General features: G+C 72.2%; 57 protein-coding genes (1 of these 57 running past the window's edge). 24 read left to right on the top strand and 33 right to left on the bottom strand.

Annotation, left to right across the window (positions count from 1 at the left end):
• Together ACFYM6_RS07830 and ACFYM6_RS07825 are read right to left on the bottom strand one after the other, a co-directional pair.
• Positions 1–296, bottom strand: partial view of a hypothetical protein gene (locus tag ACFYM6_RS07830; RefSeq protein WP_387273302.1) — the 5' portion only. It extends 100 nt beyond the left edge of the window; the window shows 296 of its 396 coding nt (coding positions 1–296); the start codon lies at positions 294–296; its stop codon lies beyond the left edge, outside the window.
• Positions 297–337: 41 nt separating this feature from the next.
• Entirely contained in the window at positions 338–1,327 is a 990-nt protein-coding gene (locus ACFYM6_RS07825; RefSeq protein ID WP_387273300.1) for a 4-hydroxy-3-methylbut-2-enyl diphosphate reductase, read from the bottom strand.
• A 200-nt stretch (positions 1,328–1,527) separates the two neighbouring features.
• Here ACFYM6_RS07825 and xseA point away from each other — a divergent pair, with 200 nt between their 5' ends.
• Positions 1,528–2,781: an exodeoxyribonuclease VII large subunit gene (xseA, locus tag ACFYM6_RS07820; protein ID WP_387273299.1), complete on the top strand. Its 1,254-nt coding sequence runs from the start codon at positions 1,528–1,530 to the stop codon at positions 2,779–2,781.
• Between the two features lie 23 nt (positions 2,782–2,804).
• A complete protein-coding gene (locus tag ACFYM6_RS07815; protein ID WP_357437775.1) occupies positions 2,805–3,017 on the top strand; it encodes an exodeoxyribonuclease VII small subunit in 213 nt (70 codons plus the stop codon).
• A 55-nt stretch (positions 3,018–3,072) separates the two neighbouring features.
• On the opposite strand, the gene ACFYM6_RS07810 is transcribed toward ACFYM6_RS07815, so the two are convergent.
• The 3 genes from ACFYM6_RS07810 to ACFYM6_RS07800 form a co-directional block, all read right to left on the bottom strand.
• On the bottom strand, positions 3,073–3,909 hold the full coding sequence (locus tag ACFYM6_RS07810; RefSeq protein ID WP_387273297.1) for a hypothetical protein: 837 nt from the start codon (positions 3,907–3,909) through the stop codon (positions 3,073–3,075).
• Positions 3,910–4,135: 226 nt separating this feature from the next.
• Positions 4,136–4,957: a hypothetical protein gene (locus ACFYM6_RS07805; protein ID WP_387273295.1), complete on the bottom strand. Its 822-nt coding sequence runs from the start codon at positions 4,955–4,957 to the stop codon at positions 4,136–4,138.
• Positions 4,958–5,068: 111 nt separating this feature from the next.
• Positions 5,069–5,767 carry a DUF4245 domain-containing protein gene (locus ACFYM6_RS07800; protein WP_387273293.1) on the bottom strand — a complete coding sequence of 233 codons (699 nt, stop codon included), beginning with the start codon at positions 5,765–5,767 and terminating at the stop codon, positions 5,069–5,071.
• A gap of 159 nt (positions 5,768–5,926) precedes the next feature.
• Between ACFYM6_RS07800 and glpX the strand changes: the two genes are divergently transcribed.
• Together glpX and ACFYM6_RS07790 are read left to right on the top strand one after the other, a co-directional pair.
• Positions 5,927–6,958 (top strand): class II fructose-bisphosphatase, encoded by a 1,032-nt coding sequence (glpX, locus tag ACFYM6_RS07795; RefSeq protein ID WP_387273291.1) that lies wholly within the window; start codon positions 5,927–5,929, stop codon positions 6,956–6,958.
• Entirely contained in the window at positions 6,955–7,959 is a 1,005-nt protein-coding gene (locus ACFYM6_RS07790; protein WP_387273289.1) for a DMT family transporter, read from the top strand. Before glpX ends, ACFYM6_RS07790 begins: the two co-directional genes overlap by 4 nt.
• On the opposite strand, the gene ACFYM6_RS07785 is transcribed toward ACFYM6_RS07790, so the two are convergent.
• Complete coding sequence (locus tag ACFYM6_RS07785) at positions 7,928–8,845, bottom strand: NAD-dependent epimerase/dehydratase family protein (protein ID WP_387273749.1); 918 nt, start codon at positions 8,843–8,845, stop codon at positions 7,928–7,930. The genes ACFYM6_RS07790 and ACFYM6_RS07785 overlap by 32 nt on opposite strands.
• Before the next feature lie 140 nt (positions 8,846–8,985).
• On the opposite strand from ACFYM6_RS07785, the gene ACFYM6_RS07780 reads away from it, so the two are divergent.
• On the top strand, positions 8,986–9,678 hold the full coding sequence (locus tag ACFYM6_RS07780) for a TetR/AcrR family transcriptional regulator (RefSeq protein ID WP_387273287.1): 693 nt from the start codon (positions 8,986–8,988) through the stop codon (positions 9,676–9,678).
• Positions 9,679–9,716: 38 nt separating this feature from the next.
• On the opposite strand, the gene ACFYM6_RS07775 is transcribed toward ACFYM6_RS07780, so the two are convergent.
• The 6 genes from ACFYM6_RS07775 to ACFYM6_RS07750 form a co-directional block, all read right to left on the bottom strand.
• Positions 9,717–10,685 carry an NAD(P)/FAD-dependent oxidoreductase gene (locus ACFYM6_RS07775; RefSeq protein WP_387273286.1) on the bottom strand — a complete coding sequence of 323 codons (969 nt, stop codon included), beginning with the start codon at positions 10,683–10,685 and terminating at the stop codon, positions 9,717–9,719.
• Between the two features lie 104 nt (positions 10,686–10,789).
• Complete coding sequence (locus tag ACFYM6_RS07770) at positions 10,790–11,452, bottom strand: rhomboid family intramembrane serine protease (protein WP_387273284.1); 663 nt, start codon at positions 11,450–11,452, stop codon at positions 10,790–10,792.
• A gap of 114 nt (positions 11,453–11,566) precedes the next feature.
• Positions 11,567–12,241, bottom strand: a complete 675-nt coding sequence (locus ACFYM6_RS07765; protein ID WP_387273282.1) for a lytic transglycosylase domain-containing protein — start codon at positions 12,239–12,241, stop codon at positions 11,567–11,569.
• Between the two features lie 339 nt (positions 12,242–12,580).
• Positions 12,581–13,996: a PhoH family protein gene (locus tag ACFYM6_RS07760; RefSeq protein ID WP_387273280.1), complete on the bottom strand. Its 1,416-nt coding sequence runs from the start codon at positions 13,994–13,996 to the stop codon at positions 12,581–12,583.
• A gap of 345 nt (positions 13,997–14,341) precedes the next feature.
• The gene (locus ACFYM6_RS07755; protein WP_387273278.1) at positions 14,342–14,776 is read right to left on the bottom strand and encodes a hypothetical protein; all 435 of its coding nucleotides are present in this window, start codon (positions 14,774–14,776) and stop codon (positions 14,342–14,344) included.
• A 91-nt stretch (positions 14,777–14,867) separates the two neighbouring features.
• Positions 14,868–15,209 (bottom strand): hypothetical protein, encoded by a 342-nt coding sequence (locus ACFYM6_RS07750; RefSeq protein ID WP_073836822.1) that lies wholly within the window; start codon positions 15,207–15,209, stop codon positions 14,868–14,870.
• A 264-nt stretch (positions 15,210–15,473) separates the two neighbouring features.
• Here ACFYM6_RS07750 and ACFYM6_RS07745 point away from each other — a divergent pair, with 264 nt between their 5' ends.
• From ACFYM6_RS07745 to otsB, 3 genes are all read left to right on the top strand, one after another.
• A complete protein-coding gene (locus tag ACFYM6_RS07745; RefSeq protein WP_387273276.1) occupies positions 15,474–15,914 on the top strand; it encodes an XRE family transcriptional regulator in 441 nt (146 codons plus the stop codon).
• Positions 15,915–16,076: 162 nt separating this feature from the next.
• Positions 16,077–16,430: a hypothetical protein gene (locus ACFYM6_RS07740; RefSeq protein ID WP_357437736.1), complete on the top strand. Its 354-nt coding sequence runs from the start codon at positions 16,077–16,079 to the stop codon at positions 16,428–16,430.
• 67 nt (positions 16,431–16,497) lie between these two features.
• On the top strand, positions 16,498–17,322 hold the full coding sequence (otsB, locus tag ACFYM6_RS07735) for a trehalose-phosphatase (protein ID WP_387273274.1): 825 nt from the start codon (positions 16,498–16,500) through the stop codon (positions 17,320–17,322).
• Between the two features lie 38 nt (positions 17,323–17,360).
• On the opposite strand, the gene ACFYM6_RS07730 is transcribed toward otsB, so the two are convergent.
• From ACFYM6_RS07730 to ACFYM6_RS07715, 4 genes are all read right to left on the bottom strand, one after another.
• A complete protein-coding gene (locus ACFYM6_RS07730; protein ID WP_387273272.1) occupies positions 17,361–18,131 on the bottom strand; it encodes an isoprenyl transferase in 771 nt (256 codons plus the stop codon).
• A 31-nt stretch (positions 18,132–18,162) separates the two neighbouring features.
• Positions 18,163–19,308 (bottom strand): geranylgeranyl reductase family protein, encoded by a 1,146-nt coding sequence (locus ACFYM6_RS07725; RefSeq protein ID WP_387273270.1) that lies wholly within the window; start codon positions 19,306–19,308, stop codon positions 18,163–18,165.
• Positions 19,309–19,407: 99 nt separating this feature from the next.
• A complete protein-coding gene (locus ACFYM6_RS07720; protein ID WP_387273268.1) occupies positions 19,408–20,265 on the bottom strand; it encodes a hypothetical protein in 858 nt (285 codons plus the stop codon).
• A 37-nt stretch (positions 20,266–20,302) separates the two neighbouring features.
• Positions 20,303–22,147, bottom strand: coding sequence for a phosphoenolpyruvate carboxykinase (GTP) (locus ACFYM6_RS07715; RefSeq protein WP_387273266.1), 1,845 nt, complete (start codon positions 22,145–22,147; stop codon positions 20,303–20,305).
• Positions 22,148–22,639: 492 nt separating this feature from the next.
• Between ACFYM6_RS07715 and ACFYM6_RS07710 the strand changes: the two genes are divergently transcribed.
• Complete coding sequence (locus tag ACFYM6_RS07710; RefSeq protein WP_073836814.1) at positions 22,640–23,176, top strand: GtrA family protein; 537 nt, start codon at positions 22,640–22,642, stop codon at positions 23,174–23,176.
• 63 nt (positions 23,177–23,239) lie between these two features.
• Complete coding sequence (locus tag ACFYM6_RS07705; RefSeq protein WP_387273264.1) at positions 23,240–23,959, top strand: GtrA family protein; 720 nt, start codon at positions 23,240–23,242, stop codon at positions 23,957–23,959.
• 90 nt (positions 23,960–24,049) lie between these two features.
• Here ACFYM6_RS07705 and ACFYM6_RS07700 read toward each other — a convergent pair whose 3' ends face one another.
• A complete protein-coding gene (locus ACFYM6_RS07700; RefSeq protein WP_357437712.1) occupies positions 24,050–24,622 on the bottom strand; it encodes a PH domain-containing protein in 573 nt (190 codons plus the stop codon).
• A gap of 128 nt (positions 24,623–24,750) precedes the next feature.
• Positions 24,751–25,626 carry a biotin--[acetyl-CoA-carboxylase] ligase gene (locus ACFYM6_RS07695; RefSeq protein ID WP_387273262.1) on the bottom strand — a complete coding sequence of 292 codons (876 nt, stop codon included), beginning with the start codon at positions 25,624–25,626 and terminating at the stop codon, positions 24,751–24,753.
• A 97-nt stretch (positions 25,627–25,723) separates the two neighbouring features.
• On the opposite strand from ACFYM6_RS07695, the gene ACFYM6_RS07690 reads away from it, so the two are divergent.
• On the top strand, positions 25,724–27,307 hold the full coding sequence (locus ACFYM6_RS07690) for an acyl-CoA carboxylase subunit beta (protein WP_387273260.1): 1,584 nt from the start codon (positions 25,724–25,726) through the stop codon (positions 27,305–27,307).
• Positions 27,308–27,397: 90 nt separating this feature from the next.
• Here the strand turns inward: ACFYM6_RS07690 and ACFYM6_RS07685 are convergent, their stop codons facing one another.
• The 5 genes from ACFYM6_RS07685 to ACFYM6_RS07665 form a co-directional block, all read right to left on the bottom strand.
• On the bottom strand, positions 27,398–28,336 hold the full coding sequence (locus ACFYM6_RS07685) for a hypothetical protein (RefSeq protein ID WP_387273258.1): 939 nt from the start codon (positions 28,334–28,336) through the stop codon (positions 27,398–27,400).
• Positions 28,329–28,829: a SigE family RNA polymerase sigma factor gene (locus ACFYM6_RS07680; RefSeq protein WP_357437699.1), complete on the bottom strand. Its 501-nt coding sequence runs from the start codon at positions 28,827–28,829 to the stop codon at positions 28,329–28,331. The genes ACFYM6_RS07685 and ACFYM6_RS07680 overlap by 8 nt, the downstream gene beginning before the upstream one ends.
• 63 nt (positions 28,830–28,892) lie before the next feature.
• On the bottom strand, positions 28,893–29,876 hold the full coding sequence (locus tag ACFYM6_RS07675) for a ketopantoate reductase family protein (RefSeq protein WP_387273256.1): 984 nt from the start codon (positions 29,874–29,876) through the stop codon (positions 28,893–28,895).
• A 21-nt stretch (positions 29,877–29,897) separates the two neighbouring features.
• Positions 29,898–30,242, bottom strand: coding sequence for a class I SAM-dependent methyltransferase (locus tag ACFYM6_RS07670; protein ID WP_387273254.1), 345 nt, complete (start codon positions 30,240–30,242; stop codon positions 29,898–29,900).
• A 54-nt stretch (positions 30,243–30,296) separates the two neighbouring features.
• Positions 30,297–31,040 (bottom strand): M50 family metallopeptidase, encoded by a 744-nt coding sequence (locus ACFYM6_RS07665; RefSeq protein ID WP_387273252.1) that lies wholly within the window; start codon positions 31,038–31,040, stop codon positions 30,297–30,299.
• A gap of 168 nt (positions 31,041–31,208) precedes the next feature.
• Between ACFYM6_RS07665 and ACFYM6_RS07660 the strand changes: the two genes are divergently transcribed.
• A complete protein-coding gene (locus tag ACFYM6_RS07660) occupies positions 31,209–31,700 on the top strand; it encodes a Uma2 family endonuclease (RefSeq protein WP_387273747.1) in 492 nt (163 codons plus the stop codon).
• A gap of 124 nt (positions 31,701–31,824) precedes the next feature.
• Positions 31,825–32,577: a GH25 family lysozyme gene (locus ACFYM6_RS07655; protein ID WP_357437692.1), complete on the top strand. Its 753-nt coding sequence runs from the start codon at positions 31,825–31,827 to the stop codon at positions 32,575–32,577.
• Positions 32,578–32,665: 88 nt separating this feature from the next.
• On the opposite strand, the gene ACFYM6_RS07650 is transcribed toward ACFYM6_RS07655, so the two are convergent.
• The gene (locus ACFYM6_RS07650) at positions 32,666–32,896 is read right to left on the bottom strand and encodes a hypothetical protein (RefSeq protein ID WP_387273251.1); all 231 of its coding nucleotides are present in this window, start codon (positions 32,894–32,896) and stop codon (positions 32,666–32,668) included.
• 89 nt (positions 32,897–32,985) lie between these two features.
• A complete protein-coding gene (locus ACFYM6_RS07645) occupies positions 32,986–34,989 on the bottom strand; it encodes a protein kinase (protein ID WP_387273249.1) in 2,004 nt (667 codons plus the stop codon).
• A gap of 91 nt (positions 34,990–35,080) precedes the next feature.
• On the opposite strand from ACFYM6_RS07645, the gene ACFYM6_RS07640 reads away from it, so the two are divergent.
• On the top strand, positions 35,081–35,293 hold the full coding sequence (locus ACFYM6_RS07640) for an acyl-CoA carboxylase subunit epsilon (protein WP_387273247.1): 213 nt from the start codon (positions 35,081–35,083) through the stop codon (positions 35,291–35,293).
• Between the two features lie 101 nt (positions 35,294–35,394).
• Entirely contained in the window at positions 35,395–35,847 is a 453-nt protein-coding gene (locus ACFYM6_RS07635) for a hypothetical protein (protein WP_387273245.1), read from the top strand.
• A 74-nt stretch (positions 35,848–35,921) separates the two neighbouring features.
• Here the strand turns inward: ACFYM6_RS07635 and ACFYM6_RS07630 are convergent, their stop codons facing one another.
• On the bottom strand, positions 35,922–36,383 hold the full coding sequence (locus ACFYM6_RS07630; RefSeq protein WP_387273243.1) for a hypothetical protein: 462 nt from the start codon (positions 36,381–36,383) through the stop codon (positions 35,922–35,924).
• 938 nt (positions 36,384–37,321) lie between these two features.
• Between ACFYM6_RS07630 and mycP the strand changes: the two genes are divergently transcribed.
• The 3 genes from mycP to ACFYM6_RS07615 are packed head-to-tail and all read left to right on the top strand — an operon-like array spanning position 37,322 to position 39,716.
• On the top strand, positions 37,322–38,386 hold the full coding sequence (gene mycP / locus ACFYM6_RS07625; RefSeq protein WP_387273241.1) for a type VII secretion-associated serine protease mycosin: 1,065 nt from the start codon (positions 37,322–37,324) through the stop codon (positions 38,384–38,386).
• A 10-nt stretch (positions 38,387–38,396) separates the two neighbouring features.
• Positions 38,397–39,053 carry a Maf family protein gene (locus tag ACFYM6_RS07620; protein ID WP_387273240.1) on the top strand — a complete coding sequence of 219 codons (657 nt, stop codon included), beginning with the start codon at positions 38,397–38,399 and terminating at the stop codon, positions 39,051–39,053.
• Positions 39,054–39,062: 9 nt separating this feature from the next.
• Positions 39,063–39,716 (top strand): O-methyltransferase, encoded by a 654-nt coding sequence (locus tag ACFYM6_RS07615; protein ID WP_387273238.1) that lies wholly within the window; start codon positions 39,063–39,065, stop codon positions 39,714–39,716.
• A gap of 255 nt (positions 39,717–39,971) precedes the next feature.
• Here the strand turns inward: ACFYM6_RS07615 and ACFYM6_RS07610 are convergent, their stop codons facing one another.
• The 4 genes from ACFYM6_RS07610 to ACFYM6_RS07595 all read right to left on the bottom strand — a co-directional run bounded on the left by ACFYM6_RS07610 (position 39,972) and on the right by ACFYM6_RS07595 (position 43,802).
• On the bottom strand, positions 39,972–41,273 hold the full coding sequence (locus tag ACFYM6_RS07610) for an MFS transporter (protein ID WP_387273236.1): 1,302 nt from the start codon (positions 41,271–41,273) through the stop codon (positions 39,972–39,974).
• 63 nt (positions 41,274–41,336) lie between these two features.
• The gene (locus tag ACFYM6_RS07605; protein ID WP_073839888.1) at positions 41,337–42,092 is read right to left on the bottom strand and encodes an ABC transporter permease; all 756 of its coding nucleotides are present in this window, start codon (positions 42,090–42,092) and stop codon (positions 41,337–41,339) included.
• Between the two features lie 18 nt (positions 42,093–42,110).
• Positions 42,111–43,070 (bottom strand): ATP-binding cassette domain-containing protein, encoded by a 960-nt coding sequence (locus tag ACFYM6_RS07600; protein WP_387273234.1) that lies wholly within the window; start codon positions 43,068–43,070, stop codon positions 42,111–42,113.
• Positions 43,071–43,190: 120 nt separating this feature from the next.
• A complete protein-coding gene (locus ACFYM6_RS07595) occupies positions 43,191–43,802 on the bottom strand; it encodes a PadR family transcriptional regulator (protein WP_387273745.1) in 612 nt (203 codons plus the stop codon).
• A gap of 146 nt (positions 43,803–43,948) precedes the next feature.
• On the opposite strand from ACFYM6_RS07595, the gene ACFYM6_RS07590 reads away from it, so the two are divergent.
• The gene (locus ACFYM6_RS07590; RefSeq protein ID WP_387273232.1) at positions 43,949–45,700 is read left to right on the top strand and encodes an acetyl/propionyl/methylcrotonyl-CoA carboxylase subunit alpha; all 1,752 of its coding nucleotides are present in this window, start codon (positions 43,949–43,951) and stop codon (positions 45,698–45,700) included.
• A 59-nt stretch (positions 45,701–45,759) separates the two neighbouring features.
• Here the strand turns inward: ACFYM6_RS07590 and ACFYM6_RS07585 are convergent, their stop codons facing one another.
• Positions 45,760–46,656 (bottom strand): LysR family transcriptional regulator ArgP, encoded by an 897-nt coding sequence (locus ACFYM6_RS07585; RefSeq protein ID WP_387273230.1) that lies wholly within the window; start codon positions 46,654–46,656, stop codon positions 45,760–45,762.
• A 78-nt stretch (positions 46,657–46,734) separates the two neighbouring features.
• On the opposite strand from ACFYM6_RS07585, the gene ACFYM6_RS07580 reads away from it, so the two are divergent.
• A complete protein-coding gene (locus tag ACFYM6_RS07580) occupies positions 46,735–47,331 on the top strand; it encodes a LysE/ArgO family amino acid transporter (RefSeq protein WP_387273743.1) in 597 nt (198 codons plus the stop codon).
• 76 nt (positions 47,332–47,407) lie between these two features.
• The gene (locus ACFYM6_RS07575; RefSeq protein WP_387273228.1) at positions 47,408–48,847 is read left to right on the top strand and encodes a GuaB1 family IMP dehydrogenase-related protein; all 1,440 of its coding nucleotides are present in this window, start codon (positions 47,408–47,410) and stop codon (positions 48,845–48,847) included.
• 103 nt (positions 48,848–48,950) lie between these two features.
• Here ACFYM6_RS07575 and ACFYM6_RS07570 read toward each other — a convergent pair whose 3' ends face one another.
• Positions 48,951–49,505 (bottom strand): TetR/AcrR family transcriptional regulator, encoded by a 555-nt coding sequence (locus ACFYM6_RS07570; RefSeq protein WP_387273226.1) that lies wholly within the window; start codon positions 49,503–49,505, stop codon positions 48,951–48,953.
• Between the two features lie 85 nt (positions 49,506–49,590).
• Between ACFYM6_RS07570 and ACFYM6_RS07565 the strand changes: the two genes are divergently transcribed.
• The 3 genes from ACFYM6_RS07565 (at position 49,591) to ACFYM6_RS07555 (ending at position 54,015) form a co-directional block, all read left to right on the top strand.
• Positions 49,591–50,118, top strand: coding sequence for a MarR family transcriptional regulator (locus tag ACFYM6_RS07565; protein WP_357437657.1), 528 nt, complete (start codon positions 49,591–49,593; stop codon positions 50,116–50,118).
• The gene (locus ACFYM6_RS07560; RefSeq protein ID WP_387273224.1) at positions 50,112–51,845 is read left to right on the top strand and encodes an ABC transporter ATP-binding protein; all 1,734 of its coding nucleotides are present in this window, start codon (positions 50,112–50,114) and stop codon (positions 51,843–51,845) included. Before ACFYM6_RS07565 ends, ACFYM6_RS07560 begins: the two co-directional genes overlap by 7 nt.
• Positions 51,846–51,990: 145 nt before the next feature.
• Complete coding sequence (locus ACFYM6_RS07555) at positions 51,991–54,015, top strand: ABC transporter ATP-binding protein (protein ID WP_387273741.1); 2,025 nt, start codon at positions 51,991–51,993, stop codon at positions 54,013–54,015.
• Positions 54,016–54,080: 65 nt separating this feature from the next.
• Here ACFYM6_RS07555 and thrS read toward each other — a convergent pair whose 3' ends face one another.
• Positions 54,081–55,313: a threonine--tRNA ligase gene (gene thrS / locus ACFYM6_RS07550; protein ID WP_387273739.1), complete on the bottom strand. Its 1,233-nt coding sequence runs from the start codon at positions 55,311–55,313 to the stop codon at positions 54,081–54,083.
• Positions 55,314–55,673: the final 360 nt, after the last annotated feature.

Genomic DNA, 55,673 nt, shown 5'->3' with positions numbered 1-55,673 from the left:
GCCTTCAGCACGTCGCGCGGGCCGCCGACCAGCAGGTTGCCGTCGAGCAGCAGGCAGCCCGGCTCCACCCCGGCCTGCAGGGTGCCGGTGAGCGTGGTGGTGGCGCCGCTCGACGGCCCACCCGTCGTGGGAGCTGTCGGGTCGGTCGGGCTGACGCTGGGGTCGGGGCTGGGCGTGCTGGTCACCGGGGCGGCTCCCGTCGGGCCGGGGCTGGCGGGGTCGGCGCCCGGGCTGGCGCATGCGCCCAGGGCGACGCAGGCGAGCAGGGCGACGATCGCCGTCCGAGGAGTGTTCATGAGCGGTTGGACGTACCGGGCCGCCGATCCGTTCCGGCGGGTCAGCCGCGGGCGGCCGCGGCGGCCTTCAGGTCCCGCTTGAGCTCCTGCGGCAGCGAGAAGGTCAGCCGCTCGTTGGCGGTGGTGACCTCCTCGACGTCGGTGAAGCCCCGCTCGGCCAGGTGCGCGAGCACCTGCTGGACCAGCTCGTCCGGCACGCTGGCGCCGGAGGTGACGCCGACCGTACGGGCGCCGGCGAGCCAGGCGTCGTCGATCTCGTGGGCGAAGTCGACCAGGTGCCCGGCCCGGGCGCCGGCGTCCAGGGCCACCTCGACCAGGCGGACCGAGTTGGAGGAGTTGCGCGAGCCCACCACGATCACCACGTCGCAGTCGGGGGCGATCTCCTTCACCACGTGCTGTCGGTTGGAGGTGGCGTAGCAGATGTCGTCGCTGGGCGGCGACTGGAGCAGCGGCAGCTTCTGCTTGAGCCGGGCGACGGTCTCCAGCGTCTCGTCCACCGAGAGGGTGGTCTGGGAGAGCCAGACGACCTTGCTGGGGTCGCGCACGGTGACCTTGTCGACGCCGTCCGGCCCGTCCACCAGCTGGATGTGCGCGGGAGCCTCACCGGCGGTGCCGACGACCTCCTCGTGCCCCTCGTGGCCGATCAGCAGGATGTCGTAGTCCTCGGCCGCGAACCGCCGGGCCTCCTGGTGCACCTTGGTGACCAGCGGGCAGGTCGCGTCGATCGCCTTGAGCGAGCGCGCCTTCGCCTGCTCGTACACCTCGGGGGCCACGCCGTGCGCGGAGAAGATGACGGTGGCGCCCTCCGGCACCTCCTCGTTCTCCTCCACGAAGATCGCCCCCTGGGCCTCCAGGGTCTGCACGACGTGCTTGTTGTGCACGATCTGCTTGCGGACGTAGATCGGGGCGCCGTAGAGCCGCAGCGCCTCCTCGACGGTCTGCACCGCCCGATCCACGCCCGCGCAGTAGCCGCGGGGCTTGGCCAGGAGCACGCGCTTGCCGGTCCGGGGAGTCGCCTCAGCCTCAGTCACCTGACCATCGTACGTGCCCGATTTTTCCCCGGCAGCGGCCGCGACTCTGCGACAACTCCAGCAGGGCCGGTCTGACGCCGCGCTGGCCGCCCTCGCCTGAACCGTCGATCATGAGGTTGGCGGCGGCAGCGGAGATCGACATCGCCGCCAACCTCATGATCGACGCGGGTGGTGTCGGCCCCGGGCCGTAGGGTGGGCGGGTGAGCGAGGTGGGGCGGGTGAGCGAGGTGGGGCGGGGCGGCGCGGAGGCGGGGCGGAGCACGTCCGAGGAGCCGTGGCCGGTCCGGGTGGTCAGCCAGAAGATCGGCGCCTGGATCGCCCGGCTGGGCTGGGTCTGGGTGGACGGGCAGGTCGCGCAGATCAGCCGCCGGCCCGGCGCGACCACCGTCTTCCTCACCCTGCGTGATCCCTCGGCCGACCTCAGCCTGACCGTGACCACCAACCGGGACGTGCTCGACGCGGGCGCGCCGGAGTTGCGCGAGGGCGCCCGGGTGGTGCTGCACGCCAAGCCCGAGTTCTATGCCGCCCGGGGCACGCTCAGCCTGCGCGCCGACGAGATCCGCCAGGTCGGGCTCGGCGAGCTGCTGGCGCGGCTGGAGAAGCTCAAGAAACTGCTGGCCGCGGAGGGGCTCTTCGACCGGGCCCGCAAGCGCCGGCCGCCGTTCCTGCCCGGCCGGATCGGCCTGATCACCGGCCGCGCCTCGGCCGCCGAGCGGGACGTGCTGACCAACGCCCGGCGGCGCTGGCCGGCGGTGGAGTTCCGCACGGTCAACGTCGCCGTGCAGGGGCCGAGCGCGGTGCCGCAGATCGTCGACGCGCTCAAGGCGCTCGACACGGACCCGAGCATCGACGTGATCATCATCGCCCGGGGCGGCGGCAGCATCGAGGACCTGCTGCCCTTCTCCGACGAGGCGCTCTGCCGGGCGGTCTTCGCCTGCCGCACCCCGGTGGTCAGCGCGATCGGCCACGAGACGGACGCGCCGCTGCTGGACTACGTCGCCGACGTCCGCGCCTCGACTCCGACGGACGCGGCGAAGCGGATCGTCCCCGACCTCACCGAGGAGGTACGCCTCATCGGCCAGGCCCGGTCCCGGCTGGAACGGGCGGTCCGCAACCTGGTCGACCGGGAGCAGCACCGCCTCGACCTGCTGCGCTCCCGCCCGGTGCTGGCCCGCCCGCAGGTGATGGTCGACCAGCGGGGCGCCGACGTCGCCGCGCTGCGCGACCGGGCCGGGCGCTGCCTGGAGCACCGGCTCGGCGGTGCCGCCGACGACCTGCGCCACACCCTGGCCCGGCTGCGCGCGCTCTCTCCCGCAGCGACCCTCGACCGGGGGTACGCGATCGTCCAGCGCCCCGACGGCCACGTGCTGCGCGCCGCGTCCGAGGTGGCCAAGGGCGACCCACTGCGGGTCCGCCTCGCCGAGGGTGAGCTCACCGCGACCGTGGCCGGCTGAGCGATGTGTTGGGATGGGAGCCGATGACTGACGCGAAGAAGGACGAGCGGCTCAGCTACGAGCAGGCCCGTGCCGAACTGGCCGGCGTGGTGGAGCGGCTGGAGGCCGGCGGCACCTCGCTGGAGGAGTCGCTGGCGCTCTGGGAGCGCGGCGAGCAGCTCGCCGAGACCTGCCAGCGCTGGCTGGACGGGGCGCGGGCCCGCATCGACGCCGCCCGGCAGCGCGCCGAGGAGTGACCTGGGGTGGACGGCCGACGGGGCGGCCGGGGCCGCCCCGTCGACGTCGTCGTGCTCAATTGAACAGGTTGTAGAACTCCGGCGGCGCCTCGACGACCTGGTCGGCCGGGGGCTTCTGCGCCGCGCTGGCGTTGCCGTAGTCGGTGTAGGCGATCTTGATGTCCTGCGCGGCGCTCTGGCCGGCGGCGGGGATCTGCATGACCAGTTCGCTGAGCCGCCCCTGCGGGTCGACCTTGGCGGTGAACGGCACCGACTGTGCCTGCGCCCCGAGCGCGGTGATCACCGCCGGGTCGAGCGAGCCCGCCTCGGCCGCCTTGGACACGTCGACGGTGCCCGCGTACGTGCCCTCGCCGGTCTGACGGACCTCGGTGATGCCCTGGGTCAGCACGGCGCTGCCGGCCGGGTCGAGCTTGTCGAAGTCGAACCCCAGGGCCCGATTGCCCTTGATCCGGGTCTGGTCGAGGTGCTGGTACTTGCCGAGGTTGAGCTTCTGCACGCCGGGCACGCTGCTCGCGGCCTTGCCGCCCAGCTCCAGCTTCACCCAGCTGTCCGGCTTGTAGTGGATCAGGTCCAGCTTCATCATCAGATCGGACGTCGGGTCACCGATCGTCATCCGCATCTCCGCGCTCTGGCTCGGCTCGTGCACCTGCCCCTCGGCGGTGGAGCCGGCGCCGGACATGCTGAACCGGAAGTTGCCGTCGCGGATCGCGTTCGTGGAGTTGAGCAGGGCCTGCTTGGCGTCGCCCGACGTAGCGCTCGGCGCGACGCTGCCGGAGACGCTCGGGGAGGCGGTGGTCCCCGCGGTGCCGGTCCCGTTGTCGTTGCAGGCGGCCAGGGCGGGGCTGAGCAGTGCCGCGGCGAAGGCCGCCGCGCTGAAGCGTCGAATCTTCACGTGAACTCTCCAGGTGGGTCGTCCGGCCCACGGAGGTGCCGGAGGCGGGGCGCCGCTGCCCTGACGCCGGCTGCGGCGCACGAGCCCCGTCCGGCCGGCGTCGCGCCCCGGCGGGCTCGTGCCCTCATCTGTTCCCGGAAGCGGCCTTCGGCAATCCATGTCCATTCCGGGCGGACGACCCCGCGTCGGGTGGGGCCGGCCGACGCCGCCCCCACCCGCACCCGGATCAGCTCTGGAACATCTGGTACAGCTGGTCGGACGCCTCGACGACCTGGCCGGCCGGGGGCGCCTGGACGGCGGCGGCGCTGCCGTAGTCGGCGTACGTGACGGTCACGGCCTGCGCCTCGGCGCCGCCGGCGGCGGGCACCTGGACGGCGAACTCGGTCAGCCGGCCCTGCGCGTCGAGCTTCGCGGTGAACGGCACGGCGCTGGCCTGGGCGCCGAGCGCCTTGACGGTCTCGGCGTCGAGCAGGTCGGAGTCGCTCGCCTTGGTGGCGTCGATCGTGCCCGCGTACGTGCCCTCGCCGGTCTGCTTGACGTCGGTGATCGCCTTGATCATCTTGTCGGCGCCCGCCGGGTCGACGTCGGTGAAGTCGAAGTTCAGCTCCTTGGCGTTCTTGATCTTGCTGCGGTCCAGGTGCTGGTACTTGCCCTTCATCGCCTTGAAACCGGGGACGGCGTCCGCCATCGCCCCGGCGAGCTCGAGCTTGACCCAGCTGTCGGCGTCGATGAACACGAGGTGCATCGACATGGCGAGGTCGTCGTTGGCCGTCTGCCCGCTCTCCAGCTTCATCTCGGCGCTCTTGGACGGCATGTGTACGGTCCCGCTGCCGTTGAACTCACCACCCTTGATGCCGAAGGTGAAGTTGCCCTTCTGGATCTCCTTGGTGGCGGCGGCGAGCGCCTCCTTCGGGTCCGCCGGAATCCCCGAGGCGGCGGCGGACTTGCTGTCGGCGGTCGGCGAGCCGGCCTCGGACTTGCAGGCGGCCAGACCAGGGACGAACAGGGCGGCGGCGAGGACGCCGACGCTCCACCGTCGAATGTTCACGTGGTTCTCTTTCTGGTATTTGGTGCGGACGCGCGATGCGTGCCAGTTTGTCCGGCCCGGGCAGCCTAGCGGACCGGCCCCGGCCCTTGGGGGGCACCGGAAACGGACGGATCAGCGCACGGCGGTGGCGAGCTGGCGTAGCTCGTTGTCCCGGGCATCGCCCACGACGATCACCGTCCGGTTCGGTTCCAGCAGGACGAGGGCCTGCTCGTTGCCCCGAGCGGTGTACCGCTGCCAGCTACCGTCGGCCAGGTCGGCCGGTCCCTGCGGCTGGCCACCTTTCAGCTCGGCGGGGAGCAGCTTGTCGGCGGCCACGTTGCTCTCCACGAGTTGCGCGCCGCGCCCCTCCGGGGTCAGGTAGCCGATCCGCAGCGTCCCGCCGCCCGCCTCGGCCTGGTAGCGCGCGCTGACCGTACGCCAGCCGGAGCTCAGCCCCTCCGGCGGGCTGACCGGGAAGGCGCCCGCCGACCGGGCCTGCTCGATGGCGGGTGCCGGATCGACCGTGGCCGGCTCGTCCCCACCCAGGACGCCTCGGTAGAAGGCGAGCAGCAGCGCGATCGGGACCAGGAGCACCAGCAGCGAGAGCGCCATGTCCCGCGGCGACCGCTCGGAGCGCGCCCGGTCCTTCCGCGCGGGCGGCGCGGCGTGGTCGCCCGCGCCGGCCAGCGGCGCGACCCCGCCCGGCGACTCCACGAGGGCGGGCTCGCCGGCCGTCGGAGGGGTCGCCCCGGCGGTCGACCGGACGGGTGGCTGGCCGTCCGGCGGGGTGGCGTCGGTCGGTACGCGATCGGCAGGGTGTGCGGCTTCCACCCGCCCATTCTCGCAGCCGTCCGGGTGACGTGATCCTGGCCTCCTCCGCCCCGACCCGGCGCGCGAGCTGTCATCGTGTGAGGATCAGCGACAAAGCCGGCGGCGGCGACGGCCGCAGCGTGCCGGTCCACCCCGCAACGTCGCGAGGAGGAAGCCGTGATGACAACCACCAGGACGCGGACCCCGCAGAACCTCGACCGCAATCTCGCCCTCGACCTGGTCCGGGTCACCGAGGCCGCGGCGATGGCGGCCGGCCGCTGGGTCGGCCGGGGCGACAAGGAGGGCGGCGACGGGGCAGCCGTCGACGCCATGCGCAAGCTGATCAACTCGATCCCGATGCGCGGGGTCGTGGTGATCGGCGAGGGCGAGAAGGACAACGCCCCGATGCTCTTCAACGGCGAGGAGGTCGGTGACGGGACCGGTCCCGAGGTCGACGTGGCGGTCGATCCGATCGACGGCACCACCCTGATGAGCAAGGGCATGCCGAACGCGCTCGCGGTGCTCGCGGTCGCCGAGCGTGGCGCGATGTTCGACCCGAGCGCCGTCTTCTACATGGAGAAGCTCGCCGTCGGCCCGATGTACGCCGACGTGGTCGACATCAACGCCGGGGTGGCCGAGAACATCCGCCGGATCGCCAAGGTCAAGGGCACCGACGTCGCCGAGGTGACGGTCTGCGTGCTGGACCGGTCCCGCCACGACGACCTGGTGAAGCAGATCCGGCGTACCGGGGCGGGCATCCGGTTCATCTCCGACGGCGACATCGCGGGTGCCATCGCCGCCGCCCGTGGCGAGTCGGACGTCGACGTGCTGATGGGCGTCGGCGGCACCCCGGAGGGCATCACCGCGGCCTGCGCGCTCAAGTGCATGGGCGGCATGATGCAGGCCAAGCTCTGGCCGAAGGACGCCGAGGAGCGGGAGAAGGCGCTCGCCGCCGGGCACGACCTGGACCGGGTGCTGTTCACCGACGACCTGGTCACCGGGGACAACTGCTTCTTCGTGGCCACCGGTGTGACCTCCGGCGACCTGCTGCGTGGCGTGCGCTACCGGGCCGGCGGGGCGTACACGCAGTCGATCGTGATGCGCTCCAAGAGCGGCACGATCCGGGTGATCGACTCGTACCACCGGCTGGAGAAGCTTGCCCTCTACTCGGCGGTCGACTTCGACGGACGACCCTTGGCCGAGCAGGAGTGACCGCGACCGGGACGGCGGCGCCCCCCACGCTGTCGGCCGCGCGGCGGATCGCCGGCGTCGGGCTGGCCACCGCCTCGGGGGTCGCGGTGGCCGTCCAGTCCCGGATCAACGGCGAGTTGGGCGTACGCCTGGCCGACGGGATCGCCGCCGCGGTGGTCTCGTTCGGCCTCGGCCTGCTCGTGCTGCTGGTGCTGGTCCCCGGCACCCCGGGCGGCCGGCGGGGACTGGCCGCCCTCCGGGCGGCACTGCGCGAGGGCTCCCTGCGGCCGTGGCAGTGCCTCGGCGGGGTGTGCGGTGCGTTTCTGGTGGCCACCCAGGGGCTGACCATCGGCACCCTCGGGGTGGCCGTGTTCACCGTCGCCGTGGTGGCCGGGCAGTCCGGCAGCAGCCTGCTGGTGGACCGGGCCGGCATCGGCCCGACCGGCCGCCAGCCGGTCACCCCGAACCGGCTGGTCGGCGCGGTGCTCACCGTGCTGGCCGTGCTGCTGGCGGTGAGCGACCGGCTCGGCGACCCGCGCGCCCTGGCGCTGGCCCTGCTGCCGCTGGCGGCCGGGGTGGGCATCGCCTGGCAGCAGGCGGTGAACGGCCGGGTCCGGGGAGCCTCCGGCAGTGCCCTGGCCGCCACCCTGGTCAACTTCGCCGTCGGCACCGTCGCGCTGCTCGCCACCTTCGCCGTGGAGGTGGCGGTCCGGGGCCGCCCGGGCGGCGTCCTGCCCAGCGAGCCCTGGCTCTATCTGGGTGGCCCGATCGGCATCGTGTTCATCGCGCTGGCCGCCGCCATCGTCCGTTTCACCGGGGTGCTGCTGCTCGGCCTGGCCACCATCGCCGGGCAGATCGTCGGCGCGGTCCTGCTGGACGTGGCGCTGCCGACGGCGGCCTCGCACCCCGGGCCGGCCACCCTGCTCGGCGCGGTGCTGACCCTGGTCGCGGTCCTCGTCGCCGCGCTCGGACCGCCGCTGAAGCTGACGGTCAGCCGCGCAGCCCCGCCACCGTCTCCTTGATCGCCTGGTCCAGCGGGGTCGGCTCGATACCCAGGGTGGCGGTGGCGGCTGACGAGTCCATCAGGTACGGCCGGTCGAACTGGTAGGCGGTCTCCCGCAGCTCACGGGCCATCGGGTTGGCGAGGCCGCCGAGCCAGAGCACCGGGTAGGGCATCCGGGTCAGCTTCGGCGCCGGCGCGCCGGTCAGGGCCGCCGCGCGGACGGCCAGGTCCCGCATCGGTACGGCCGGCCCGCTGGGCACGTGCCAGGCCCGCCCCCAGGCCCGCTCGTCGGTCGCGGCGGCGACCAGGGTACGGGCGACGTCCGGGATGTACGTCCAGGTGTGCGGGGCGTCCCAGTCCACCGGCAGGAAGACCCGCCGGCCGGCGAGCACCCGGGGCAGCACCATCATCGCCAGCGAGGTGCCGCCGACGCCGACGTAGTCGGAGCCGCGTACCTCGGTGACCCGGGCCCGGCCGGCCCGGTGTGCGGCGAGCGCGTCGGCCCACATCCGGTTTCGCACCCGCCCCTTGGTGCCGGTCGCGGCCAGCGGGGTCGCCTCGGTCATCGGGCCGTCGACCGGGCCGTACCCGTAGAGGTTGCCGACGGTGGCGAGCACCGCGCCGGTCCGCTCGGCGGCGGTGAGCAGCGCGGCGGCCAGCGGCGGCCAGTCCACCGGCCACCGGTGGTACGCCGGGTTGGCGCAGTTGTGCACCGCGACCGCGCCCTCGGTCAGCGCGGTCAGCCGGGCGGGGTCGGCGGCGTCGGCGGCGACCCGCTCGACCGCCGGGTGCTCGGGTCCGGTGCCGCGGCGGGTCACCACCCGCACCCGGTCGCCCCGCTCGGCGAGGAGGCGGGCGGTGGCGGTGCCGACGGGTCCGGCGCCGACGATCACGTGCAGGGCCATGGTGGCCACCCTTCGAAGCATGGATCCAATCCGAGAGCGGTGCTCTCTACGACCTCCCCAGCATGAACCGCACGCCGCTCACTGTCAAGAGCGCTGCTCTTGGTTTTGATTAGCGCTCTCGGTCGTGGCAGAGTGGGGGCATGGTGGCTCACACGCTCCGCGCCCGGGTCCGTGCCGGCATGATCGACGAGATCAAGGCGGTGGCCCGCCGCCATCTCGCCACCGACGGCGCGAACCTCTCCCTGCGCGCGGTCGCCCGCGACATGGGCATGGTCTCCTCGGCGATCTACCGCTACTTCCCCAGCCGGGACGACCTGCTCACCGCGCTGATCCTCGAGGCGTACGACGCCCTCGGCGAGGCGGTGGAGGCGGCCGACGCCGCCGTCGACCGGGCCGACCTGCGCGGACGCTGGCACGCCGCGTGCGAAGCCGCCCGGGCCTGGGCGCTGACCCACCCCGCCGAATACGCGCTGCTCTACGGCAGCCCGGTCCCCGGGTACGCGGCCCCGGAGGACACCGTCGCACCGGCGGCGCGGCCCCCGCTGACCCTGGTCGGCATCCTCCGCGACGGCCTGGCCGCCGGCCGGCTCAGCCCGCCCGACGAGGAGCTGCCCGAGCCGGTCCGCGCCGACCTCGCCGAACTGGCCGCCGGCTTCTCCCCCGGCCTGCCGGAGGCGCTGCTGGCCCGCGGCCTGGCCGGCTGGACCCAGCTCTTCGGGCTGATCAGCTTCGAGCTGTTCGGGCGGCTGAACGGGGTCATCCCGCACCGCGACGAGTACTTCGACCACCAGATCGCCCTGGTGGCCGACCTCATCGGCCTGCCCGCTGCGTGACCCGCCCCCGCCTCGGCAACGGGGCGGAACGCCGGCGGTCAGGTGCCGTCGGAGGAGTGCCCGGGAAACAGGTGGGCCGTCGGGTCGATGACCACCGCGGCGTTGTTCACCGCCGTGGCCGCCTCGCCGAAGCCGGTGGCGATCAGCCGGACCTTGCCCGGGTACTCGGTGATGTCCCCGGCCGCGAAGACCCGGGGCAGGTTGGTGGCCATCGCGCTGTCCACCAGGATGTGCCGCCGGTCCAGCCGCAGCCCCCACTCGGCGAGCGGGCCCAGGTCGGCGGTGAAGCCGAGGGCGGCGACCAGGGTGTCCACCGGCAGGGTCTCCACCCCGCCGCCACGTACGGTGATTTCCACGCCGCTGACCTGATCCTCGCCGTGCAACCGGGTCACCTCGGCGTTGACCACCAGCCGGACGGGCAGCGACCGCACCCGGGCGACGGTCGACGCGTGGGCGCGGAACTTCTCCCGCCGGTGCACCAGCGTCACCGAGCGGGCGATCGGCTCAAGCGTCACCGCCCAGTCGAAGGCCGAGTCGCCGCCGCCCACGATGACCACGTCCCGGCCGGCCAGCTCGGCCGGCTGCGGTACGAAGTAGACGATCCCGCCGCCCACGAAGCTGTCGGCCACCGGCAGCGGCCGGGGCGTGAAACTGCCCAGACCGCCGGTCACCAGCACCGCGCCGCAGCGCAGCTGCTCGCCGCCGGCCAGGCCGAGCACCGGCCGCCCGTCGAGGTAAGACAGCTTCTCCGCCCGCGCGCCGAGCAGGTATTCGGGATGGAACGGCGCGGCCTGGGCGACCAGGTTCGCCACCAGCTCCCGCCCTTTGATGGCGGGGAACCCGGCGACGTCGAGGATGAGCTTCTCCGGGTACATGGCGGTCACCTGCCCACCCGGCTCGGTCAGCGCGTCGATCACCGCCACGGAGAGCCCGCGGAACCCGGCGTAGTAGGCGGCGAAGAGCCCGGCCGGACCGGCGCCGATCACGGCGACATCGACCTCGCGCATGGCGCACCGTCACTTCCCGCTCACGGATCAACGCGTGCTGGTCCCGACGGTAGGCGGGCCGGTGCCTCCGGGCAAGCACCCGACGCCGACGGCTCGAGGCCCGGTCAGGGCAGGGTCACCGTGGGCGACTCACTGCGTGCCCCCGCCGGTCCATCCGCTCGACGGCGGCGGAACAGGATCGCCGCCGCGACCCCGCCGAGCAGCCCGAACAGGTGCCCCTGCCAGGAGATGAGCTCGTCGGTGGGGAGGATGCCGAGCAACTGCCAGCCGTAGAGCAGGCCGACCAGCAGCACCACCGCGAGGTTCCACCAGCTCCGCTCGACGACGCCGCGGGTCAGCAGGATGCCGAGATAGCCGAAGATCACCCCGCTCGCGCCGACCACCACCGAGTTCGGGGAGCCGGTGAACCACACGCCCAGGCCGCTGACCAGGATGATCACCAGCGTGGACCAGAGGAACCGGCGGGTGCCGGCGGCCAGCACGAAGGTGCCGAGCAGGATCAGCGGGATGCTGTTGCTGTACAGGTGGTTGAAGTCGGCGTGCAGGAACGGCGAGAAGAACACCCCGTCGAGCCCCTGGATCCGGTGCGGGATGATCCCGGCGGTGACGTCGAGGTTGACGTGCAGGCCGACGTCGAGCGCCTCGATGAGGAACAGCACCGGCACGACCGCGCACATGGCGACGAAGGCCCGGCCCAGGGCGGCGTAGAACGCCTCGGTGCCGAACCGTTGGGGATCGTCGCTCGTCGAGCCATCGCGCCAGGTCACGTACCAACAGCTATCAGCAATCCCGGCCGGCCGCCACCCGGGCGCCCCGGCACGCCCCGACATGACGACGGCGGGGTGCGGATCCCCGCCCACCCCGCCGTCGTCACCGTCCGATCAGTACCAGCCCTTGCTCTGCGAGTGCTGCCAGGCACCGCACGGGTTGTTGTACCGGCCCTCGATGTAGCCGAGGCCCCACTTGATCTGGGTGGCCGGGTTGGTCTTCCAGTCGGCCGCGACCGAGCCCATCTTGCTGCCGGGCAGGGCCTGCGGGATCCCGTACGCGCCGGACGCCTCGTTGTAGGCCTTGTGGTTCCAGCCGCTCTCCTTCTCCCAGAGCTTCTCCAGGCACGGGAACTGGTCGATGGCGAAGCCCTCCTGCAGCATGAGCGCGCAGCCGATGGCCCGGTTGCCGCTGTACTCCTCGCAGGAGGCCGGGATCGGCCCGTCGTACGGCTTGGTCGCGGCCGCCGCCTCGCGTGCCTTCTTCCGGGATGCGGCGGCCGCCTCGGCCTCCCGGGCCCGCTGGGCGGCCTCCTTGGCGGCCGCCGCCGCTCGCAGCTTCGCCTGGTACTCGGCGGCCCGCTGCCGGGCCGACTCCAGGCGGTGGTCCGCCTGCCGCTCGCGCTGGTACGCGTACTCCGCCTGGTCGACCTCCAGGCCGGCCTGCGCAGTCAGGCCCTCTTGCTGGACCTGTCGGTCTTCGCCCAGGTAGAAGCCGCCGGCAACGCCCACGGAGAGCAGCGCGACAGCGGCCGTACGGGCACCGAACCGGCTCCACAGCCGACTCACGAAGTGTCCCTTCGTCGGGGGCAAGGACGCGACGCGACGCGTGGCCGTCGGTGGGCCGCGCCGGCGTCGCGAGCGCCCCGACCCCACCGTCGCAGCCGACGCACCGGCGTTCGTGGCTCTCCGCCGTCCGTGGCGAACGATGCTCGACGATCTTCCCGGTGTGTGCGACGGGCTCCAGGTCGCTGCGCGGCGTCAGCCGCGCCGAACTGGAGTTGTCGGAAGCGCTCGTTGGACACCATTGCGCACGGTGAGGCTGATGGGAAACGAAGACGGCCAATTGTGATCTGCACCACATCTTGAAGGCCGTCAAACAGGGACAAAAATGCCGGCTGATTGGCCTCAGAGGGGGATGTCCTCCAACAGATCCGTGACCATCGCGGCGATCGGAGAACGCTCCGAACGGCTGAGGGTGACGTGCGCGAAGAGGGGATGACCCTTCAACGCCTCGATCACCGCGGTCACCCCGTCATGCCGCCCCACTCGGAGGTTGTCCCGCTGGGCCACGTCGTGGGTGAGCACCACCCGGGACCCCTGACCGATCCGGGACAGCACGGTGAGCAGCACGCCCCGCTCCAGCGACTGCGCCTCGTCCACGATGACGAAGGCGTCGTGCAGGCTGCGACCGCGGATGTGGGTCAGCGGCAGCACCTCCAGCAGACCCCGCGAGGTGACCTCCTCGAGCACGTTCTCGTGCACCACCGCGCCGAGCGTGTCGAAGACCGCCTGCGCCCAGGGCGACATCTTCTCCGCCTCCGAGCCGGGCAGATATCCGAGTTCCTGGCCGCCGACCGCGTAGAGCGGGCGGAAGACGATCACCTTCTTGTGCCGGCGGCGCTCCATCACCGCCTCCAGGCCAGCGCAGAGCGCCAGCGCGGACTTGCCGGTGCCGGCCCGGCCACCCAGCGAGACGATGCCGATCGACTCGTCCAGCAGCAGGTCGAGCGCGATCCGCTGCTCCGCCGAGCGGCCGTGCACGCCGAACGCCTCCCGGTCGCCACGGACCAGCCGGACGGTCTTGTCGGGCAGCACCCGGCCGAGCGCCGAGCCGCGCGTCGAGTGCAGCACCAGCCCGGTGTGGCAGGGCAGATCGCCGGCCGCGTCGACATCCAGCGTCTCCCCCGCGTACAGCCGGGCGATCTCCTCCTCGGCCAGGTCCAGCTCGGCCATCCCGGTCCAGGTCGGGTCGCTGGCCTGGCCGTGCCGGTACTCGTCGGCCCGCAGCCCGACCGAGGCCGCCTTCACCCGCAGTGGCATGTCCTTGCTGACCAGGGTGACCTCCCGCCCCTCGGCGGCGAGGTTGAGCGCCACGGAGAGGATCCGGGCATCGTTCGACTCGTTCCGGAAGCCGGGCGGCAGCACCCCGTCGTCGGTGTGGTTCAGCTCCACCCGGAGGGTGCCGCCCTGGTCGTTGGCGGGCACCGGCCGGTCCAGCCGGCCGTGCTTCACCCGCAGCTCGTCCAGCATGCGCAGCGACCGGCGGGCGAACCAGCCCAGCTCGGGGTGGTGCCGCTTGCCCTCCAACTCGGAGATGACCACCAGCGGCAGCACCACCTCGTGCTCGGCGAAGCGGTGGAACGCCGCGGGATCGGAGAGGAGGACCGAGGTGTCCAGGACGAAGGCCGGACCGGCTGGTCGGGGCTCCTCGGTGCCGGCCGGCGCGGCTGCGGCCGCACGGCGGCTGCGGGTGGTCCGGCGGGTGGTGGCAGTCGCGGCCGGGGTCTGGTCGGCACCAGCGGGGGTACGGCGAGTCGTCACAGGCCTGCTCCGCGGATGGGCACCCGGCCACCCGTGTTCCGCCTCGTCCGGTGCCCGGTGGACACGGGGTCGGATGCGGGCCCCGTGCGCGAGGTCGCAGGTCCGGGCTCTCCGGCTGGCCCGGGAAAACCCCGCGCCATGCTTAGACGCTAATCGCACCTGGGCCCGTCGGCTAGTGGTGCGGATGGATCTCACCTGACCGGGAGATGAACGGCGCACGGCGGAACCGGCCGGGATGCATGCCCCCTGCGCGCATCCCGGCCGGCGGAGCCACCGTCACCGGTCTGACGTGGCCCCGACGGTGCGCGTCCGCCGCGGACGACACACCGTGCTCTGGGGCGGGCCTCAGCCCTGCCGGCGGACGAGGGTCCCGGTCGGCCGCCCGCCGGCGACGGAGGCGCTGAACGAGGACCCGGTGTACGTGGTGCCCTGCCGGGTGGCGAGCCCGCCGAGCTGGGCGGTCGCGGTGGCCCGCAGGGCCGGGCTGGAGGTTGCCCGCGCGGCGACCGCGGCAGGAGCGACGGTGCCGGCGAACGGGGCCGCGGCGCGGGCGGCCGGGGTGGTCACCGACGCCGGCGCCGGACCGGCCAGTGCCGGGGCGATCGCGGCCTGCGCGTCGCGGCGCCGCCGGTGCCAGGCGCCCCGGTCGCCGTCGAAGTATCCCTGCCGGTAGCCGAACCGGTAGCCGATCCGGTAGCTGAGCTGGCCGTGCAGCCGACCCGCCGCGTAGCAGGTCGACCCGAGCACGAGTACGAGCACGACGGCGAGGAACGGGCTCATCCGGTCACTCCCGAAGAGGTCGAGTCGACAACTCGTGGCGCGGCGCCAGACGCGTCGAGCGGGAGTTGCCGCTCCGTGCCGGCCCGCCGGGTCATCGCTCCTCCGGCTCGACCTCGGGGTCGACGACCAGCAGCCGCTCCAGGTCGGCGGTGCTGACCTCCTCGACCAGCTCGACGCTGATCCGGCAGCCGTCCAGGATCACCTCGGCCACCGAGGAGCGCCGGATCTCCCCGCCGGCGTCGTAGACCCGGACGCTCAACTCCGGACAGCCGAGGTGGGTCCGCCAGGCGTTCCACTCGTCCCGGTCACCGACACTGAGCGAGAGGTACCGGCAGCCCCGGGCGAGGTAGAGGCGCCACGGCGCGCTCAGCCCGGCGGCCACGCCGTCCGCGATCAGGCCGAAGGCCTGGGCACGGGTCGCGAGCTCGGTCACGAGACCCCCTCGTCACCCGCGGAGTGACGCATGTGAGCACTAATCGTCTCATGCACGTGACACACCGTAAGTTGTCTCATGAGCGTGACAGTATCAGCTTTTCGTCTGTTTACCGCCGTCCTGGGGTCCTTCTATTCTGCCCGGGTGACACCCCTCAGGAGCAGCACTGGATCGTTTACCGGAAATCCGAGAACCTCGTCACGTCAGCGTGACAGCAGCGTGCCGGGATGCGCCCGCGAGGCCGACGGGTCGTACCGTCACGGAGTGACCGAGACCGCCAACGCCCGGAAGATCGCCTTCGCCACCTTCGTCCGCCGCGCGCTGGACGACGCGCGGGCCATGCGGGCCTGGAGCGGCACCGAGGTCTCCCGGCGCACCGGGGTCTCCCGGCAGACCATCAACCGTTGGGTACGCGGGGACTGGGCCAGCGACCCCGAGGCGGAACGGGTGGTCGCCTTCTGCGAGGGCCTGGGCCTCAACCCGGCCGCCGCCTTCACCGCCCTGGGCTGGGACCGCGCCACCACCCCGCGCGTCGCCGCCACCCCGCCGCCGATGGACCCCGACGTCGAGGCACTGCTCCGCCGATTGGTCGACCCGAACGTGTCGGACGCGGAGAAATTCCATATTCGAGAAACGATTCGCTACCTCGCTTATCGGCCAACTCTCCCGGTCAATCTCCGAAATAGCGGTAAACAGGCCGGGTAGTTCCTCAGATGGCGAAAGAACCGAAGGTCAGACCCGTTCGTTTCGCTCCGGGGACGGAACGGGCACGCTAGCGTCCCTATTCGTACTGCTGGGGCTCGTCGTCGGCGGGGGGACGGGACAAGGCCGAACCCAGCCCTGCGGGACAGAAGGAGGGGTCTGTCCATGACCCTGAAATGGTTGGCAGTCGTGGTCGCGGTGGTGTCGGTGACATCGTGCGTGACCGGCAACGTGGTGGTGGGCGTACTGAACGGCGGGGAGCTTCCCCTGATCGTCAACCTCTTCGCGCTCACCACGGCCGGCACCGCGGTGGTCCTCGCCGTCCTCGCCGAGCTGCACGACCGGCTCAACGACCGGGTCAGCGCGCTGACCGAGTTCCTGGTGGCGCGGCTCAACGAGATCGAGGCGCACACCGGCGACCGGAACACCGGCTTCGTGGAGGGCTACCTGCTGAGCCACGGCCCGGAGGCGGCCGTGGTGCCGTTCGGGCGCCGGGGACGGGGAGCCGCCGAACGCTGATCCATGTCGCCCGAACGTCACATCTCGGCCACGAATATGCCGCCGTGACCGGGGTACGCTGTCGCGCGTGCCGCCGTTGAACCTGGGCAACCAGCAGCCGAAGACCCCGTTGGACGTGGAGCACGCCTGGCGGGCCACCGCCACCCGTGCCGGCGACGTGGTTTTCTTCTTCGACTTCGACGGCACCCTGGCGCCGGTCGACGACGACCCCACCGCGGTACGGCCCGCGCCGAAGGTGCTCGCCGCCCTGGAGGCGCTCGCCCCGCACGTACGCCGGATCGCCATCGTCTCCGCGCGCCCGGTGGAGTTCCTCCGCGACCAGCTCGGCGGCCTCGACGGCATCGACCTCTACGGGCTCTACGGGCTGGAGCACAGCCACTCCGGCGGGGAGACCGTGACCGAGCCCGCCGCCCTGCCCTGGGTGCCGACCATGGCGGAACTGGCCGAGCAGGCGCGCGCGGAACTGCCGCCCGGCGCCCTCGTGGAGTTCAAGCGGCTCTCGGTCGCCCTGCACTGGCGCACCGCCCCGCAGCTCGGCGACCTGGTCCAGGAATGGGGCCGGGCCCGGGCCGAGCGACTGGGCCTGCGCTGCCAGGCCGGACGCATGGTGCTGGAACTGAAGCCCCCGGTCGACCGGGACAAGGGCATGGTCATCGGTGAGGTGGTCCGGAACACCGCCGGCGCCTGGTACTTCGGTGACGACGTCTCCGACCTCAAGGCGTTCGCCGCGCTACGCGCCCGCGCCGCCGCCGACCCGGACTTCATCGGCGTCTGCGTGGCGGTCGCCAACCCGGAGACCGGGCACGAGGTCGCCGACGCCGCCGACCTCACCCTGGAGTCACCCGCCGTCCTCGCCGACTTCCTCAGCACGGCCCTGTCCCGGCTGCGCTGACCGCTCCACGGGCCGCTGGCCGGGCGGTCGAGCCGCGGTCAGACGCCGAAGCGGCGCTGGCGGGTGGCGTACGAGCGCAGGGCCCGGAGGAAGTCGACCCGACGGAAGTCGGGCCAGTTGAGCTCACAGAAGTAGAACTCCGAGTGGGCCGACTGCCAGAGCATGAAGCCGGACAGGCGCTGCTCACCGCTGGTCCGGATGATCAGATCCGGGTCCGGCAGGCCCTTGGTGTAGAGGTGCTCGGAGATCAGGTCGACGTCGATCGCGCCGGCCAGCTCCTCGATGGTCCCGCCGTTGGCCGCGTGCTCCAGCAGCAGCGAGCGGACCGCATCCGCGATCTCGCGCCGCCCGCCGTACCCGACGGCGATGTTGACCTGCGCCCCGCCGCTGCGGTCCCGGGTGCGCTCCGCGGCGGCCTTGAGCGCGGCGGCGTGGTGCGCGGGCAGCACGTCGAGGGCGCCCACCATGCGCAGCCGCCAGGGGTTGCCCTCCTCGGCCAGCTCGCTGGTGAGGTCCTCGATGATCTGGAGCAGCGGATCCAGCTCGGCGGCCGGTCGGGAGAGATTGTCGGTGGAGAGCAGCCAGAGGGTCACGTGCCCGACGCCGGCCGCGTCGCACCAGCGCAGCAGCTCCTTGATCCGCTCCGCGCCCATCCGGTGGCCGTCGTTCGGATCGACGAAGCCCATCTCCCGGGCCCATCTGCGGTTGCCGTCGCACATCACGCCGACGTGCCGGGGCACCGGCTTGCCCGCGAGCCTCGCCGTCAGCCGGCGCTCGTACACGGAGTAGAGGAGTTTCCGCAGAGTCATCACCTTGCAGGGTAGCGACCCAGGTTGAAGATCAGTGTCGCGGTGGCTGGTCTCGGTTTGTGAGACCGATGCCGATCATGGCCAGGGTGCGGGCGTCGAGACGTCCGTCACCCAGTCCCAGCTCCACCACGGTCCGGTAGACCCGGCCGTCCCGCCGGGCCGCGCCGACCGCCGCGTCCACCACCTGGCGCCGTCGGGCCAGCCAGGCCGCCACCGAGCTGTGCCGCAGGTGCGTGCCGAGCCGCCCGCGAAGGGCGTCGGCGTACCGGCGAGCCGCCTGCGCAGGGCTGCCGGCCGCCGCCGCGCCGGCCAGCGCGCCGGAGCGCAGCGCGTAGAAGATGCCCTCGCCGGTGAACGGGTTGATCAGCGAGAGCGCGTCGCCGGCCAGCACCACCCGACCCCGCCCCGGCGACGGCCGGTGCGTGGAGAGCGGCAGGTGATGGGCCCGCAACTCGGCGACCGTGGCCGGGTCGGTGCCGGGCAGCAGGGCGGCCAGGCGGTCCAGCAGGTGTGTCCGGGTCAACGGCTCGCCGCGCAGCACCTCGCCGTACCCGACGTTCGCCCGGCCGTCGCCGATCGGAAAGGACCAGGCGTACGCCGGCCAGCGCGGGGCCGAGGTGACGATGAGCTGCTCGGGCGGCCCGGGCAGCGCCGGGGCGTAGCCGCGGATGGCGAGCGCGAGGTGGCGGTCCGGGTTCACCGGGTGGCCGAGCGCCCGGCGGAGCACCGAGCCGGCGCCGTCCGCCCCCACCACGGCCCGCCCGGCCAACTCGCCGTCGAGCACCACCCGGTCGGCGCGCAGGTCGACCCGGCGTACGGCGTGCCGGCGCAGCTCCGCCCCGGCCGCGACCGCCGCGGCCACCAGCCGCGCGTCGAACACCGCCCGGGGCACCGTGTACGCGGGCCGGGGCAGCTCCCGCGCCACCGTGCCGCCGCCGGGCCCGACGAGACGTAGCACGGGCAGCGGGGCGTACCCGTCGACCGCGCCGGTCACGCCCAGCTCGGCGAGGACGTCCAGCGCGTGCGCCGCGATGCCGTCGCCGCACGCCTTGTCGCGGGGGAAGTCGTACCGGTCCAGCAGCAGCACCCGGGCGGCTCCGGCCCGCCGCGCGGACAGCGCCGCGGCCGACCCCGCCGGCCCCGCCCCCACCACGATCACGTCCCACTCCTCACCCACCCACCCATCCTCCCCCCGCCGCCCCCGCCAGGACCCCCAGCGGCGTTGATCAAGAACTTTGCGTCGCCGTCCGGTCGGATCCCGGCGCAAACCTCTTGATCAACCGGCGGAGGCGGGGGTGGGGTGGGTGCGGTGGAGGGAGTAGAGGGCCAGGGCGGCGGCGGCCAGGAGGGGGGCGCCGTCGCGGATGAGGCCGTCCAGGCCGAGGAGCCACCAGCAGAGCGGCAGGTCGACGGCGAGCGTGCCGAGGGTGATCGCGACCAGCAGCTTCCGGGCCCAGCTCCGGCCGCGCAGCAGGAACGCGGTGCAGAAGAGCACCAGGTAGCTGACCGCGATGCCGGCCGCGAACCAGAACAGCACCGCGGGTACGGAGCTGAGCCGGCCGTCCAGGATGGACCCGCCCGCGACCAGCGCCGGGACCAGCACCAGCGGGCTGTACGTGAACGCGGCGGCCCGGGCGGTGAGCAGCCACCCGGTCACCGCTGGACGCTTCGGCGCGACCTCCCGCCAGGAGAGCCGGCCACCGGAGATGACCAGGCCCTTGCGGTGCCGGACCAGGTGGCTGCCGACCACGTCCGACCGGTAGAGCAGCCCGACCACCGCCACGCAGAGGCCGGTGAGCAGCCCGAAGCCGAGCAGGCCGGGCAGTGGCGGCACCCCCACCCGGGGGACGACCAGCCGCCCCACCGCGAAGACCGTGGTCACCGCGAGGATCAGCCCCAGCGGCTTCGCCACGGCACGGCCCCGGTTCACGTGCCCGATCAGCACCAGGAAACCCAGCGAGCGGAGCATGGCCCAGCCGGTCCGTACGGCGAGCCCGAACTCCTGCCCCGGGGCGTACCACCAGTTGAGCAGCTCGACCACGACGGTGGCCGCCGCCGTGACGCCGAGCAGCAGGGTCAGCGCCCGGACGGCGGACGGCCGCCGGACCTCGATGGTCTCGGCGGCCGTCCTCATGGCATCCGATGTTGCCCGGTGCGGGCAACCGGCACACCTACCGCTGCGGCTGCTCCGCGTCGAGCCGGGCGCGCAGCGCGTCCAGTTCGGCCCAGAGGACACCGGGGAGCTTGTCCCCGAACTTCTCGAACCACTCGGTGACCAGCGGCAGCTCGTTGCGCCACTCCTCCGGGTCGACCTTCATGGCGATCCGGACGTCCTCCGGGGTCATGTCCAGACCCTCGACGTCGAGCGCGTCCAGGGCCGGGACCATGCCGATCGGGGTCTCGACCGCCTCGGCGCGGCCCTCGATCCGCTCGATGATCCACTTGAGCACCCGGGAGTTCTCGCCGAAGCCGGGCCAGAGGAAGTTGCCCTCGGGGTCCTTGCGGAACCAGTTGACGTAGTAGATCTTGGGCAGCTTCGCCTCGTCGCCGTCGACGCCCTTGCCCATCTCGATCCAGTGCCGGAAGTAGTCACCGGCGTTGTAGCCGATGAACGGCAGCATGGCCATCGGGTCGCGGCGGACCACACCGACCGCCCCGGAGGCCGCCGCGGTGGTCTCCGAGGAGAGCGTGGCGCCCATGTAGACACCGTGCACCCAGTCGCGGGCCTCGGTGACCAGCGGGACGGTGTCCCGGCGCCGGCCGCCGAACAGGATGGCGTCGATCGGCACCCCGTTCGGGTCGTAGTAGTCCTCGGCCAGGATCGGACACTGCGCGATCGGGGTGCAGAACCGGCTGTTGGCGTGCGAGGAGAGCTCACCGCTCTCCGGCGTCCAGTCGTTGCCCTTCCAGTCGATCAGGTGCGCCGGCGGCTCACCCATGCCCTCCCACCAGATGTCGCCGTCGTCGGTGAGGGCCACGTTGGTGAAGACCGAGTTGCCACGGTCCAGCGTCCGCATCGCGTTGGCGTTGGTCTTCCAGTCGGTGCCGGGCGCGACGCCGAAGAGGCCGAACTCCGGGTTGATCGCGTAGAGGCGGCCGTCCGGGCCGAACCGCATCCAGGCGATGTCGTCGCCGATGGTCTCGACCTTCCAGCCCGGGATGGTCGGCTCCAGCATGGCGAGGTTGGTCTTGCCGCAGGCCGACGGGAACGCACCGGCGACGTGGTAGACCCGACCCTCCGGCGAGGTGATCTTGAGGATCAGCATGTGCTCGGCGAGCCAGCCCTCGTCGCGGCCCATCACGCTGGCGATCCGCAGCGAGTAGCACTTCTTGCCGAGCAGCGAGTTGCCGCCGTAGCCGGAGCCGAAGGACCAGATCTCCCGGGTCTCCGGGAAGTGCGAGATGTACTTCGTGTCGTTGCACGGCCACGGCACGTCCTGCTGGCCGGGGGCGAGCGGGGCGCCGATCGAGTGCAGCGCGTGCACGAAGTCGGCGTCGTCGCCCATCGCCTCCAGGACCTTGGCGCCCATCCGCGTCATGATCCGCATCGAGGCGACCACGTACCCGCTGTCGGTGATCTCGACGCCGAACATGGGGTTCTTCGCCTCGACCGGACCCATCACGAACGGGATGACGTACATCGTCCGGCCGCGCATCGAACCGCGGTAAAGCTCGGTCATGGTGCGCTTCATCTCGGACGGCGCCATCCAGTTGTTGGTGGGGCCGGCGTCCGCCTCGTCAACCGAGCAGATGAAGGTGCGCTCCTCGACCCGCGCGACGTCCGTCGGGTCCGTCCGCGCGTAGAACGAGTTGGGCTTCTTCTCGGGGTTCAGCCGGATCAGGGTGCCGTTCTCGACGAGTTCGTCGGTGAGGCGGCGCCACTCCTCATCGGACCCGTCCACCCAGACCACCCGATCGGGCGTGGTCAGTTCCGCGACCTCACGTACCCAGGCAAGCAGTTTGGGGTGGGACGTCGGGGCCTGATCGATACCCCGAACAGTAGCCGGAGCAACCATGTCACATCTCCTTGTGGTCGACGCTGACCGATGTATTGGATGCACGAGTTCTGGCGCGCTGGCACGTCGCCTTCGTGGAAACCTGGGATTGGCCTCAGCGTAAACCGGCCTGCGTCGCGAGTCAGTGGGACTTGTTGTGAAGAACTGCACAAGGTACGGCCACGCTGCGGCATCGCGATCTGATACCCGCTTTCGCGCGCAGTTTCACGCAAATCTTGTGAAGAACCTTCGCCGGACGCCGACGGCGGCACCCGTCGCGGCCTCCCACCCCACCAACCGTGACTTCCGTGATCCCGTCCACAATTCGGCGACAGCCCGTTACGCTCCGTTCACAAAGGCGGGAACGGGCGGGAGGCGGGGCGACGTGACCACAACGTCCCGCAGGCGGACCTCCCGGCCCTCGGCGGCACGCCTGACCCGGGTGCCGCCCGCTCGCCGTTGCTACCCCGTCCAGGTACGCCCAACCGGTACTCTCGGCGGGTGGCCACGACGATGACCGGAGACCAGCCGGGGGCTCCGCAGACCCGTCGAGGTCTGCTCGGGGCACTGATCGACCGTTTCGGTCACCTCGTCCGTGAGCTGAGCAAGTTCGCCACGGTGGGCGGGCTCGCCTTCCTCGTCGACTTCGCGCTCTTCAACTACCTGGCCAGCGTCCAGCACGAGCCGCCGGTGATGGCGAAGACCATCTCCACCGTGGTGGCCGCGACCATGGCGTTCCTCGGTAACCGGTTCTGGACCTGGCGGCACCGCCAGCGCAACCACCCGGCCCGGGAGTACGCGCTGTTCTTCTTCTTCAACGGCGTCGGCCTCGGCATCGCCGTGGGCTGCCTCGCGATCAGTCGCTACGGGCTGGGTGCCCTCTGGCCCCACGTGTTCCAGACCCCACTGGCCGACAACATCGCCAGCTTCATCGTCGGCACCGGCCTCGGGACGCTGTTCCGATTCTGGTCGTACCGGCGGTTCGTTTTCGTGGAAGCGGGAACTCCTCCCGTTCCGGCAACGAGCCACGACCGAGAGTCAGGGGCGTGACCCAGCGCCCATCCCGTCCCGCCGGGCCGAGCCGGCCCTGCCCGCTGCCCTAAGGTGTTTCGCATGCCTGGAGTCCGTCTGCTGCCCGAGCGCTGGCGGAAGTTCATCCACGAGGCGCTCAAATTCGGCATCGTCGGCGGCATCAACACCGTCATCAATTACGCGGTGTTCAACGCGCTGGCACTCACGGTTTTCCGCGACGGCCAGCTCAAGGCGACGGTGGTGGCCACCATCGTCGCGACGATCACGTCGTATCTGATGAACCGGCACTGGACGTACCGGGATCGACCGAAGTCGGCCCTGCGCCGCGAATACGTCCTGTTCTTCCTGTTCAACGCCACCGGACTGCTCATCGAACTCGGCGTGCTGGCGGCCGCGAAGTACGGCTTCGGCGTGACCAGCCTGCTCATGCTGAACATCGCGAAGACCGGCGGTGTCCTGCTCGCCACCATGTTCCGCTTCTGGTCGTACCGGACGTTCGTCTTCCAGCCGGCTCCGCAGCACGCGAAGGAGACCTGGCACAGCATCCCGCGCGACGAATGGGACAACATGGGCGAGATGGACCCGGTGGCGGAGCTGGCCGAGTCGGTCAGCGAACTGGAGGAGACCGAGCCCCGGCCGGCCCCGCGGGCTGCCCGGGCGGCCGACCACCGGCCGGACTACGCGCCGACCCAGAGCCGACCCGCCGCGGCGGATGCCGGCCTCGGCCGGGTCCTCGGTGCCGACCTGGACGCCGAACTCGCCGCCGAACTCCAGCCCACCCCCCGCCGCCCCCGCCGCTGATCCGGCCGCGGGCACCGCGAGCAGAGCCGATCAAGACGTTTGCGCCGGACCACCGATCCGGCGCAAACTTCTTGATCAACAGGGCGAAGGTCAGGCGGACGGGTCGCGGAGGGACTTGCCCTCGCGCATGTCGGCCAGGATCTCGCGCATCTCGCCGTCACCCAGGGAGTGCTTGTCGTGGTGGGCCTCGACCAGCTCGTAGAGCTTGGTCTGCACCTTGTCGACGTGCGGCACGTCGGCGAGCACCGACTGGCCGCGCTCACCGGCCGACTCGATGGTGAGGGTGCCGCAGCCGAGCAGCCGCTCCACGAAACGCTGGTGCATCGAGTGGTCGTTGATCCGGGTCAGCGGCAGGTCCCGCCGGTTACGGGAGAAAACCCCCTCCTGCAGCAGCACCCGCTCGTTGGTGAAGAGGTAGTGCGTGGTGCGCCAGAGCAGGAACGGCCACAGGCCCAGCCAGAGCACCAGCACCAGGCCGAGGGCGGCGATCACGTAGAGCGCGATCATGCCGCCGTCGCCCTCGGGCAGCAGGACCCAGCCCGCGACCACCGCCGCGATGGCGAGCACCAGCACCAGGACCGGCCGGATCAGGGCCTTCCAGTGCGGGTGCAGGTGCAGCACGACGTGCTCGTCCTCGGTGAGCACGTCTTCGGGGAATGCCACGGGAACCTCCTCGCAGAACAGGACGCGCTGACCGTAACCGGTCGACGCTCGTCCACGGGATCAGCCGCGCGGCGGGTGTTGGGCGGGGTCCCTTCCTGTACCGGAGGCGGCAGCAAGGGCCCTTCCGCTCAGCGCACGTGCAGCACGTCGCCGGCGGCGAGGCGGAGCTCCCCGGCCGGGCCGTCGACCAGCAGCTGGCCGTCCGGGTCCACTCCGGTGGCGGTGCCGTGCACCTCCCGGCCGTCGGGGAGCAGCACCCGGACCTGCCGGCCGACGGTGGCGCAGGCGGCCAGGTAGGCATCCCGCAGGCCGCTGGCGACCGCGTCGCCGCCGGCCGAACGCCAGCGGTCGTACCAGTCGGAGAGGGAGCGGAGCAGGGCGCGCAGCAGCGGGTCCCGGTCGGTGGCGGCGGCCCCGGCGAGCTGGAGCGAGGTGGCGGGCAGCCCGGTCGGGTTCTCCGGCAGCTCGTCGGCGTGCAGCGTCACGTTGAGCCCGATGCCCACCACGATCGCCGGCGGCTGGTCCGGCGCGTCGCCCGGCACCGCCTCGGCCAGCACGCCCGCGCACTTGGCGCCGTCGACGAGCAGGTCGTTGGGCCATTTCAGGTGGGCGTCCAGCTCGGCCAGCCGGGCCACCGCCTCGACCAGCGCGACCCCGGCGAGCAGCGGCAGCCAGCCGTACCGCAGGGACGGCACGGGCGACCAGTCGCGCTCCGCGACGGTCTCGCCAGGCCGGAGCAGGACGCTGGTCGCGATGCCGGCCCGGGGCGGCGACTGCCAGACCCGGCCGCGCCGGCCGCGGCCGGCGGTCTGCCGCTCCGCCACCACCACCAGCCCCTCCGGCTCGCCGGCCCGCGCGGCCTCGACCGCGTCGGCGTTGGTGGACCCGGTCTCCGCGCGCAGCTCCAGCCGGCGCCACGGCCCGTGCGGGGCGACGAGCGCGCGCCGCAGCCGGGCCGCCGACAGCGGCGGGCGGTCCAGATTGGTGTACGGCGAGCTGGGCATCCCGCCAGCCTACGGCCCCCGCGGCGGGCGGTCCCCCGGAAGGCGGTGAGGCGCACTGCACAGCCGCGCCCACCTGAACCATCGTTATATTCCCTGGGTGACTACCGAGACCGGGATCAACATCCACACCACCGCCGGCAAGCTGGCGGACCTGGAACGCCGGGTCGACGAGGCGGTGCACGCCGGGTCGGCGCGCGCGGTCGAGAAGCAGCACGCGCGGGGCAAGAAGACCGCCCGGGAGCGGATCGAGATGCTGCTCGACGAGGGCTCCTTCGTCGAGCTGGACGAGTTCGCCCGGCACCGCTCCACCAACTTCGGCCTGGAGAAGACCCGGCCGTACGGCGACGGTGTGGTGACCGGCTACGGCACCGTCGACGGCCGGCAGGTCTGCGTCTTCGCCCAGGACTTCACGGTCTTCGGCGGCTCCCTCGGCGAGGTCTTCGGTGAGAAGATCGTCAAGGTGATGGACCTGGCCATGAAGATCGGCTGCCCGGTCGTCGGGATCAACGACTCCGGCGGCGCGCGGATCCAGGAGGGCGTCGCCTCGCTCGGTCTCTACGGCGAGATCTTCTTCCGCAACGTCCGGGCCAGCGGTGTCATCCCGCAGATCTCCCTGATCATGGGCCCGTGCGCCGGCGGCGCGGTCTACTCGCCGGCAGTCACCGACTTCACCGTGATGGTCGACCAGACCTCGCACATGTTCATCACCGGCCCCGACGTGATCAAGACGGTCACCGGCGAGGACGTCGGGATGGAGGAGCTGGGCGGCGCCCGGACCCACAACGCCCGCAGCGGCAACGCGCACTACCTCGGCACCGACGAGGAGGACGCGATCGAGTACGTCAAGGCGCTGCTGTCGTACCTGCCGTCGAACAACCTGGACGAGCCGCCGGTCTTCGAGTCCCCGGCCGACCTCGACGTCACCGACTCCGACCGGGAGCTGGACACGCTGATCCCGGACTCGGCCAACCAGCCGTACGACATGCACCGGGTCCTCGAGCACGTCCTCGACGACGGCGAGTTCCTGGAGGTCCAGCCCCTCTACGCGCAGAACATCGTGGTCGGCTTCGGTCGGGTCGAGGGACGCCCGGTCGGCGTGGTCGCCAACCAGCCGATGCAGTTCGCCGGCACGCTGGACATCGCCGCGTCGGAGAAGGCCGCCCGGTTCGTGCGGACCTGCGACGCGTTCAACATCCCGGTGCTGACCTTCGTGGACGTGCCCGGCTTCCTCCCCGGCACCGGGCAGGAGTGGGACGGCATCATCCGCCGCGGTGCGAAGCTCATCTACGCGTACGCCGAGGCCACCGTCCCGAAGGTCACCGTGATCACCCGCAAGGCGTACGGCGGCGCGTACGACGTCATGGGCTCCAAGCACCTCGGTGCGGACCTGAACTTCGCCTGGCCCACCGCGCAGATCGCGGTGATGGGCGCGCAGGGCGCGGTGAACATCCTCTACCGACAGGACCTGGCGAAGGCCGACGACCCGGCGGCCGTCCGGGCCGAGAAGATCGCCGAGTACGAGGACACCCTGGCCAACCCGTACATCGCCGCCGAACGCGGGTACGTCGACAGCGTGATTCCGCCGCACGAGACCCGGACCCAGATCGTCCGGGCCCTGCGGGTGCTCCGGACCAAGCGCGAGGCCCTGCCCCCGAAGAAGCACGGCAACATCCCGCTCTGACTCTCCGCCTGGTCCGCGCGACTTCGGGAAAGTCGGCTCCCACCCGCTTGGGCAGGGGGTTTCCCCGGAGTCGCGCGGATCTTCAGGTGGTCAGCAGCGGGGATTGGCGGCGGCGCACATCCGGTCCGCGGCGACCCCGGCCAGGCGGCGCAGGTCGGATTCGGCGCCGGCACCGCCAACCCTGATGACCGAGATCAGGTCTCCGACCCGGACGACTGCGGTGCTGTCGGGCTCGGGCACCTCGCCCAGCGGCTTTCCGGTGTCCAGGTTCCGGGCCTGGGTCACCGTGTGCCGCAGCAGCACCGATTCGTCGCCGGCGAAGTTCCGGTCGACCTCCTCCCAGGAGTGCACGGCCTGCGCGCTGATCGTCCTTCCCTGCCACAGGATCGGACCGTTGGACCGCCACTGCCGGCATGGCGCGAGCACCTCGGCCATCTCTGCGAAGATCCGTTGGGCCACGTCCGGCGCGACGCGGTAGACGTCCTGGTTGAGCAGGACGTCACTCGGTGGCGGCTCGGCCTCGCCCGGCCGGTTCCGCAGCAGGGTCAGCGAGCGGGAGTAGCGGGACGGCTCCCAGTTGGCCGACTGCCCCTGTAGTTTGCGGCAGTACAGCAGCATCGCATCCAGCTGAACCCCTTCGCCGAGACCCGCCTCGGTCAACGGGGCCTTGGTCTTCGCCTTGACGTCGGTGGGTTGCAGCAGCACGTCCAGCGGGACCTCGGCGGCGGGCGAGGCCATCGGCGAGCGCCGTGGTGGGGTCGGTTCGGGCTCTCCGGTCGCCGGTGGAGCGGACCACGGACCGGACGCGGGCGGCGGCCCGGCAACGATGGACGGCGGCTCGGACGGGTCGGGGCGGGCCGCCACCACGACCGCGGCGGCCGAGGCGACCGTGAGCACGGCCAGGGCCGCCACCGCCGTACGCCGGCTGCGGCGCCGGGCCCGGGCCCGGATCTCGACCGGCTCGGGCCAGCGGACGTCCCCCAACTCCCGCTGCACCAGTTCGACGAATGCCAGGTCGTCGTCACGCATCGGCGGCCTCCTCCACATCCACGACGGCGAGCAGCCCGGCGAGCGCGGCGCGCCCCCGGGAGAGTCGCGCCTTCACCGTGCCGACCGGAGCCGCCGTCTCCCGGGCGACCTCAGCGACCGGCATGCCGAGCAGGTAGTAGAGCGCGATGGCCGTGCGCTGCTCCTCGGGCAGCTGACGCAGCGCGGCCACCACCTCGACGGTGTCGGCGCTGGGCGGCGCGACGCTCTCCTCCGCCCCGTGCCGCAGGTACGCCCGGGCGCGGCTGCGCAGGCTGCGCCACCGGCTCACCGCGATCCGGCTGGCCACCACCCGTACCCACGCCTCCGGGTCGTCGTACCCGCTCACCGTCGACCAGCGCTGCCAGGCCCGGATGTACGCCTCCTGCACGGCGTCCTGGGCCTCGGCGAGGTTGCCGGTGAGCACGTAGACGAAGCCGAGCAGCCGTTGCCGGCTGCCGCGGTAGAACTCGTCGAACCCGTCGACGTCCGGCACGCTGCTACCTCCCCCGTGGCGGTCGCAGGTGAGACGCCTGGGATCGGGGGTGCGGTTGCCCGGTCAGCCGACCATTTTCTCCAACTCGGTGAGCGGGAAGCGGCCGGCCGGGATGCGCTCGCGGACTGCCCGGCGGACTGCGGCCTGGACCGCCGCGTTCGCCGGGGTCGGCATCCCCTGCAGCCGGCCGAGCAGCACGATCTCCCCGTTGAGCTGGTCGGCCTCGGCCGAGCCCGCGCCCCGGGCCAGGCTCTGCCAGGTGGAACCGCCGGCCCGCTCCGCACCGTCGACGGGCCGGTGGCGCACCCGGTCGCCCCGCTCCGCGGCCTCCTCCGCCGGGGTGGTGTGCGCGATGCCGGCGGCGGCCAGCGTGGCCTCCCCCTCGGCGCGTACCCGGGCGGCGAGCGGCTCGGGGATGTCCGAGCCGAGCAGCGCCTGGAGGCCGTTGCCGAGGTTGCCGAGCAGCTTGCCGTACTTCCAGCGCATCACGTCGTCACGAACCGGCGCGACGAACCCGGCGGCGGCCAGGTCGGCGGCCACCGCCCGGCTGGTGTCGTCCGATCCGGACGGGTAGCGGCCCAGGTGCAGCATCCCCGGGTGCGGGTGCCCGTTGGCGACCACCACACCTGGTTCCAGGTGGGTGGCGGGCAGCCAGACGCAGACCGGGTGCACCCGGGCGAAGAGGCGCAGGGCGGCCCGCTCGTTGGCGACGCCGTTCTGGGCGAGGACGATCGGCAGCCGCTCCCCCGCCGTGCCGCCGCCCTCGACCGGGGTGTCCACCCAGGTCGCCAGCGCCGCCTCGGTGTCCTGCGACTTGACCGTGAGCACCAGCACGGTGTCCGCCGGCAGCGGCCGGTCACCCGGCCCGGCCACGGCGGGCAGCCGGCTGGTCCGCGTACCGTCCGGCGTCCGCAGGACCAGCCCCCGCTCCCGGATCGCGTCCAGGTGCGCGCCGCGGGCCACCAGCGTCACGTCGCGGCCGGCCTCTCCCAGCCGAACGCCGATGGTGCCGCCGACCGCGCCCGCTCCGATGATCACGTATCGCACGGTCTGATTCTGCCTCCCGGGTCAGCCTGCCGTGGCGAGGTGGGCCAGCCAGCGCTGGCCGGTGTCCGCGACGTCCCGGAGCAGCCGCCGCGGGATGAATCCCGCCCCGCGCAGCAGGGCCTCGACCTCCTCGGCCCGGTACCAGGCGAAGAAGCGGTCGGCGGACTCCCCGGGCCAGCGCTCCCAGCTCTCCCCCTCGCCTTCCTTGACGCTGAGCAGCAGCGGACCGCCCGGCCGCAGCACCAGCCGGATGCCGGCCAGCGTGGCGGGTGCGGCGGACCGGGGCAGGTGGAGCAGCGCGGCCGAGCACCAGACGCCACCGAAGGCGGCGGCCCGGAACGGCAGCCGACGCAGGTCGCCCTGCACCAGCGGGCGACGCCCCGCCGTCCCGCCCGTCGCGCGGCCAACGGCCCGGCGTCGCTACAGGGTGACGCCCGCGTCGGTGAGGATCGGGCCGGCGAGCAGCAGCGCGCCGCCGACCAGGACGGCCAGGTTGACCAGGCCGAAAACCGTCACCCAGAACAGCGCCGGGAACGGGGTGAGCCGGGCGAGCTGGTCGGCGTCGGACTCGGGCATCCGCCCCCGGCTGCGCAGCCGTTGCAGCTCGACCACCGGGCGTACGCCGCCGAGGAGCAGGAACCAGACCGACGCCCAGGCGAAGGCCGCCTGCACCTGCGGCGACGCGTACCAGGACACCGCCAGCACCACTCCGCCGGTGGCCAGCAGCGACAGCACGCCGAAGACGTTGCGGATCATCACCAGCATGGCCAGCAGCAGCACCACCGCGACCCAGAGCAGCAGGGTGATCCGGTTGCCGGCGAGCAGCCACGCCCCGGCGAGGCCGACCAGCGACGGGGCGACGTACCCGGAGAGCAGGGTGAAGATCATGCCCGGCCCGGTGGGGCGGCCGGCGGAGAGGGTGAGCCCGGAGGTGTCCGAGTGCAGCCGGATGCCGCGCAGCTTCCGACCGGTCAGCAGCGCGGTCAGCGCATGGCCGCCCTCGTGCGCGATGGTCACCGCGTTGCGGGCGATCCGCCAGGGCACCCGGGTGGCGACCACCGCCAGCGCGACGGCGGCGGTGACCAGCACCAGCAGGGGCGGCGGGTCGGGCTGCGCGCTCAACAGCTTGTCCCAGAGGGTGGTGAGGCCGTCGATGAGGGGCATGGGCGGGCAGCCTACCGGCCCGAGCTGTGTCGGTCGGCGGGCGCCGCCTCGTATCGTGTGAGACTGACCGGGTGCCGATCGGAGCGGGAGGTGAACGCGGTGAGTGCGGCCCCCCTTGAGCCCTTTGACCAGCACGTCGGCCTCTGGACGGAGGCCGACTACTTCGCCATGGGCGAGAGCCGTAACCGGATCGAACTGCTCGACGGGAGCCTGATCGTGAGCCCTGCCCCGAGCAAGCGGCACCAGACCGTTTCGCGTCGCCTCGCCAACTCGGCTGAGTCGGCGTTCGCGCCGGACGGGCTGTTGGTCTTCGAGGCCGTGAATGTCCGGCTCAGGGCCGATCGGATCGTCATTCCGGACCTCGTCGTGGCGGACACCGACGACGAGGGCACGGTCATCGAGGCAGGCGAGGTCAGGCTGGTCTGCGAGATCGTCTCGCCCGGGAACGCCGCCGCCGACCGCCTGGTCAAGATGCAGCTCTACGCCATCGCCCGGATTCCCTGGTACCTGCTCGTGGAGCAGGACGGCGAGAGCCACGCGCTGCGGCTGTACCGGCTCGACAACGGCCACTACGTTGAGGACCAGGTGGCCAAGGCCGGCGAGACGCTCGCGCTCACCGAGCCGTTCCGCTGGGCACTGGACCCTGCCACGCTGCGCTGACCGGCCCTGACCGGCCAGCAAAGCGATGATGACCGTCTATGAAAATTTCTTTAATCCCCCTTGCGATGCCAGGCACTTACCTCCAAGTATGGATATAAGTCAACGTCCATCTCTGGAGGGATCAATGGCTCGTAGCAGGCTCTCCGTACGCCGGTTGCTCGCCGCCGGCCTCACCGTCGCCGCCACCGCGATGGCGGCCCTCGTCGCCACTGCCGGACCGGCAACGGCCGCCACCACCCCCGGCATCGACGTCTCGAACTACCAGGGCAGCATCAACTGGACCAGTGTCCGGAACGCCGGCATCCAGTTCGCCTTCATCAAGGCCACCGAGGGCACCACCTACAAGGACCCGAGGTTCGGCGCCAACTACGTCGGCGCGTACAACGCGGGCGTGATCCGCGGGGCATACCACTTCGCCAGGCCGAACATCTCCTCCGGGGCCACCCAGGCCAACTTCCTGGCCAGCAACGGCGGCGCCTGGTCGGCTGACAGCCGCACCCTGCCCGCCGCGCTCGACATGGAGGCCAACCCGTACAGCGGCGGCTACTGCTACGGCCTGAGCACCACCGGCATGCGCAACTGGATCCAGGACTTCCTCAACACCTACAAGTCCCGGACCAGCCGGTACGCGGTCATCTACACGACCACGAGTTGGTGGAACCAGTGCACCGGCAGCTGGACTGGACCGTGGGCCAACCACCCGCTCTGGCTGGCCCGCTGGGCGAGCACGCCCGGCACGCTGCCGGCCGGCGCCCCGTTCTGGAGCTTCTGGCAGTACACCAGCACCGGCAGCGTCTCCGGGATCAGCGGCAACGTGGACCGCAACTACTGGAACGGTGACCGGACCCGGCTGATCGCGCTGGCCAACAACACCTGACGGCCCTGCCAAACAGGTCGGCGGCAGCGGGACCGGCTGTCACGTGACAGCCCGTCCGGCTGCCGCCGATGTCGTCTGTGGCGCCCGGTCAGGCCCGGCGTCGCGTGCCAGCCGGCACGGGAACGGCAGCCCGCCCGGCCAGGGTGGTGCGCCGGGCCAGCCGCCAGGTCACCACCCCCGCGACGACGAGAGCCACGACCGCGAGCACCGCGACCGGCGCGGCGAGGCCGGCGCTCACCAGCAGCAGGACGATGTCCCCGAGCGCGACCAGCATCCACAGTGCCAGCCGGGGCCCGCTGTCCCTGTGTCGGTAACTCATGTCGTACCTCCTTCCGTCGTCGCAACTTCCATTACCCTCGACGACGGAAGGCCATGCGGATCAGTTTGGCGATGCCGCCCGACCTGGTCTCAGTTCGCTCGGTCCGGCTTGAAGTTCTTGGTGATCACGTCCCAGTTGGCCAGGTTGGCCGCCCAGTCCTTCTCCGGCACCTCCCACCGGAGCGCGTAGCCCCGGTTGCTGGCCGTGGCCACACCCCGGTTGCGCACGTGGATGCGCATGCCGTCCCGGGTCTCCAGCCAGTCCCAGTCGGCGCAGGTGCGGTAGTAGCCGTCACAGCGCTTGATGTCCAGGTACTGATAGTTGTTGACGTAGTTCTTGCGCGCCGGCTCCTTCGACTTCCAGTCAGCGTACGCGTCCTTCTCGGGCCGGTCGGTCCACTGGATGAACAGCTCACGCAGACCGTTGGGCTCGGTGATGGTGACGGAGCCGGAGCGGGCGCTGGCGTGCCAGCCGTCCGGAATCGGCACCTGAAAGCCGTTCGAGCCCTTGTAGTAGTGCCAGCCGGTGGGCAGGGTGCCGGCGGAGGCCGAGGGGGTCGCGGACGGGGTTTGGCTGGGGGCGGCGCTGCTCGGGGTGGCCGAGGTCGGCACGGCACCTGTCGGGGGCGGCACGGCGGCCGAAGTCGCGGCAGCCGGAGGATTATCGTCACCGCCGTCATCGCCGCTGTTGAGCAGTGGCACGGCCACCGCGAGGCCGATCAGCAGCACCGCGACCAGCGCACCGATCAGCAGGTTGCGGCGGTTGCGCTCCGGCTTCGTACCCGGGACGACCGCGGCCCGGCCGGTCGACGGCGCCGGACTCACCGGCGCCGCCAGAACCGAGGTCGGATTCTTCGGCGGGGCCAGCGGCTCCGCCCGGTCGTCGGCGACAGGCTCGCCGTCCACCTGCGTCTCGTCGAGGGCCGGATCGATTCCGTCCACCCGGGTCTCGCCGGCGGCCAGTTCCGGTCCGTCCACCCTCGTCTCGTCGAGGACGGGCTCCGGCGTGGGATCGAGTTTCGCGGTCGGCTCGGCGGCCGGCGGGGTCAGCTTCGCGGTGGCCGCCTCCGCGCCGCCGGAAACCTTCGCGGTGGCGGCGGCCGCGCCCGCGGCAGCGGCCGGGCCCAGGTTGGGCTTGCGCGGGGCCGGGGTGGACGACCGTTCGGCGCGGCCGTCGACCGGACGCGGCCCCGGGACCAGCGGCGGGCGCGGCTCGCGCGGACCGTTCGGCCCGGGCCGGCGTACGCCGTCCAGCAGCGAGATGCTCTTCGCGCGCCGCCCGGCAGCCTTGCGGAGCAGGCGTTCCGCCACCTCGGCGGTGATCCGCTCGGCCGGGTCCTTGCGCAGCAGGCCCTGCAGGACCGGCTTGAGCGGCCCGGCGTTCTTCGGCGGCGGCATCGGCTCGGTGGCGAGCGCGGCCAGGGTGGCGATCGCCGACGGCCGGGCGTACGGCGACTTGCCCTCGACCGCCGCGTAGAGGGTCGCGCCCAGCGACCAGAGGTCGGCCTCCGGCCCCGCGGTGCCGTCCCGCGCCCGCTCCGGCGCGATGTACGCGGGCGAACCGAGCACCATGCCGGTGCGGGTCACGTTCGGGTCGCCGGGGATCGTGGCCAGGCCGAAGTCGGTGAGCACCACCCGGCCGTCGTTGCCGAGCAGCACGTTGCCCGGCTTGACGTCGCGGTGCATGATGCCGGCCTTGTGCGCGGCCTTCAGCGCGCCCAGCACCCCGAGGCCGATCTGGACGGCCTTGGCCGTGGACACCGGGCCGTCCTCGGCGATGGTGTCCTGCAACGACCTGGACGGCACGTACTCCATGACGATCCACGGGTCGCCGTCGGTGCGCAGCACGTCGAAGATGCGGACCACGTTGATGTTGTTGAGCCGGGCAATCGCCCGCGCCTCCCGCAGCGAGCGTTCCCGCATCTCGCGGCGCTCCTCCGGGGTGAGGCTCGGCGGCGGGACGAGCTCCTTGATGGCCACGTCCCGGTGCAGCACCTCGTCACGCGCCTTCCACACCCGACCCATGCCGCCCTGGCCGAGCGGCGAGATGAGCCGATACCGGTCAGCAACGAGTTGGGGAAGCGCGTCAGACATCGCTGAGACGGTACCCGGCTGCTCCGACGGTCACACCGCCGGCACGCCACTGTACGGCGAAGGTCAAGTTCTCGACGCGTACCCTTGGGCCATGTCTGCCGAAGAGCCGCTGTTCCGGATCGTCCGCGGGGTGCCCACCGCCGAGGAGCTGGCCGCCCTGGTCGGGGCGCTCGTGGTCCGGACCCGGCCGGCCGCCGCCCCCGCCCCGGCCGCCGTGTCGCAGTGGACGCGCAGCGCCCGTCCGGCGGGCGCCGCGCTCGTCGAGGGCCGGGGCGCGTGGCGCGCCTCCGGCCTCCCCCGCTGACCCTTCCCGGGGTACGACCAGGCGGGGCGGGACTGCCGAGATCCGCGGTGAGCCATTAACCTCACTCAGGGAGACGATGCGGTGACAGGCAGGGAGGGTCGATGATCCCCGAGGAGAGCCAGCCAGCGGGTTGGCTGCGTGGCTACGGCGGCATCGAGGCGGACATCCGGCAGATGCGCGAGTTCGCCGACCGTCTCCAGGACGAGGTCGTCCGCAACTACGCCCCACACCTGTCGTACATCGCCGACGACATGAAGGCGGCCGTCCCCAACCCCGCCGACGCCTTCATCGAGCTGGTGCAATTCCTACAGGCGCACCACGAGACGCAGACGGCGACCGCCGAAGTGGTCTGGGGCCTGGTGCCCGCCACCGGCCACCTGGCCGGCGCCGCACACCTGATCGCCACCAGGTACGCGGACTCCGACGCGTTCTCGTCCGCCCAGGTCGCGGACGTGCAGGAGGCCCTCACCCGCTCCGCCAGCGGCGGGAGCCGCCCACTGCCGACGCTCACCGATCCCACGGCCGATGACGACCGGCCGGTGGTGCTGCCGTGATCGAACGGGGCGGCGGGCGCACCTCCGGGCTCACCGACTGGCACCTGATGGACGTGCTCAGCATGTGGGCGTGCCTACAGGACCAGGAGACCAGCGGGCAGTGGAAGCAGGTTGCCGGTTGGCGCAAGGTCTGCGACCTCGCCCTGGCCCACCTCGGGCGGTTGCAGGAATACCGCCGCGGCCTCGCCGAGGCATGGCCGCCGGAGAGCAACGCCGCCGCGCGCGCGTACCTCGGCGAGCTGGACCAGCTCATCGACAAGGTGCATCGCACCCACGACGCCGCCGCCGCGAACTACGACGCGCTCGCCGCCGCCACCCGCGCCATCGGCAGCACCCGGGCCGAACTCAAGCCGCTCTACGACGAGTACGCGTCCAAGCTCGAGCAGAAGCAGGCGTACGAGGCGACACTCGCCAACCCGAAGGCCGTGGCCGGCAGCCGCCTGCCACAGCAGCCGCCGGTGACGGACGCGGACCTGGAACGGCTGAACGTGCAGGCACGGGGGTTGATGACGGGATTGAGCGGCGAACTCCAACAAGCCCAAATAATGCTCCGCCAGCCCCCACCGCCACCTCGACCAATCCGCGATTCTGCGCACACCGATGCCCCCGGGGACCCTGCAGGTTCTTTCCCGATCCTTCCCCCAGTCGTGCCGGTGCCCACCGGACCGGCGACCGAATTGCCTGTCGCGGCCACCGCAGGACCCCCAAAACCAGTTCCAGTACCTAGTACGCCAGGCGTCGGCCCTATCTTGGGAACTGGACCTGTATTGGGAGGCGTCGCATCAGGACTAGCACAGAGCCCTGGCGGCGGGAGTTCTGGCCTGACGTCGCCAATCCCTCCAGCGTCTCCCTCCCTGGGTTCCGGCCAACCGCCAACGCTGCCGCCAGTTACGGCGCCGGGGCGACGAGGCAGCACGACGAATCCCCTCGGCAGAGGGCCTTGGGATACCGGCCGGCTCAACCCACCTGCCGCTAAGGCTCTACCAAGCGGCTCGCCCTCTCACCACCCCTCAATCCCACCCAGTGGCCTCATCGGAAACACCCGCGGACCAATTGCTGGCCAACCGGGAAGTCCCGTATCCCATCGACGCGTAAATCCGGTGGGAGGTGTGATCGGCGGAGGATCTGCGGGCACCTCACCAGCTGGGGGAGCAGGATCCCGCCCAGGCGGCGCTCGCGCATCCCAACTTGGCAGCGCCAACCCAGCGCCACCAATAGGCGCCTTTCCCGGTGACCACTACCCGTCGGGAAAAACTAGCCGCCGCGAGCCGGATCATAACAATGGCCGCCGTTGGGATCCACACAATCCATGGGAGACGGACCAAGGCGTTGATCCCATAATGCGGCCACCCAAGGAAGAGGGGCCAATTGATCCTGGCCCCGCAATTGGCTTCGACAGGTGAGGACAGATCGGATACAGCCGCTTGTCATCGCAGTAGCAGCACTACTTCTGCCCCCTTCTCCTGCCACTGCCATGGGCAGGGAGCCGGCCAACGATCAAATTCGCAGCAACCAGTGGCATTTGCAGTTCCTACGTGCGGCGGAAGCTCACCGCCTGAGCCAGGGCGAAGGCGTTGTCGTAGCGGTTCTGGATACAGGTGTCGACGCTCATCCTGATTTGGCCCCTAACTTGCTACGAGGCATCGATCTTGTTGCGGGAGGAAGCGGCAACGGCCAAAGCGACCTTAACGGTCATGGGACGGGCATGGCAGGGCTGATCGCGGCAAGAGGCGGCCGGGGCAGCCAGGGCGCCCTTGGCATCGCCCCCCAGGCCCATGTCATGCCCATCATTGTTACACCCGCTGATGGAAACGGCGAATCAGATGTGCTTGCGGATGGCATCGAATATGCGATCTCACATGGAGCCAAAGTCATCAGTATTTCAAGCGTTGGTGGCGCTAGCCAAGGACTTATAAAGGCAGTCAATGCGGCAGTCATGGCGGACGTTGTAGTAGTCGCCTCAGCCGGTAATCGCCCCCAGGATACCTTCGTCGGGTATCCGGCCTCGGAGGACGGAGTCATTGCCGTGGGCGGGGTCAACAAGGATGGATCACACGCAGCCGTCTCCCTTACCGGCCCCGAAATCCAAGTGGTCGCGCCGGCAGTCGATATCTACAGCACCAGCATCAACGGCACGTATCGCGTGGGGACCGGCACTTCTGATGCGACAGCGATCGTTGCCGGGGCCGCTGCGCTCATCCGGTCCAAGTACCCCAACCTCCCCGCCGAGGAGGTCGCGCACCGGCTGACCGCCACCGCGATCGACAAGGGGCCGCCCGGCCGGGACGACGAGTACGGCTACGGCGTCATCGACCTGGTCGCGGCGCTCACGGCGGACGTACCCCCGCTGGGTTTCGGGTCGACGGCGGCGACCGCGCCCGTTCCGACCAGGGCGGCACCGGAGGATGAGGGCGGGGACGGCGGCGCGACCGCGCGTGGCCTGGCGACGCTGGGCGTCCTGCTGGCGGCGGGCGGTGGCTATCTCGTGTGGCGGCGGCGTCGACGTGCCGACGACCCGCCGCCGCGGATCAGCCGGTAGCGTCGCTCACGTGTCGACCTCCATGCCGCTGCGCCTCGTACTCGCCTCGCAGAGCCCCGCCCGCCGCAAGCTGCTCCAGGCTGCCGGGATCGAACCCGACGTGCTGGTCAGCGGCGTCGACGAGTCACAGGTGGTCAGCGACCGGGCGGAGGAGTTGTGCCTGGAGTTGGCCCGGCTGAAGGCGCAGGCGGTGCGGGGCCGGCTGCGCGTCACGCCGGATGAGCGGACGCTGGTGCTCGGCTGCGACTCGGTGCTGGCGTTCGACGGGGAGATTCTGGGCAAGCCGGCGGACGCGGCGGACGCCACCCGCCGCTGGGAGCGGATGCGCGGGCGTAGCGGGGTGCTGCACACCGGGCACTGCCTGATCGACGTGCGCCACGAGTCGCGGGCGGAGGCGGTCGCGTCGACGACGGTGCACTTCGCGGACATCAGCGACGAGGAGATCGCCGCGTACGTGGCGACGGGCGAGCCGCTGGCGGTGGCCGGGGCGTTCACCATCGACGGGCTGGGCGGCGCGTTCCTGACCGGCATCGAGGGCGACCCGGGCACGGTGGTGGGGTTGAGCCTGCCGCTGCTGCGCACGCTGCTCGGCGAACTGGGGCTGAGTGTCACCGACCTTTGGACGAAGGTCGCGCCTGGGGGCCAGGAGATCGAGCATCTCGGTTAACGTCCGGTCATGACCACCAAACCGCTGCCGCTCACTCCGGAACTGCACGCGTACCTCGTCGCGCACGGGTCGGCGCCGGACGAGATCGTCCGTGAACTGACCGAGGCGACCCGGGCTGCCCTGCCGGAGCAGGCCGGCATGCAGGTCGCGCCGGAGCAGGCCGCGTTCCTGACCTTCCTGACCCGACTGCTTGACGTGCGGCGGGCGGTGGAGGTGGGCACGTTCACCGGGTTGTCCGCGCTGGCGATCGCCCGCGGGCTCGCCGATGGCGGCCGGCTGACCTGCTTCGACATCTCCGAGGAGTACACCGGCATCGCCCGGCGGTACTGGGCGCGGGCCGGTGTGCAGGACCGGATCGACCTGCGGATCGGCCCGGCCGCGGACCGGCTGCGGGAGTTGCCCCAGGAGCGGCATCTCGACCTCGCGTTCATCGACGCGGACAAGGTCGGCTACCCGGTGTACTGGGACGAGCTGGTGCCCCGGATGCGGCCGGGCGGGGTCATCGCGGTGGACAACACCCTGCGCGGCGGCCGGGTGCTCGCCCCGGAGAATGCCGACGACCGGGCCATCGCCGCATTCAACGACGAGATTCTGGCCGACGTCCGCGTCGAGGTGGTCATGCTGCCCATCGCCGACGGCGTCAGCCTCGCCCGCGTGCGCTGAGACGCGACCCGCCGGATCGCCGAGCTGGCGGTGTCCCGACCCACCGGAAACCGCCACCTCGGCGAACTGGACGGCTACCGTCGCGGCTCCCGCGATGCATCGCCCCGCGATACCGCCACATCGGCGACGTGGGCCGGCGCACGCGAGGTCGGCGAAGTCGCGGGTGTCCAACGGCCCGCGATACCGCCATATCGGCGAACCGGGCCGGCGGCAGCGAGGGCGCCAGCGACGTGGGCCGACGCCGACGAGGGGCGGTCAGGCGGCGAGCGGCTGGGGGGTGGCGGCCGGGGCGCGCAGCGCCCGGCCGAGCCGCAGGGTGAGCAGCGCGGCGGCGGCGATGAAGCCGGGCAGCAGCAGGAAGGCCAGGTGCGGTCCGACGCCGTCGGCCACCCAGCCGAGGGCGACCGGCGCGATCCCGAAGCCCACCCCCATCGAGTACGACGACCAGCCGGCCGCCTTGTCCGCGCCGGGGCCGGCGGCGGCGAGGGCGATGGAGAGCGCCAGCGGGTAGTGCAGGGCGTTGCCCAGCCCGAGCACGACCAGGCCGGTGACCGCCAGCCAGCCGACCGGGGCGGACCAGAAGACGAGGAACCCGACCAGGGAGACGGTCAGCGCGGCGAGCAGCAGCGGCACCGGCGGCCAGCGCAGCGCGAACCGGCCGCCGACCACCCGGCCGACGAACATCCCGCAGACGATCGCGGCGACGGCCGCCGAGGCGCCGCCGGCGCCGAGCCCGGCATGGGTACGCAGCACGTCGGCGGTCCAGAGCGACAGGCACACCTCGATCGAGCCGGTGACCGACATGAGCACCCAGGCGATCCAGTACGCCCGGGGCAGCCGGTGCGCCGCCCGGTCACCGGCACGCCCGTCCGGTGCGGCGGAAGCCGGGGCGACCAGCGCAGGATCGGCCGCCGAGGAGGTCACGACCGGGTCGGCGGCGGCCGGGGCGGTCACGCCGACCGGGTCGGCGGCAGCCGCGGCAGCGGGGCCGCCCTTCGGCAGGCGTACCCGGAAGGTCAGGGCGGCGAGGGCGACCAGCGCGATCAGCCCGACCTCGACGGCCAGCACCGGCCGCCAGCCCAGACCGGCGTTCACGGTGGCGCCGATGACCAGCGGGGCGAGGATGCCCATGCCGGCGCCGACGGCGTTGGCCTCGGTGAGCGCGGCGGGCGCGGCCGGCCCGTGGTGGGTGGTGAGCAGCACGCTGACCCCGCTGATCACCATCATGCCGAAGGTCGCGATCACCGCGACGGCGGCGAGGGTGGCGGGCAGTGGGCGCAGCAGCCCGAGGGCGGTGACGCCGGCGGCCACGCCGGCGAGGCCGAGCCAGGTGGCCCGGCCGCGGCCGAGGCGGCGGGCGGCCGGTGCGAAGAGGGCCCCGCCGAGGATCGCGCCGACGGCGATGCCGGTGCTGTGCAGGCCGGCGACGGCGGCACTGGTGCCCTGTTCGTCGCGGAGCAGCGGTACGACCGGGCCGAAGCCGTAGAGGAAGAAGCCCCAGAGCCCCAGCTGGGCATAGGTCAACCAGGTCGTCTTGTCACGGCTGAGGTGGGGCACTGACCTTACGCTACGCGCGTCGGGCCGGCGCCCCACCTCTGGTGAGAGGCAGCTCTCGTCGGGTCAGCGGACGCTGCGGGCGAACTGCCGCGCGGCCCAGACCACCCCGGCGACGGCGAGCACCGCGATGATCGTCAGCCCCTGCCAGACCTTGTCGTTGCTCAGGTCACCGGCGAAGAGTGCGCGGACCCCGTCGACCGCCCAGGAGAACGGGTTCCAGTTGGCGATGCCTTGGAGCCAGCCGGGGGCCAGGGCGAGCGGCAGCAGGATGCCGGAGAGCAGCAGCACCGGCTGGGCGACGGTGTTCATCAGCGGGGCGAGCGCGTCCTCGCTCTTGACCTTGAGCGCGACGCCGTAGGAGACGGCCGAGGTCATCAGCGCGATCAGGGCCAGCATCAGGTACGCCAGCAGCAGATAGCCGATGAAGACGCGCAGGTCGAACAGGAGCGCCAGCAGCGTGATGATGATCGCCTGCGCGATCAGCGAGACCACGTCCCGCAGCGAACGGCCGAGCAGCAGGGCGAGCCGGCTGACCGGGGTGACCCGGGACCGTTCGATGACCCCGGCGCGCAGCTCGGCGATCAGGCCGAAGCCCTGGAACAGGCCACCGAAGATGGCCAACAGCACCAGCAGGCCGGGGACGAAGATCTTGTACGCCGCGGCCTGGGTCGGCGCGTTCAGCGCCGCCTTGAGCAGCGGGGCGAAGAGCAGCAGGTACATCACCGGCTGGAAGACGCCGACGAAGAGCCAGACCGGGTTGCGCAGCAGCAGCTGGAACTGGCGCTGGAAGATCAACCAGGTGTCGCGGGCGAATTTCATGACAGCTTCTCCGGTTGGTCAGGACTCGCGCAGCGAGCGGCCGGTCTTGGTGAGGAAGACGTCGTCGAGGCTGGGGCGGTGCAGCTCGATGGAGCGCAGGTCCAGTCCGGCGCCGTCGAGGCGGCGCAGCACCTGCGGGATGGCGGTGGCTCCCTCGTCGACGTAGAGGCGCAGGCCACCCTCGTCGACGGTCTCCAGCTTGTTGACGTACGCCTCGGTGTCGAGCAGTTCGGCGGCGCGCGGGGTGGCCGCGGCGTCGAGGCCGACGAGCACCACCTCGCCGGAGATCTCCCGCTTCAGCTCGGCCGGGGTGCCCTCGGCGACCACCTCACCGTGGTCCATGATCGCGATCCGGTCGCAGAGCGCGTCCGCCTCGTCGAGGTAGTGCGTGGTGATGAAGACCGTCATTCCCTCGGCGCGCAGCCGGCGGATCTCGTCCCACATGTGCGCCCGGCTCTGCGGGTCCAGGCCGGTGGTCGGCTCGTCCAGGAAGACGATCTTCGGCTCGTGGATGATGCCGAGCGCGATCTCGACCCGCCGGCGCTGGCCGCCGGAGTAGGTCTTGCACTTGCGGTCCGCGTAGTCGCTGAGCTGGAAGGCGTCCAGGGCGCGGGCGGCGCGTCGGTGCGCCTCGGCCTTGCCGATGCCGTAGAGCCGGGCATGCAGCACCAGCTCCTCGCGGGCGGTGGACTCGTCCCAGGTGCTGCCGCCCTGGGCCACGTAGCCGATCCGGCGGCGCACCTCGGCCGGATCCTTGCGCAGGTCCGCCCCGGCGATGGTGGCCTCGCCACCGTCGGGCTCGATGAGAGTGGCGAGCATCCGCAGCGTGGTGGTCTTGCCGGCGCCGTTCGGGCCGAGGAAGCCGAAGATCTCCCCCTCGGCGACGTCGAGGTTGACGCCCCGAACCGCGTCCACGGTCTTCGTCTCGCGACCCGCGCGGGAGCGGAACGACTTCCGCAGCCCCCTGGTCTCGATCATCTCTGCTCCTGGTCGTCCGGGCCGGACGTGACCGGCCACCGATCGTCCGCAGGGAGGACGCACCACTCCCCGCGGTTCACGCCGACACTAACGCGATATAGCTCGCGTGGTCAACGTTGATTATTTCGCGTCGTCGTCCCGAGGTGCGGCCCGGTCCTTCCACTCGGACCACTCCGCAGCCTGCTCAATGGAAGCGGGCAGGTACGACACTCCTGACTCGATCCGCTCGGCGATCCGGCCGCACCAGGCCATGTCCGCCTCGGCCCGGGCCAGCCACAGCTCGAACATCCAGCCGACGTGCACCGGCTTCGAGTTGCGCACCCAGTCCGACTCCAGCGAGGCACGCATCGACTCGATGCCGGCCCGGATCAGGTTCGCCCGGTTTCGCAGAGCCGCCGCCGCCTCGTCCCGTGGCATGGCCGGCAGGAAGGAGAAGGCCGCCGCGAACGGATCCGGCACCTCGTGGAGCTGCCACCACTGCGCGCGCAGCAGGCTCTCGAACTCGTCCACCCCCTTGGCCGTCACCTCGTACGTGGTGCGGGCCGGACGAGCGCCGACCTGCTCGGTCGACACCGCGCGCAGCAGCCCCTCGTCGGTGAGTTTGCGCAGCGCGTGATAGATCGACCCCGGTTGCACGTTGGCCCACTTGTCCGCGCTCCAGCTCAGCAGTTCACGGCGTACGTCGTAGCCGTGCACCGGCTGCATCCACCTGACCAGACCCAGAATCATCATCCGCGTTGCCGACACCGGACAAGCGTAATAAGCAAATTTGACTAAGGCGCGGTGCGACAGTGCCGCATCCCACACTGAGCGATCGTTAGGGCCGCCAGGCCGGCCGATAAACTCCCGGCATCGACCTCCGGGGAGGAGCCACCAAGGTGCGCAAGGTACTCATCGCCAACCGCGGCGAGATCGCCGTACGCGTCATCCGCGCCTGCCGCGACGCCGGTCTGCAGAGCGTCGCCGTCTACGCGGACTCCGACCGGGACGCCCTGCACGCCACCCTCGCCGACGAGGCGTACGCCCTGGACGGCGACACCGCGGCGGACAGCTACCTGCGCATCGACAAGCTGATCGACGTGGCGGCCAGGTCCGGCGCCGACGCGGTGCACCCCGGCTACGGCTTCCTCTCCGAGAACGCCGACTTCGCCCAGGCCGTCATCGACGCCGGGCTGACCTGGATCGGGCCGACCCCGCAGGCGATCCGCGACCTCGGTGACAAGGTGACCGCCCGGCACATCGCCCAGCGCGCCGGCGCGCCCCTGGTCCCCGGCACCCCGGACCCGGTCGGCAGCGCCGACGAGGTGATGGCCTTCGCCGTCGACCACGGCCTGCCGGTCGCCATCAAGGCGGCCTTCGGCGGCGGCGGGCGCGGCCTCAAGGTGGCCCGCACCATGGAGGAGATCCCGCATCTGTTCGAGTCGGCCACCCGCGAGGCGGTCGCCGCGTTCGGCCGGGGCGAGTGCTTCGTCGAGCGATACCTGGACCAGCCCCGCCACGTCGAGGCGCAGGTCCTCGCCGACCACCACGGCACCGTGATCGTGGTGGGCACGCGTGACTGCTCGCTGCAGCGCCGGCACCAGAAGCTGGTCGAGGAGGCCCCTGCGCCGTTCCTCACCGAGGCGCAGCGCACCCAGATCCACGCCAGCGCCAAGGCGATCTGCCGGGAGGCCGGCTACCACGGCGCGGGCACGGTGGAATACCTGGTCGGCGCCGACGGCACCATCTCCTTCCTGGAGGTCAACACCCGGCTCCAGGTCGAGCACCCGGTCACCGAGGAGACCTCCGGCATCGACCTGGTCCGCGAGCAGTTCCGCATCGCCGACGGCGAGAAGCTGCGCTTCACCGAGGACCCGACCCCGCGCGGGCACTCGATCGAGTTCCGGATCAACGGCGAGGACCCGGGCCGCAACTTCCTTCCCGCCCCGGGCACCATCACCGCGCTGCGGCTGCCGACCGGTCCGGGCGTCCGGGTGGACACCGGCATCTCGGCCGGCGACGTGATCGGCGGCAACTTCGACTCGCTGCTCGCCAAGGTGATCATCACGGGCGAGACGCGTACCGAGGCGCTGGAGCGGGCCCGCCGGGCGCTGGACGAGATGGTGGTCGAGGGCATGGCCACCGCGCTGCCCTTCCACCGGCTGGTGGTCCGGGACGCGGCGTTCACCGCCGAGCCGTTCACCGTCCACACCCGGTGGATCGAGACCGAGTTCGACAACACGGTGCCGGCCTTCACCGCGCCCGCCGGCACCGTCGAGGGCCCGGCCGAGCGCGAGACCGTCGTGGTCGAGGTGGGTGGCAAGCGGCTGGAGGTCAGCCTCCCCGCCGGCCTCGGCGCGGGTACGGCCACCGCCGCGCCCGCCGCGAAGAAGCCGGCCCGCCGGGGCGGTGGCGCCAAGGCCGGTGCGGCGGTCAGCGGCGACACCCTCACCTCCCCCATGCAGGGCACCATCGTCAAGATCGCCGTCGCGGACGGGGACACCGTCGCCGAGGGCGACCTGGTCGTCGTGCTGGAGGCGATGAAGATGGAGCAGCCGCTGCACGCCCACAAGGCGGGCACGGTCAGCGGCCTCTCCGCCGAGGTGGGCGCGGTCATCACCGCCGGCGCCCCGATCTGCACCATCGCCTGAACGGCAGGAGGGGCCCGTCCTCAACGCGTGGCCCCTCCTCATCGCGCAGCCCGACCGGCTCAGCGGAGCGCGACGGCCGCCTCCGCGCGGACCGCCTCGGTCAGCGCGCCGAGCACGCGTGACTCCAGCCGCCAGTGCTGCCAGTACAGCGGCACGTCGACGTGCCGTCCCGGGTCGAGGTCGACGCAGGCGCCGTCGGCCAGGTCCGCCTCGGCCAACCGCTCCGGGACCAGCCCCCAGGCGAGGCCGCGCCGGATCGTCTCGCTGAACGCGGGCACCGAGGGCACGTGGTGCACCGGCGGGTCGAGCTCCCGGCCGGTCACCGACCGCAGGAAGCGGTGCTGGACCTGGTCCTTGCGGTCGAAGACGAGCATCGGCGCCACGCCCAACGCCTCGGCCGTCAGCCCGTCGGGGAACCAGCGGGCGACCAGCGCCGGGGCGGCGAGCGCCCGGTAGCGCATCGCGCCGAGCGGGCGTACCCGGCAGCCCTGGACCGGCTCCCGCTGGGCGGTCACCGCCGCCAGCACCGCACCGTCGCGCAGCAGCTCGGCGGTGTGGTCCTGGTCGTCCTGGCGTACGTCGAAGCAGACGGCCAGCTCGGCCGGCACCCGGGCCAGCGCGGGCACGAACCAGGTGGCCAGCGAGTCGGCGTTGACCACCACGGGGATCCGGATGGGTCCGGCCGTCCCGTCCACCGCCCCGCACGCCTCGGCGAGCGCCTCCCGTTCGAGCAGGGTCAACTGGACGGCCAGCCGGAGCAGCGGTTGGCCCGCGCCGGTCGCCTGACAGGGGCGGCTGCGCCGGACCAGCACCTGCCCGACAACCTCCTCCAGCGCGCGGATCCGCTGGCTCACCGCCGACGGGGTGACGTGCAGGACGCGCGCCGCACCCTCGAAGCTGCCCTCGGCGACCACTGCGGCCAGGGTGCGGAGTTGGGCGGTGTCAAGTCCTTCCATAAGACAAGCTTACGAAGCATCAGAAAGATTAGTTGGACTGCATCGGCGGTGTTCTCTAGCGTCGGACCCGTGCCTGACCTGCTCCCCTCCGCCGCCGCCGGGTTCTCCGTCTCACTCGCGCTGATCGTCGCCATCGGCGCGCAGAACGCCTTCGTGCTCCGTCAGGGGCTACGCCGGGAGCACGTGCTTCCCGTGGTGGTCGCCTGCGCCGCCTCGGACGCCCTGCTCATCGCGGCGGGCATCGCCGGTCTCGGCACGGCCGTGGCGGACCGGCCGGGCCTGCTGACCGCCATCCGCTGGACCGGGGCCGCCTTCCTGCTCGGGTACGCCGTGCTCGCCGCCCGCCGGGCGCTGCGCCCCGGCACCCTCACCCCCACCGATCGCCCGCCGGCCACCCTCCGGGCGACCGTGCTGGCCTGCCTCGCCTTCACCTACCTCAACCCGCACGTCTACCTGGACACGGTGCTGCTCCTCGGCGGCGTGGCCCAGCAGTACGAGCAGCGCTGGGCGTTCGGCGGCGGCGCGGTGCTGGCCAGCGCGGTCTGGTTCACCGCGCTCGGCGGCGCGGCGCACCGACTGGCGCCGCTGCTCGCGCGTACCGCCGCCTGGCGGGTGCTGGACGGCGCGGTCGCCGTCGTGATGACCGTGATCGCCGCGGCGCTGCTGCTCGGCTGACCCGCCACCCGGCCACCGGGGGTGTTTTCCGTGACCATCGCGGGCGGGGACGGGTGCTGGCGGGAATGATGTTCCGGTGCGGTTCCTTCATGGCGCGGTCCCCGCGCACGATCTGACCTACAACGACGTCTTCATGGCGCCCAACCGTTCCGAGGTGGGTTCCCGGCTGGACGTCGACCTGGCCACGGCCGACGGCACCGGCACCACCATTCCGCTGGTGGTGGCGAACATGACGGCGGTCGCCGGCCGGCGGATGGCCGAGACGGTGGCCCGGCGCGGCGCCATCGCGGTGATCCCCCAGGACATCCCGATCGAGGTGGTGGCCAACGTCGTCGCCTGGGTCAAGCAACGGCACCTGGTGCACGACACCGCGATCACCCTCGGCCCCACCGACACCGTCGGCGACGCGATCCACCTGCTGCCGAAGCGCGCGCACGGGGCGGTGATCGTGGTCGACGAGGCCGGCCGCCCGGTCGGCGTGGTCACCGAGGCGGACACCGTGGGCGTCGACCGCTTCGCCCAGCTCCGGCACGTGATGTCGACCGAGCTGCACACCGTGCCGGCCGACGCGGACCCGCGTACCGGTTTCGACCGGCTCTCCGCGGGCCGGCGCCGGCTCGCCCCGGTGGTGGACGCCGAGGAACGGCTGGTCGGCGTGCTGACCCGGCAGGGCGCGCTGCGCGCCACGCTCTACAAGCCGGCGGTGGATGACCGCGGCCGGCTACGGATCGCGGCGGCGGTGGGGATCAACGGCGACGTGACCGGCAAGGCCGCCGCGCTGCTGGAGGCCGGGGTGGACACCCTCGTGGTGGACACCGCGCACGGCCACCAGGAGCGGATGATCTCCGCGCTGCGGGCGGTCCGCAAGCTCGACCCGGCGGTTCCCGTCGCGGCCGGCAACGTGGTCACCGCCGACGGCGTAAGGGACCTGATCGAGGCGGGCGCCGACATCGTGAAGGTCGGCGTCGGGCCGGGCGCGATGTGCACCACGCGGATGATGACCGGCGTCGGCCGGCCGCAGTTCTCGGCGGTGCTCGACTGCGCCGCGGCGGCGCGCAGGCTGGGCCGGCACGTCTGGGCCGACGGCGGCGTACGCCACCCGCGGGACGTGGCGCTGGCCCTGGCGGCGGGCGCCTCGAACGTGATGATCGGTTCCTGGTTCGCCGGCACCTACGAGTCCCCGGGCGACCTCTACACCGAAGCCGACGGCCGGCGCTACAAGGAGAGCTTCGGCATGGCGTCGGCCCGGGCGGTCAGCGCCCGCACGGGCGAGGACAGCGCGTACGACCGGGCCCGGAAGGCGATCTTCGAGGAGGGCATCTCCTCGGCCCGGATGTACCTCGACCCGGACCGGCCGGGCGTCGAGGACCTGATCGACGAGATCATCTCCGGGGTACGCAGCTCCTTCACCTACGCCGGCGCCCGCAACCTCGAGGAGTTCCACGAGGGCGCCCTGGTCGGCGTGCAGAGCGCCGCCGGCTACACCGAAGGCATGCCGCTGCCGACAAGCTGGTAACTCCCGTCGGATCCGCAGTTGATCAAGAGGTTTACGTCGCCGGAAGGCCACGGGCCGACGCAAACCTCTTGATCAACGACTGCGGGCCGTGCCTCCGGTTGGGTTACTCGAAGAGGCGGCGGATCACGGACCGGGCGGCGGATTCCAGGTCCGGGCCGGCGCTGGGCGGCAGCGCGCCGGCCAGCCAGAGGGTGACGAAGCCGTGCACGATCGACCACGCGGCGAGCGCGTTCCGCTCCGGGTCGGCGGAGGGCGTGGCCAGGGCGGCGACCCGGCCGCGCAGTGCCACCCCGGCCCGGGTACGGGCGGCGGCCAGCGCCGGGTCGTCCGCGCGGTGGAGGTCCGGCGCGAACATCACCTCGAAGTGGGCCCGGTGCCCGACGGCGAAGCGCACGTACGCGACGCCCGCCTCCAGCAGGTCGTCGCCGGCCCGGCCGAGCTCGTCGGCGAGCAGCGCGAAGCCCTCGGCGGCGAGGGCGGTGAGCAGGCCAGCCTTGTCCCCGAAGTGGTGGGCGGGCGCGGCGTGCGAGACACCGGCCCGCCGGGCCAGGTCGCGGAGGCTGAGCGCCGCCACGCCGGACTCTTCGATCGCCTGGACCGCCGCGTCCAGCAGGGCCCGCCGCAGGTCGCCGTGGTGGTAGCCGCGCGCCGTGGTCACCGCCGGAGCATATCTTGCCATTGCCAAGATGTGGGTCTCCGAAATTAGTTTGGGACCTGACGATCCGGGGGCTAATCTAGCGCCCGTGAACACGGGACCGATCGTCCGCTTCCCCGACGCGCTGCAGCACGCGCCGCTCGGCCGGCTGATCTCGATCGCCGGCCACGTGGTCGAGCAGCACTGGGGGCGCTACCTCGCCGAGCACCACGGGCTCACCTCCGCCGGCATGCGGGTGCTGCTCATCCTGCTCCGCGCCGGCGACAGCAGCCACCGGGAAATGGCCGAACGATGCTTCGTCCGACCAGCCACGCTCACCGGCATCGTCGACACGCTCGAACGCGACGGTTTCGTCGCGCGGCAGCGGGACCCGAACGACCGGCGCAGCGTCCAGCTCACCCTGACCGACAAGGGCCGGAAGCAGGCCCTCGCCATCATCGACCTCATCCACAGCGACCGCCCGCTCACCTCGGTCGACGCCGACCCCGCGAAGAAGGCGGTGGTGCGGGAATTTCTCACGGAAATCATCACGACCATGTCCGATGGAGACCTTCGCCGGTTGAACCGGGACAGCGAACCCAACACCGAGAACCCATCGGGGAGCCATCCGTGCTGATCCGCCTGCTCCGCACGCACCTGCGCCCGTACCGGCGGTTGCTGGCCGCGGTGGTGGCGTTCCAGTTCGTCGGCACGATGGCTTCGCTCTACCTGCCGAGCCTCAACGCCGACATCATCGACCGTGGCGTGGCCGTGGGCGACACCGACCAGATCCTGCGTACGGGCGGCTGGATGCTGCTCGTCAGCCTGCTCCAGATCGCCTGCTCGATCATCGCCGTGTATCTCGGCGCGAAGACCGCGATGGGGTTCGGCCGGGACGTCCGGGCCGGCATCTTCCGCCACGTCAACCGCTTCTCGGCCCGCGAGGTGGCCCGGTTCGGGGCCCCCTCGCTGATCACCCGGAACACCAACGACGTGCAGCAGGTGCAGATGCTCGTGCTGCTGAGCTGCACCATGCTGGTCGCCGCACCGATCATGAGCGTCGGCGGCGTGGTCATGGCGCTGCGCGAGGACGTCGGGCTCTCCTGGCTGATGCTGGTCTGCGTGCCGGTCCTGGCGATCGCACTGGGCCTGATCATCCGGCGGATGGTGCCGGGCTTCCGGCTCATGCAGACCCGGATCGACACGGTCAACCGGGTGCTGCGCGAGCAGATCAGCGGCATCCGGGTGGTCCGGGCGTTCGTCCGCGAGCCGTACGAGACGAAGCGGTTCGGCACCGCGAACGCCGACCTCACCGCCACCGCCCTGCGCGTCGGCCGGCTCCAGGCGCTGATCTTCCCGGTGGTCATGCTGGTGCTGAACGTCTCCAGCGTCGCGGTGCTCTGGTTCGGCGCGGAGCGGGTCGACGCCGGGCAGATCCAGATCGGCGCGCTGACCGCCTTCCTGCAGTACCTCATGCAGATCCTGATGGCGGTCATGATGGCCACCTTCATGCTGATGATGGTGCCGCGCGCGGCGGTGTGCGCCGAGCGGATCGTCGAGGTGCTGGACACCGAATCGTCGGTGACGCCGCCGGCCGAGCCGATGCTCGCGATGACCAGGCCCGCCGAACTGGAACTGCGCCGGGTCGGCTTCCAGTACCCGGGGGCGAGCGCGCCGGTGCTGCACGACGTCTCGTTCCGGGCCAGCCCCGGCCGAACCACGGCCATCATCGGGTCCACCGGCGCCGGCAAGAGCACCCTGCTCTCGCTCATCCCCCGGCTGGTCGACCCCACCGACGGCGCGGTGCTGGTCGACGGCATGGACGTGCGGCTGATGGAACTGGACGAGGTGTGGCGCCGGATCGGGCTGGTGCCGCAGCGGCCGTACCTGTTCACCGGCACGGTCGCCAGCAACCTGCGGTACGGCAACCCGGACGCCACCGACGCCGAACTCTGGGCGGCGCTGGAGATCGCCCAGGCCCGGGACTTCGTCGCGGAGATGCCGGGCGGGCTGGACGCTCCGATCGCGCAGGGCGGCACGAACGTCTCCGGCGGCCAACGGCAGCGGCTGGCGATCGCCCGGGCGCTGGTCCGCAAGCCGGAGATCTACCTCTTCGACGACTCGTTCTCGGCGCTCGACCTCGGCACCGACGCCCGGCTGCGGGCCGCGCTGAAGCCGGTCACCGCGGACGCGGCGGTGGTGATCGTGGCCCAACGGGTCTCCACGATCATCGACGCCGATCAGATCATCGTGCTCGAGGACGGGGGCGTCGTCGGGATGGGACGACACGAGGAACTACTGCACACCTGCCCGACCTACGCCGAGATCGTGGCGTCCCAGCAGACGGCGGAGGTGACGGCATGAGCGAGCGCAGCGAGCTCAGTGCGACCGGTCATGGCGGCGCCGAGCGAAGCGAGGTGACGGCATGACCGCCGTACCCGAGCAGAAGCCGGCGGCCGGCGGCCAGGGACCCAACGGGCGGGGTCCCGGCGGGGCCACCCCCGGTGGAATGGGCCCCGGCGGAAAGGGCCCCAATGGGCAGGGCCCCGGCGGGCCGCCGAACCGGCTGCCCCCGGCGGGGCGGCGCCCCGGCGGCGGCCCGCCGTGGATGGGCGCCGCCATGCCGGCGGAGAAGTCGATGAACTTCGGGCCGTCGGCTCGGCGGCTGCTGGGTCGCCTGCGGCCGCACCGCCTGCAGTTGGCCGCGATCATCACCCTGGCGCTGGCGAGCGTCGGGGCGAGCGTGGTCGGTCCGAAGATCCTCGGCCACGCCACCGACCTGATCTTCAGCGGAGTGATGGGCCGCCAGATCCCCGCCAGCCTCACCACCGAGCAGGCGGTGGCCGCGGCTCGGGCGGCCGGCCATGGCAACTACGCCGACATGCTGGCCCGGATGGACGTGGTGCCCGGGGCAGGCATCGACTTCACCGCGCTGGCCCGCACGCTCACGCTGGCGCTCGCCCTCTACCTGGGCGCCAGCCTGCTGATGTGGTGGCAGGGCTGGCTGCTCAACGGGGTGGTGCAGCGGACCGTGCTGCGGCTGCGCGCCGACGTGGCGGAGAAACTCAACCGGCTGCCGCTGCCCTACTTCGACCGGCAGCCCCGGGGCGAGCTGCTCAGTCGGGTCACCAATGACATCGACAACATCTCGCAGACCCTGTCGCAGACGCTCAGCCAGTTGCTCAGCGCACTGCTGACCGTGGTCGGCGTACTGGCGATGATGTTCTGGATCTCGCCGCTGCTGGCCCTGGTCGCCCTGGTGGCGGTGCCGCTGTCGGTGATCGTCACACAGCAGATCGCCAAGCGCTCGCAGCGCAGGTTCATCGCCCAGTGGCGGCACACCGGTGAGCTGAACGGCCTGATCGAGGAGGCGTACACCGGTCACGAGCTGGTCAAGGTCTTCGGCCGGCAGCGCGAGGTGCAGGCCGACTTTGAGGCCAAGAACGACGAGCTGTTCAAAGCCAGCTTCGGGGCCCAGTTCATCTCCGGGATCATCATGCCGGCGATGATGTTCGTCGGGAACCTCAGCTACGTCGCGATCGCCGTGGTCGGCGGGCTGCGGGTGGCCTCCGGGTCGATGAGCCTCGGCGACGTGCAGGCGTTCATCCAGTACTCGCGGCAGTTCACCCAGCCGCTCACCCAGGTCGCCTCGATGGCGAACCTGCTCCAGTCCGGGGTGGCCTCCGCCGAACGGGTCTTCGAGGTGCTCGACGCCGAGGAGCAGGCCCCCGACCGGGCCCTACCGGCCCGGGTCACCGGCCGGGTCGATTTCGAGCACGTCTCCTTCCGGTACGACCCGGACAAGCCGTTGATCGACGACCTGTCGCTGGTCGCCGAGCCCGGTCACACGGTGGCCATCGTCGGCCCGACCGGCGCCGGCAAGACCACCCTGGTCAACCTGATCATGCGGTTCTACGAGCTGGACGCCGGCCGGATCACCCTGGACGGGGTGGACATCAGCGCGATGCCCCGGGAGGAGCTGCGCAGCCGGATCGGCATGGTGCTCCAGGACACCTGGCTCTTCGGCGGCACCATCCGGGACAACATCGCGTACGGGCGGCCGGACGCCACCGAGGAGGAGATCCTGGCGGCGGCCCGGGCCACCTTCGTGGACCGGTTCGTCCGCAGCCTCCCCGACGGGTACGACACCGTGATCGACGAGGAGGGCAGCAACGTCAGCGCCGGCGAGAAGCAGCTCATCACCATCGCCCGGGCGTTCCTCGCCGAGCCGTCGCTGCTGATCCTGGACGAGGCGACCAGCTCGGTGGACACCCGGACGGAGGTGCTGCTCCAGCGGGCCATGGCGGCGCTGCGCTCCGACCGGACCAGCTTCGTCATCGCGCACCGGCTCTCCACCATCCGCGACGCGGACCTGATCCTGATGATGGAGAACGGCCGGATCGTCGAGCAGGGCGCGCACGACCAACTCCTCGCCGCCGACGGGGCGTACGCCCGGCTGTACCGGTCGCAGTTCAGCGGCGCCGCGGTCGATGACGAGGGGCCGGTCCCGGCCGGCGCGCCGGCCCGGAGCTGACCGTGGAGGGATCAGCCGGCCCGGGTCCGGCCCCCGCCGCGAGGCGGGGGCCGGCCGGCCGGCCGTCAGGCCCCGGGCAGCAGGTCGGCCGACCGGGCGGCGACCACCCTCCCGATCAGCCCCAGCGCGTCGGGCACCGGCATCGGGTCGAGCCCGCGGCCGTCGCGCAGCCGCACGGACACCGACCCGTCGGCCGCCTCCCGGGGGCCGACCACCCCGAGGTACGGCACCTTCCGGCGGGCCGCGTCGCGGATCCGGGCACCCAGCGAGCCGGCGTGGTCGACCTCGACGCGGAGGCCGGCCGCCTCGGCCCGCCGGGCCAGGTCGCCGGCGGCGTCCGCCTGGCCGTCGTCCACCGGGAGCAGCACCAGTTGCACCGGCGCGTACCAGGCCGGGAAGGCGCCGGCGTGCACCTCGATCAGGTACGCGAAGAGCCGTTCCATGCTGCCGACCAGGCTCCGGTGCACCATCACCGGCCGCTTCCGGGTGCCGTCCGCGTCGGTGTACGACAGGTCGAACCGCTCCGGCTTGTCGAAGTCGAGCTGGATGGTGGAGATGGTCGACTCCCGGCCGGCCGCGTCGACGACCTGGATGTCGATCTTCGGGCCGTAGAAGGCCGCCTCGCCGGGCCCCTCGGTGAAGTCCACCCCGTCGAGCGCGGCGCGGAGCAGCTCCTCGGCCCGCGCCCACTGGGCGTCGTCGCCGACGTACTTCTCCCCCGGCCCGCGCAGCGACAGCCGGAACCCGGCCGGCCGGACGCCGAGCGCGGCGTGCGCCTCGCCGATCAGCCGCAGGATCTCGCGTACCTCGTCGCCGACCTGGTCCAGGGCGCAGAAGTTGTGCGCGTCGTTGAGCGAGATGGCGCGGACCCGGGAGAGCCCACCGAGCACCCCGGAGCGCTCCGCCCGGTACATCCCGCCCAGCTCGGCGACGCGCAGCGGCAACTCCCGGTAGGAACGACCCCGTGCCCGGAAGACCAGCGCGTGGTGCGGGCAGAGCGCCGGCCGGAGCACGAACTCGTCGTCGGCGGACAGCCGCATCGGCGGGAACATGTCGTCGGCGAAGTAGCCGAGATGCCCGGACAGCTCGAAAAGCTCCCGTTTGCCCAGCGGCGGGGAGTAGACGTGCCGGTAGCCGGCCCGGCGCTCCAGGTCCCGCACGTACTCCTCGACGGCGTGCCGGGCGGCGGCGCCGGCCGGCAGCCAGATGGGCAGCCCGGCCCCCGACAGGGGATCGGAGACGAACAGCTCCAGCTCCCGGCCCAGCCTGCGGTGGTCGATCATGTCGCTCTCCTTGATCGGGTACGACCCGGAGGCGAGCTGGCCCGGAACGCCGCGAGGCCCCGGGGCGGTTCGCCCCGGGGCCTCGTCGACGGATACGTCAGTGCGGCGCGCCGGGGATTCCCGGCGTCGTGGTCACCACTGCGCTGCGCATGGGGCGACCGTACGCGCGACGGTTCGGTTCGCGCACCCGGATTTAGCGCCCGCGCGGGACTGGGCGGTGGGGGCGAGGCGAGGTGCAGCCCGTCCGTCCGTGCCACGCGAGCTCTGCGGGGAGCGGGGGCGGGGGGGGGGGGGGGCGGCGCCCCCCCCCCCCCCCCCCCCCCCCCCCCCCCCCCCCCCCGGGCGCCCGCCCCCCCCCCCCCCCCCCCCCCCCCC

Origin of the sequence: Micromonospora sp. NPDC006431, assembly GCF_042870725.1 — a bacterium.
GTDB lineage: Bacteria > Actinomycetota > Actinomycetes > Mycobacteriales > Micromonosporaceae > Micromonospora.
The sequence above is the reverse complement of the archived record's forward strand: the minus strand, read 5'-3'. Positions and strand labels throughout refer to the sequence as shown.

Excerpts from the sequence above, each read along its gene's own strand:
- ACFYM6_RS07815 (WP_357437775.1), top strand. The coding sequence starts at position 2,805 with ATGACTGACGCGAAGAAGGACGAGCGGCTCAGCTACGAGCAGGCCCGT.
- glpX (WP_387273291.1), top strand. The coding sequence starts at position 5,927 with ATGACAACCACCAGGACGCGGACCCCGCAGAACCTCGACCGCAATCTC.
- ACFYM6_RS07785 (WP_387273749.1), bottom strand. The coding sequence starts at position 8,845 with ATGGCCCTGCACGTGATCGTCGGCGCCGGACCCGTCGGCACCGCCACC.
- ACFYM6_RS07780 (WP_387273287.1), top strand. The coding sequence starts at position 8,986 with ATGGTGGCTCACACGCTCCGCGCCCGGGTCCGTGCCGGCATGATCGAC.
- ACFYM6_RS07775 (WP_387273286.1), bottom strand. The coding sequence starts at position 10,685 with ATGCGCGAGGTCGATGTCGCCGTGATCGGCGCCGGTCCGGCCGGGCTC.
- ACFYM6_RS07755 (WP_387273278.1), bottom strand. The coding sequence starts at position 14,776 with ATGAGCCCGTTCCTCGCCGTCGTGCTCGTACTCGTGCTCGGGTCGACC.
- ACFYM6_RS07740 (WP_357437736.1), top strand. The coding sequence starts at position 16,077 with ATGACCCTGAAATGGTTGGCAGTCGTGGTCGCGGTGGTGTCGGTGACA.
- ACFYM6_RS07730 (WP_387273272.1), bottom strand. The coding sequence starts at position 18,131 with ATGACTCTGCGGAAACTCCTCTACTCCGTGTACGAGCGCCGGCTGACG.
- ACFYM6_RS07720 (WP_387273268.1), bottom strand. The coding sequence starts at position 20,265 with ATGAGGACGGCCGCCGAGACCATCGAGGTCCGGCGGCCGTCCGCCGTC.
- ACFYM6_RS07715 (WP_387273266.1), bottom strand. The coding sequence starts at position 22,147 with ATGGTTGCTCCGGCTACTGTTCGGGGTATCGATCAGGCCCCGACGTCC.
- ACFYM6_RS07710 (WP_073836814.1), top strand. The coding sequence starts at position 22,640 with ATGACCGGAGACCAGCCGGGGGCTCCGCAGACCCGTCGAGGTCTGCTC.
- ACFYM6_RS07705 (WP_387273264.1), top strand. The coding sequence starts at position 23,240 with ATGCCTGGAGTCCGTCTGCTGCCCGAGCGCTGGCGGAAGTTCATCCAC.
- ACFYM6_RS07695 (WP_387273262.1), bottom strand. The coding sequence starts at position 25,626 with ATGCCCAGCTCGCCGTACACCAATCTGGACCGCCCGCCGCTGTCGGCG.
- ACFYM6_RS07685 (WP_387273258.1), bottom strand. The coding sequence starts at position 28,336 with ATGCGTGACGACGACCTGGCATTCGTCGAACTGGTGCAGCGGGAGTTG.
- ACFYM6_RS07665 (WP_387273252.1), bottom strand. The coding sequence starts at position 31,040 with ATGCCCCTCATCGACGGCCTCACCACCCTCTGGGACAAGCTGTTGAGC.
- ACFYM6_RS07660 (WP_387273747.1), top strand. The coding sequence starts at position 31,209 with ATGGGCGAGAGCCGTAACCGGATCGAACTGCTCGACGGGAGCCTGATC.
- ACFYM6_RS07655 (WP_357437692.1), top strand. The coding sequence starts at position 31,825 with ATGGCTCGTAGCAGGCTCTCCGTACGCCGGTTGCTCGCCGCCGGCCTC.
- ACFYM6_RS07650 (WP_387273251.1), bottom strand. The coding sequence starts at position 32,896 with ATGAGTTACCGACACAGGGACAGCGGGCCCCGGCTGGCACTGTGGATG.
- ACFYM6_RS07645 (WP_387273249.1), bottom strand. The coding sequence starts at position 34,989 with ATGTCTGACGCGCTTCCCCAACTCGTTGCTGACCGGTATCGGCTCATC.
- ACFYM6_RS07640 (WP_387273247.1), top strand. The coding sequence starts at position 35,081 with ATGTCTGCCGAAGAGCCGCTGTTCCGGATCGTCCGCGGGGTGCCCACC.
- ACFYM6_RS07635 (WP_387273245.1), top strand. The coding sequence starts at position 35,395 with ATGATCCCCGAGGAGAGCCAGCCAGCGGGTTGGCTGCGTGGCTACGGC.
- mycP (WP_387273241.1), top strand. The coding sequence starts at position 37,322 with ATGGGCAGGGAGCCGGCCAACGATCAAATTCGCAGCAACCAGTGGCAT.
- ACFYM6_RS07615 (WP_387273238.1), top strand. The coding sequence starts at position 39,063 with ATGACCACCAAACCGCTGCCGCTCACTCCGGAACTGCACGCGTACCTC.
- ACFYM6_RS07605 (WP_073839888.1), bottom strand. The coding sequence starts at position 42,092 with ATGAAATTCGCCCGCGACACCTGGTTGATCTTCCAGCGCCAGTTCCAG.
- ACFYM6_RS07600 (WP_387273234.1), bottom strand. The coding sequence starts at position 43,070 with ATGATCGAGACCAGGGGGCTGCGGAAGTCGTTCCGCTCCCGCGCGGGT.
- ACFYM6_RS07595 (WP_387273745.1), bottom strand. The coding sequence starts at position 43,802 with ATGATGATTCTGGGTCTGGTCAGGTGGATGCAGCCGGTGCACGGCTAC.
- ACFYM6_RS07585 (WP_387273230.1), bottom strand. The coding sequence starts at position 46,656 with ATGGAAGGACTTGACACCGCCCAACTCCGCACCCTGGCCGCAGTGGTC.
- ACFYM6_RS07555 (WP_387273741.1), top strand. The coding sequence starts at position 51,991 with ATGGGCCCCGGCGGAAAGGGCCCCAATGGGCAGGGCCCCGGCGGGCCG.